At 56.0% G+C, this 56,790-nt stretch carries 53 protein-coding genes and 2 pseudogenes (2 of these 55 cut by a window edge); 30 read left to right on the top strand and 25 right to left on the bottom strand.

The features are described 5' to 3' along the window. Window positions 1–1,066 carry the 3' portion of a diguanylate cyclase gene (locus ACIQYF_RS10545; RefSeq protein WP_402860581.1) on the top strand. The gene continues 8 nt to the left of window position 1, outside the view, so 1,066 of the gene's 1,074 nt are visible here — the last part of the coding sequence; the start codon falls outside the window, past its left edge; the stop codon is at window positions 1,064–1,066. A 25-nt stretch (window positions 1,067–1,091) separates the two neighbouring features. Beyond that, window positions 1,092–1,625 (top strand): DUF1003 domain-containing protein, encoded by a 534-nt coding sequence (locus ACIQYF_RS10540; RefSeq protein WP_402860578.1) that lies wholly within the window; start codon window positions 1,092–1,094, stop codon window positions 1,623–1,625. Here the strand turns inward: ACIQYF_RS10540 and ACIQYF_RS10535 are convergent. Next, window positions 1,622–1,945, bottom strand: coding sequence for a DUF2025 family protein (locus tag ACIQYF_RS10535; protein WP_402860575.1), 324 nt, complete (start codon window positions 1,943–1,945; stop codon window positions 1,622–1,624). The genes ACIQYF_RS10540 and ACIQYF_RS10535 overlap by 4 nt on opposite strands. A gap of 124 nt (window positions 1,946–2,069) precedes the next feature. On the opposite strand from ACIQYF_RS10535, the gene ACIQYF_RS10530 reads away from it, so the two are divergent. From ACIQYF_RS10530 to alaC, 4 genes are all read left to right on the top strand, one after another. Beyond that, window positions 2,070–3,200, top strand: a complete 1,131-nt coding sequence (locus ACIQYF_RS10530; protein ID WP_402860572.1) for a glycerophosphodiester phosphodiesterase — start codon at window positions 2,070–2,072, stop codon at window positions 3,198–3,200. Between the two features lie 96 nt (window positions 3,201–3,296). Beyond that, window positions 3,297–3,602 (top strand): PepSY domain-containing protein, encoded by a 306-nt coding sequence (locus tag ACIQYF_RS10525; RefSeq protein WP_402860570.1) that lies wholly within the window; start codon window positions 3,297–3,299, stop codon window positions 3,600–3,602. Window positions 3,603–3,790: 188 nt separating this feature from the next. Beyond that, a complete protein-coding gene (locus ACIQYF_RS10520) occupies window positions 3,791–4,294 on the top strand; it encodes a GNAT family N-acetyltransferase (protein WP_402860568.1) in 504 nt (167 codons plus the stop codon). A 149-nt stretch (window positions 4,295–4,443) separates the two neighbouring features. Next, entirely contained in the window at window positions 4,444–5,652 is a 1,209-nt protein-coding gene (alaC, locus tag ACIQYF_RS10515) for an alanine transaminase (protein ID WP_322234009.1), read from the top strand. A 124-nt stretch (window positions 5,653–5,776) separates the two neighbouring features. Here the strand turns inward: alaC and ACIQYF_RS10510 are convergent, their stop codons facing one another. Then, entirely contained in the window at window positions 5,777–7,129 is a 1,353-nt protein-coding gene (locus ACIQYF_RS10510) for a GntP family permease (RefSeq protein WP_402860564.1), read from the bottom strand. An 85-nt stretch (window positions 7,130–7,214) separates the two neighbouring features. After that, window positions 7,215–7,748 carry a gluconokinase gene (locus ACIQYF_RS10505; protein WP_402860561.1) on the bottom strand — a complete coding sequence of 178 codons (534 nt, stop codon included), beginning with the start codon at window positions 7,746–7,748 and terminating at the stop codon, window positions 7,215–7,217. A gap of 229 nt (window positions 7,749–7,977) precedes the next feature. On the opposite strand from ACIQYF_RS10505, the gene ACIQYF_RS10500 reads away from it, so the two are divergent. Then, a complete protein-coding gene (locus ACIQYF_RS10500; protein WP_402860558.1) occupies window positions 7,978–9,009 on the top strand; it encodes a LacI family DNA-binding transcriptional regulator in 1,032 nt (343 codons plus the stop codon). Between the two features lie 171 nt (window positions 9,010–9,180). On the opposite strand, the pseudogene ACIQYF_RS10495 reads toward ACIQYF_RS10500, so the two are convergent. Together ACIQYF_RS10495 and ACIQYF_RS10490 are read right to left on the bottom strand one after the other, a co-directional pair. Continuing rightward, window positions 9,181–9,609, bottom strand: a pseudogene (locus ACIQYF_RS10495) (methyl-accepting chemotaxis protein); the annotation flags it as partial. A gap of 120 nt (window positions 9,610–9,729) precedes the next feature. Continuing rightward, window positions 9,730–10,401: pseudogene (locus tag ACIQYF_RS10490) on the bottom strand (PAS domain-containing protein); the annotation flags it as partial. Between the two features lie 701 nt (window positions 10,402–11,102). On the opposite strand from ACIQYF_RS10490, the gene ACIQYF_RS10485 reads away from it, so the two are divergent. After that, a complete protein-coding gene (locus ACIQYF_RS10485) occupies window positions 11,103–11,519 on the top strand; it encodes a GNAT family N-acetyltransferase (RefSeq protein ID WP_402860555.1) in 417 nt (138 codons plus the stop codon). Here ACIQYF_RS10485 and def read toward each other — a convergent pair. From def to ACIQYF_RS10470, 3 genes are all read right to left on the bottom strand, one after another. Beyond that, window positions 11,509–12,048 carry a peptide deformylase gene (def, locus tag ACIQYF_RS10480; protein ID WP_402860552.1) on the bottom strand — a complete coding sequence of 180 codons (540 nt, stop codon included), beginning with the start codon at window positions 12,046–12,048 and terminating at the stop codon, window positions 11,509–11,511. The two genes, ACIQYF_RS10485 and def, sit on opposite strands and share 11 nt — an antisense overlap. A gap of 2 nt (window positions 12,049–12,050) precedes the next feature. Continuing rightward, entirely contained in the window at window positions 12,051–13,022 is a 972-nt protein-coding gene (locus ACIQYF_RS10475) for a YihY/virulence factor BrkB family protein (protein ID WP_402860549.1), read from the bottom strand. 179 nt (window positions 13,023–13,201) lie between these two features. Continuing rightward, complete coding sequence (locus ACIQYF_RS10470; protein WP_402860546.1) at window positions 13,202–13,393, bottom strand: CsbD family protein; 192 nt, start codon at window positions 13,391–13,393, stop codon at window positions 13,202–13,204. A gap of 200 nt (window positions 13,394–13,593) precedes the next feature. Here ACIQYF_RS10470 and ACIQYF_RS10465 point away from each other — a divergent pair, with 200 nt between their 5' ends. Further along, window positions 13,594–13,974, top strand: coding sequence for a hypothetical protein (locus ACIQYF_RS10465; RefSeq protein ID WP_402860792.1), 381 nt, complete (start codon window positions 13,594–13,596; stop codon window positions 13,972–13,974). A gap of 225 nt (window positions 13,975–14,199) precedes the next feature. Here ACIQYF_RS10465 and fadD1 read toward each other — a convergent pair whose 3' ends face one another. Together fadD1 and fadD2 are read right to left on the bottom strand one after the other, a co-directional pair. Next, the gene (fadD1, locus tag ACIQYF_RS10460; protein ID WP_402860543.1) at window positions 14,200–15,891 is read right to left on the bottom strand and encodes a long-chain-fatty-acid--CoA ligase FadD1; all 1,692 of its coding nucleotides are present in this window, start codon (window positions 15,889–15,891) and stop codon (window positions 14,200–14,202) included. 346 nt (window positions 15,892–16,237) lie between these two features. Beyond that, window positions 16,238–17,926: a long-chain-fatty-acid--CoA ligase FadD2 gene (gene fadD2, locus ACIQYF_RS10455; RefSeq protein WP_402860540.1), complete on the bottom strand. Its 1,689-nt coding sequence runs from the start codon at window positions 17,924–17,926 to the stop codon at window positions 16,238–16,240. A 208-nt stretch (window positions 17,927–18,134) separates the two neighbouring features. Here fadD2 and ACIQYF_RS10450 point away from each other — a divergent pair, with 208 nt between their 5' ends. Further along, on the top strand, window positions 18,135–19,079 hold the full coding sequence (locus tag ACIQYF_RS10450) for a lysophospholipase (protein WP_402860537.1): 945 nt from the start codon (window positions 18,135–18,137) through the stop codon (window positions 19,077–19,079). Window positions 19,080–19,154: 75 nt separating this feature from the next. Next, complete coding sequence (locus ACIQYF_RS10445) at window positions 19,155–19,625, top strand: MaoC family dehydratase (RefSeq protein WP_019410617.1); 471 nt, start codon at window positions 19,155–19,157, stop codon at window positions 19,623–19,625. Between the two features lie 55 nt (window positions 19,626–19,680). Here the strand turns inward: ACIQYF_RS10445 and ACIQYF_RS10440 are convergent, their stop codons facing one another. Next, window positions 19,681–20,148, bottom strand: coding sequence for a PA2169 family four-helix-bundle protein (locus ACIQYF_RS10440; RefSeq protein WP_402860533.1), 468 nt, complete (start codon window positions 20,146–20,148; stop codon window positions 19,681–19,683). 208 nt (window positions 20,149–20,356) lie between these two features. Between ACIQYF_RS10440 and ACIQYF_RS10435 the strand changes: the two genes are divergently transcribed. Both ACIQYF_RS10435 and ACIQYF_RS10430 read left to right on the top strand, forming a co-directional pair. Then, on the top strand, window positions 20,357–20,593 hold the full coding sequence (locus tag ACIQYF_RS10435) for a DUF3820 family protein (RefSeq protein WP_150643894.1): 237 nt from the start codon (window positions 20,357–20,359) through the stop codon (window positions 20,591–20,593). Window positions 20,594–20,605: 12 nt separating this feature from the next. Further along, window positions 20,606–21,793, top strand: coding sequence for an aminotransferase class V-fold PLP-dependent enzyme (locus tag ACIQYF_RS10430; protein WP_402860529.1), 1,188 nt, complete (start codon window positions 20,606–20,608; stop codon window positions 21,791–21,793). Between the two features lie 209 nt (window positions 21,794–22,002). Here the strand turns inward: ACIQYF_RS10430 and ACIQYF_RS10425 are convergent, their stop codons facing one another. The 3 genes from ACIQYF_RS10425 to zwf are packed head-to-tail and all read right to left on the bottom strand — an operon-like array spanning window position 22,003 to window position 24,855. After that, complete coding sequence (locus tag ACIQYF_RS10425; RefSeq protein ID WP_402860526.1) at window positions 22,003–22,668, bottom strand: bifunctional 4-hydroxy-2-oxoglutarate aldolase/2-dehydro-3-deoxy-phosphogluconate aldolase; 666 nt, start codon at window positions 22,666–22,668, stop codon at window positions 22,003–22,005. 17 nt (window positions 22,669–22,685) lie between these two features. Further along, window positions 22,686–23,399, bottom strand: a complete 714-nt coding sequence (gene pgl, locus ACIQYF_RS10420; protein WP_402860523.1) for a 6-phosphogluconolactonase — start codon at window positions 23,397–23,399, stop codon at window positions 22,686–22,688. Further along, window positions 23,386–24,855, bottom strand: coding sequence for a glucose-6-phosphate dehydrogenase (gene zwf / locus ACIQYF_RS10415; RefSeq protein ID WP_402860520.1), 1,470 nt, complete (start codon window positions 24,853–24,855; stop codon window positions 23,386–23,388). Before zwf ends, pgl begins: the two co-directional genes overlap by 14 nt. Before the next feature lie 205 nt (window positions 24,856–25,060). Between zwf and ACIQYF_RS10410 the strand changes: the two genes are divergently transcribed. Continuing rightward, the gene (locus tag ACIQYF_RS10410) at window positions 25,061–25,921 is read left to right on the top strand and encodes a MurR/RpiR family transcriptional regulator (RefSeq protein WP_169845242.1); all 861 of its coding nucleotides are present in this window, start codon (window positions 25,061–25,063) and stop codon (window positions 25,919–25,921) included. Window positions 25,922–26,054: 133 nt separating this feature from the next. Here the strand turns inward: ACIQYF_RS10410 and ACIQYF_RS10405 are convergent, their stop codons facing one another. The 6 genes from ACIQYF_RS10405 to ACIQYF_RS10380 form a co-directional block, all read right to left on the bottom strand. Beyond that, window positions 26,055–26,918, bottom strand: coding sequence for a D-hexose-6-phosphate mutarotase (locus ACIQYF_RS10405; protein WP_402860517.1), 864 nt, complete (start codon window positions 26,916–26,918; stop codon window positions 26,055–26,057). A gap of 141 nt (window positions 26,919–27,059) precedes the next feature. Next, window positions 27,060–28,409: a carbohydrate porin gene (locus ACIQYF_RS10400; RefSeq protein WP_402860514.1), complete on the bottom strand. Its 1,350-nt coding sequence runs from the start codon at window positions 28,407–28,409 to the stop codon at window positions 27,060–27,062. Window positions 28,410–28,498: 89 nt separating this feature from the next. Continuing rightward, window positions 28,499–29,659 carry an ABC transporter ATP-binding protein gene (locus tag ACIQYF_RS10395; RefSeq protein WP_402860511.1) on the bottom strand — a complete coding sequence of 387 codons (1,161 nt, stop codon included), beginning with the start codon at window positions 29,657–29,659 and terminating at the stop codon, window positions 28,499–28,501. 2 nt (window positions 29,660–29,661) lie between these two features. Then, entirely contained in the window at window positions 29,662–30,507 is an 846-nt protein-coding gene (locus ACIQYF_RS10390) for a carbohydrate ABC transporter permease (RefSeq protein WP_402860508.1), read from the bottom strand. Next, window positions 30,500–31,408, bottom strand: a complete 909-nt coding sequence (locus ACIQYF_RS10385; RefSeq protein ID WP_402860505.1) for a carbohydrate ABC transporter permease — start codon at window positions 31,406–31,408, stop codon at window positions 30,500–30,502. Before ACIQYF_RS10385 ends, ACIQYF_RS10390 begins: the two co-directional genes overlap by 8 nt. Before the next feature lie 91 nt (window positions 31,409–31,499). Continuing rightward, entirely contained in the window at window positions 31,500–32,786 is a 1,287-nt protein-coding gene (locus ACIQYF_RS10380) for an ABC transporter substrate-binding protein (protein ID WP_402860502.1), read from the bottom strand. 353 nt (window positions 32,787–33,139) lie between these two features. Here ACIQYF_RS10380 and ACIQYF_RS10375 point away from each other — a divergent pair, with 353 nt between their 5' ends. Then, a complete protein-coding gene (locus ACIQYF_RS10375; protein WP_402860499.1) occupies window positions 33,140–33,787 on the top strand; it encodes an AP2 domain-containing protein in 648 nt (215 codons plus the stop codon). Here ACIQYF_RS10375 and ACIQYF_RS10370 read toward each other — a convergent pair. From ACIQYF_RS10370 to edd, 4 genes are all read right to left on the bottom strand, one after another. After that, window positions 33,756–35,216: an ATP-binding protein gene (locus ACIQYF_RS10370; protein WP_402860496.1), complete on the bottom strand. Its 1,461-nt coding sequence runs from the start codon at window positions 35,214–35,216 to the stop codon at window positions 33,756–33,758. The two genes, ACIQYF_RS10375 and ACIQYF_RS10370, sit on opposite strands and share 32 nt — an antisense overlap. Next, window positions 35,206–35,937, bottom strand: coding sequence for a response regulator (locus ACIQYF_RS10365; RefSeq protein ID WP_402860493.1), 732 nt, complete (start codon window positions 35,935–35,937; stop codon window positions 35,206–35,208). The genes ACIQYF_RS10370 and ACIQYF_RS10365 overlap by 11 nt, the downstream gene beginning before the upstream one ends. A 120-nt stretch (window positions 35,938–36,057) precedes the next feature. Further along, the gene (locus ACIQYF_RS10360; RefSeq protein ID WP_402860490.1) at window positions 36,058–37,014 is read right to left on the bottom strand and encodes a glucokinase; all 957 of its coding nucleotides are present in this window, start codon (window positions 37,012–37,014) and stop codon (window positions 36,058–36,060) included. After that, window positions 37,011–38,837 (bottom strand): phosphogluconate dehydratase, encoded by a 1,827-nt coding sequence (gene edd / locus ACIQYF_RS10355; RefSeq protein WP_402860487.1) that lies wholly within the window; start codon window positions 38,835–38,837, stop codon window positions 37,011–37,013. Before edd ends, ACIQYF_RS10360 begins: the two co-directional genes overlap by 4 nt. A 207-nt stretch (window positions 38,838–39,044) precedes the next feature. On the opposite strand from edd, the gene gap reads away from it, so the two are divergent. From gap to ACIQYF_RS10320, 7 genes are all read left to right on the top strand, one after another. Beyond that, on the top strand, window positions 39,045–40,046 hold the full coding sequence (gene gap, locus ACIQYF_RS10350; RefSeq protein ID WP_402860484.1) for a type I glyceraldehyde-3-phosphate dehydrogenase: 1,002 nt from the start codon (window positions 39,045–39,047) through the stop codon (window positions 40,044–40,046). 4 nt (window positions 40,047–40,050) lie between these two features. After that, a complete protein-coding gene (locus ACIQYF_RS10345) occupies window positions 40,051–40,515 on the top strand; it encodes a methylglyoxal synthase (RefSeq protein ID WP_402860481.1) in 465 nt (154 codons plus the stop codon). 169 nt (window positions 40,516–40,684) lie between these two features. Further along, window positions 40,685–41,203 carry an RNA polymerase sigma factor gene (locus ACIQYF_RS10340; protein WP_402860478.1) on the top strand — a complete coding sequence of 173 codons (519 nt, stop codon included), beginning with the start codon at window positions 40,685–40,687 and terminating at the stop codon, window positions 41,201–41,203. Window positions 41,204–41,254: 51 nt separating this feature from the next. Continuing rightward, a complete protein-coding gene (locus ACIQYF_RS10335; protein WP_402860475.1) occupies window positions 41,255–42,223 on the top strand; it encodes a FecR family protein in 969 nt (322 codons plus the stop codon). A gap of 119 nt (window positions 42,224–42,342) precedes the next feature. After that, window positions 42,343–44,943, top strand: coding sequence for a TonB-dependent receptor (locus ACIQYF_RS10330; RefSeq protein ID WP_402860472.1), 2,601 nt, complete (start codon window positions 42,343–42,345; stop codon window positions 44,941–44,943). A 112-nt stretch (window positions 44,944–45,055) separates the two neighbouring features. Beyond that, window positions 45,056–45,664, top strand: coding sequence for a biliverdin-producing heme oxygenase (locus ACIQYF_RS10325; protein WP_402860469.1), 609 nt, complete (start codon window positions 45,056–45,058; stop codon window positions 45,662–45,664). 59 nt (window positions 45,665–45,723) lie between these two features. Then, window positions 45,724–46,143 (top strand): YbaN family protein, encoded by a 420-nt coding sequence (locus tag ACIQYF_RS10320; RefSeq protein WP_402860466.1) that lies wholly within the window; start codon window positions 45,724–45,726, stop codon window positions 46,141–46,143. A 36-nt stretch (window positions 46,144–46,179) separates the two neighbouring features. On the opposite strand, the gene arcD (ACIQYF_RS10315) is transcribed toward ACIQYF_RS10320, so the two are convergent. After that, a complete protein-coding gene (gene arcD, locus ACIQYF_RS10315) occupies window positions 46,180–47,607 on the bottom strand; it encodes an arginine-ornithine antiporter (RefSeq protein ID WP_402860463.1) in 1,428 nt (475 codons plus the stop codon). Window positions 47,608–48,063: 456 nt separating this feature from the next. On the opposite strand from arcD (ACIQYF_RS10315), the gene arcD (ACIQYF_RS10310) reads away from it, so the two are divergent. The 8 genes from arcD (ACIQYF_RS10310) to gcvP form a co-directional block, all read left to right on the top strand. Then, window positions 48,064–49,491 carry an arginine-ornithine antiporter gene (gene arcD / locus ACIQYF_RS10310; RefSeq protein ID WP_402860460.1) on the top strand — a complete coding sequence of 476 codons (1,428 nt, stop codon included), beginning with the start codon at window positions 48,064–48,066 and terminating at the stop codon, window positions 49,489–49,491. 33 nt (window positions 49,492–49,524) lie between these two features. Beyond that, window positions 49,525–50,781: an arginine deiminase gene (arcA, locus tag ACIQYF_RS10305; protein WP_402860457.1), complete on the top strand. Its 1,257-nt coding sequence runs from the start codon at window positions 49,525–49,527 to the stop codon at window positions 50,779–50,781. A gap of 76 nt (window positions 50,782–50,857) precedes the next feature. Further along, window positions 50,858–51,868 carry an ornithine carbamoyltransferase gene (locus ACIQYF_RS10300; protein ID WP_402860454.1) on the top strand — a complete coding sequence of 337 codons (1,011 nt, stop codon included), beginning with the start codon at window positions 50,858–50,860 and terminating at the stop codon, window positions 51,866–51,868. Window positions 51,869–51,986: 118 nt separating this feature from the next. Continuing rightward, entirely contained in the window at window positions 51,987–52,916 is a 930-nt protein-coding gene (gene arcC, locus ACIQYF_RS10295; protein ID WP_402860451.1) for a carbamate kinase, read from the top strand. A gap of 57 nt (window positions 52,917–52,973) precedes the next feature. Then, the gene (locus ACIQYF_RS10290) at window positions 52,974–53,333 is read left to right on the top strand and encodes a DUF5064 family protein (RefSeq protein WP_402860448.1); all 360 of its coding nucleotides are present in this window, start codon (window positions 52,974–52,976) and stop codon (window positions 53,331–53,333) included. 173 nt (window positions 53,334–53,506) lie between these two features. Continuing rightward, a complete protein-coding gene (locus tag ACIQYF_RS10285) occupies window positions 53,507–55,015 on the top strand; it encodes a sigma-54-dependent transcriptional regulator (RefSeq protein ID WP_402860790.1) in 1,509 nt (502 codons plus the stop codon). Window positions 55,016–55,322: 307 nt separating this feature from the next. After that, the gene (gene gcvH, locus ACIQYF_RS10280; RefSeq protein ID WP_402860445.1) at window positions 55,323–55,706 is read left to right on the top strand and encodes a glycine cleavage system protein GcvH; all 384 of its coding nucleotides are present in this window, start codon (window positions 55,323–55,325) and stop codon (window positions 55,704–55,706) included. Between the two features lie 10 nt (window positions 55,707–55,716). Next, window positions 55,717–56,790: the beginning of an aminomethyl-transferring glycine dehydrogenase gene (gene gcvP / locus ACIQYF_RS10275; RefSeq protein ID WP_402860442.1), read on the top strand. Its footprint extends 1,785 nt past the window's final position; 1,074 of the gene's 2,859 nt are visible here — the first part of the coding sequence; it begins with the start codon at window positions 55,717–55,719; the stop codon falls past the right edge of the window.

Genomic DNA, 56,790 nt, shown 5'->3' with positions numbered 1-56,790 from the left:
TCAGAGAGGCAAAGGTTTGTCATTCGCCCGGCGCATTTACGCGCCTAGAATATTTGGCTTGATGCTGGGCTGCGTCAGTGTGATGGCGGGACTCGCCCCACTGAACATGCCTACCTGGGTCTGGGTGCTATTACTGACCAATGGCCTGATCTGGGCGCATCTGGCATTTCAGCTGTCCTCACACTCGGTTTATCCCTATCGCGCCGAGCGCAACAACCTGTTGATGGACTCTTTATTTGGAGGTTTTTGGGTCGCAACCATCCAATTCAATCCGCTCCCGACAGTGACCCTCTTGTCGATGCTAATGATGAACAACGTCTCGATCGGCGGACCCAAAATGCTGGTGCGAGGGGCTGTCGCGCAAGGGCTGGGGATAATCCTGTCATGGCTGCTGTTTGGCGTGGCCTTTACCCCTGACACCACCCCCATACAAGTCTATGCCTGCCTGCCCATGTTGACGCTCTATCCGTTTGCAATAGGAATGGTCAGTTATCGCATGGCTACCAAACTGGCAGAACACAAGCGTACGCTGAGCGCCCTCAGCCGCACCGACAGCCTGACCGGCCTGCTCAATCACGGGTCATGGAAAGACTTGCTGCAACTCAGCTTTCAACATGCCCAAGAGACACATTCAGAGGCCACACTGGCACTGATTGATATCGACCACTTCAAGCACATCAATGATAACTATGGGCACATTGTCGGTGACAGTGTGTTGCGACAGCTCAGCCTGGCGCTCAAGGAAAACCTCAGAGCAGAAGACTTGGCCGGCCGTTATGGCGGGGACGAATTTTGCGTTATTTTGCCGAACCGCTCGCTGGCTCAGGCACAAGAAATCATGGAACGGCTGCGCAACGTGTGCAGTCACTACCATTACCCCGATGAACCTGATCTGCAAGTGAACCTGAGCATTGGCCTGGCGTCTTGGCGCCCCGAGTTCACGGACGCTTCCATGTGGCTGAACGAGGCCGATAAGGCGCTGTACATCGCCAAGAACACCGGCCGTGACAAAATCAGCATTGCGGCTGGCGATCTGCTTGCCAACACATTCCAGAGCAAACCCTGACACGTGAAGCGAGAATGAGCTCCCAATGAGTACAGACGGCAAAGATCCGACATCCGCCCCACAAAAAGTTGATCACTTACGCTTTCACCGTGCACACGCGCACCTGGACTCAACCTTTGGCAGCGACACGTTCGCGTTGAAAGCCGAAGCCTTCGCGCGCTTTTTTGGCACCCCCACGTTTCTGGGCGCACAAACCCTCATCGTGGTGATCTGGGTCTGCTTGAACCTGTTTGGCGTCACACACTTTGATATTTACCCGTTTATCCTTCTAAACCTGGCCTTCAGCCTGCAATCGGCTTACGCCGCGCCCCTGATTCTGCTCGCTCAAACCCGCCAGGCCGAACGCGACAAAGCCCAAGCCGACGCAGATGCCCAGCACCGCGAAGCACTGGCCGTGACCAACAGCGAACGGCAAATTGCGGCGGCTCAAACCGCTGAACAAATCAGGGTACTGCTGGAACAAAATACTCGGCTAACTGAAATGACCAAGACGTTAACCGAGCGTATCGAAAGCCTGACCTCAGAAATGCATCAGCACCTTGTGCCCAACAAGCCTTAACTCAGGCAGCGGCGCACCGCCTTAATCTCGGGCACGTCCTGACGCTGCACGTACACCCGCAAGGGCTCAGTGATGTTCAGGCAATCATCGATATGTTGATCCAGCAACAACTGAATCAACTCGCGCTTGAGGGTCATTGTGTCTGCAGCGCCTGCCTGCCAGACGAACTCGCTGGTGGGCGTGATGGTGTCGTGCGCAACATCCATTGCGAAAGAGTCTTCACTAAAACGAACAATGTGTTGTTCTGTCTTACGATTGAAACCAACAAAACCGTTAAGTAGATCAGCGGCCTGGCAGATTAACTGCGAAGTGATGCGCATGGTAAACCTCATTGACGACTGGGGACGATGGTTTACACGCAAGGTTGGAGGTTGATCCCTCTGCCGGGGACGCTGCTGACCCCAAGGGTACTGCACAACTTTTCTAATACCAAGGACCTCACACATGCCTGATTTCGCCAAAAGCGCACCCCTGCTGAGCCTGCTACTCACAATGAGCTGCACCCACGCCGCCAGCGCGCCTGAGACGAATCCTGCAGTGTTGGCTGACATGCATGGCATTGCACACCCGGCAGTGATTGCCCATCGCGGGGCGTCTTTCGATGCACCAGAGTCAACCGCCGCGTCCTACGAGCTAGCTCGCGACCTGGGTGCCGACTATCTGGAAATGGACCTGCAGCGCAGTAAAGACGGTGTTCTGTTTGCACTGCATGACAACAGCTTGTTGCGCACCACTGACGTCGCCAAAAAATTCCCGGAACGCAAAGACAGCCCGGCCAGCGCCTTCACCCTGGCAGAACTCAAAACCCTGGATGCCGGTAGCTGGTTCAATCAGGCCTACCCGGATCGCGCCCGCCCCGCTTACGTCGGTTTGCCCATCATGACGCTGGACGAAATCATTGATATCGCCCAGGGCAACCCACAGCACAAGCCGGGTCTGTACATCGAAACCAAAGAGCCCGGACAATTTCCCGGCATTGAACATGACCTCAAAAACAAACTGGGCGAACGCGGCTGGCTGACTCCCGTGGCGCCAGCCTCTGCAGGCGCGGCGCTACAACCCGGCGAGGGCAAAGGTCGAGTGATCTTGCAGACCTTCGAGAAAAACAGCCTGAAGCTGCTGCAAAAAGAAATGCCCGACACACCTAAGATCTTGCTTCTATGGGTCGGAGCAGGCGCTATTGCACCGGACTCCAACGTCAGCTTCGCCGACTCGGGCGAGAAGGACAAAGCCGCTTACTACGCCAAATTACACCCCAAGGACAACGCCGAGTTCTTTCAATGGCTCAACTTCGCCAAGGCCAACGGCGCCATCGGCACAGGCCCGTCAGCCGCCTTGACCCACGGCGGCGACCAGAGCTACTTCGACCTGATCCAACCCTGGATGAACAAGGCCACTCATGAAAAGGGCATGCTCGTTCACGCTTACACCCTCGACGAGCCCGTGGACTTCAAGAAAGCAATGGATGCTGGCGTAGACGGCATTTTCACTAACCGCACCAGCGAACTGCTCAAGTTCTACCAGCGCCCGGCCGCTCAAAACGTGAATCAACTGCTGGAGAAAAACGGCTATTAATCCCACTTCAAAAACAAGAGCCGGAAATTAAGGGTGAGTTAAGTTGCGATGGTTAACCTGATCCCACTTAAACAACTCACCCCAGAGGGATTAAACATGAAAGCACTTAACGTAATGTTCGCCGCCGCCGCACTCACCTTGACTGCTGGTTTAGCGCAGGCCGATGTTCGCCCGGACCATATTCCAGGGTTGCTTAAATCAGGCGAAATCACCTCGTTTGAAAAATTGAATCAAACGGCAATCGACAAACATCCTGGCGCCACCATCGTCGACACCGAACTTGATCACGCTTTCGGCAAACTGGTCTATGAAGTTGAAATGAAGGATGCCAAGGGTATTAAGTGGGAAGTCAGCCTAGACGCAAAAACTGCCGAAGTATTGGAAAACAAACAAGACACCTGAGTCAGGTTAAAGCACTCGAACGCCGCGCCCTGAATGTCAGAGGCGCGGCTTTTTTATGGACACCTTGCCTCACAAATTTCGTACACCCTTGCACTGGCTCGCTAGAATCACAGGGCCAGTGCTCGTCACCGCCTTGGTCCGCGACCAGACCTTCACCTTGCCCCTTTCTCTGAGCCCCGAGACCTAGCATGCACACCCGCCTCTGCGTTTATGAAGACCTGACTTGCGAGCAACGCACGCTATTACGCAGCATTGAGGTCCAGCCACAGCAGATCGCTTTTTGCGGAGACATCGAATCAGCCCTGCATTCGCTGCCGGCCCAGCCTCATACCGGGATAAAAGGCTTCGTGCTGCTGCGCGACGAACAGCCCGTGGCTTTCATGATTCTTAAGCGCCAAGCACTTTTGGCTCACTGGGCCGAACCTGACAGCGCCACCCTGCACGCCTTTCAAGTCGACAGACGCGTCCAGGGTCAAGGGCTGGGTAAAGTCTGCATGCACGAGTTATCACAGGCCATGAACCCGCTATGGCCTGACGTTCGTCAATTGATGTTGTCGGTGAGCCCTCTTAACACCCATGCCCTGGCCTTTTATCTCAGCCAGGGCTGGGTCGAATGCGGCGAGGCCTATCGCGGCGAACGGCGCCTGGCCTTCACGCTCCCGCCTGTGGCGCAGGTTCTGCACGCGGTTTGAGGGGGCGCCAGACTTCCAGCAATCTTTCACCGGTTTGTGACGTGTAATCCTAGACAAAGGGCCATCATCGCCCTTATTGTTTCGCCCAGACCACCGCAGTGGTCAACGTCGCTCGGACGGTTCCGGGCGCTTACGTATCTGAGGCTTATATGGCTGACCAAGGTTCGCCGCGCCGCTTTGCGCGCATAGATCGACTCCCCCCCTACGTTTTCAACATCACGGCTGAGCTGAAGATGGCCGCCCGACGTCGTGGCGAAGACATCATCGACTTCAGCATGGGCAACCCTGACGGCCCGACTCCGCCGCATATCGTTGAAAAACTCTGCACCGTCGCACAGCGTGAGGACACTCACGGCTATTCGACTTCGCGTGGCATTCCACGTCTGCGCAGGGCTATTTCTCGTTGGTACGCCGACCGCTATAACGTTGAGATCGACCCGGAACACGAAGCCATCGTGACCATTGGCTCCAAAGAAGGCCTGGCGCACTTGATGCTCGCCACCCTCGATCAAGGCGACACCGTTTTGGTGCCGAACCCCAGCTACCCGATTCATATCTACGGCGCAGTGATTGCCGGCGCCCAGGTGCGTTCGGTGCCATTGATTCCGGGGGTGGATTTTTTTGCCGAGCTGGAAAAAGCCATTCGCGGCTCAATCCCCAAACCGAAAATGATGATTCTGGGCTTTCCGTCCAACCCGACTGCGCAATGTGTCGAGCTGGACTTCTTCGAACGCGTCGTCGCGCTGGCCAAGCAATATGACGTGCTGGTGGTCCACGACCTGGCCTATGCCGACATCGTGTATGACGGCTGGAAAGCACCTTCGATCATGCAGGTTCCTGGCGCCAAAGACATCGCCGTCGAGTTCTTCACCCTGTCTAAAAGCTACAACATGGCAGGTTGGCGAATTGGTTTTATGGTCGGCAACCCGGAGTTGGTGAACGCGCTGGCCCGGATCAAGAGCTACCACGACTACGGCACATTCACCCCGCTGCAAGTAGCGGCAATTGCGGCCCTTGAAGGCGATCAGCAGTGCGTAAAAGACATTGCCGAGCAGTACCGTCAACGTCGTAACGTATTGGTCAAAGGCCTGCACGAACTGGGCTGGATGGTTGAGAATCCGAAAGCGTCGATGTATGTCTGGGCCAAAATCCCCGAAGCGTATGCCCATATGGGCTCGCTGGAGTTTGCCAAGAAGCTGCTATCAGATGCCAAGGTCTGTGTCTCACCCGGCGTAGGCTTTGGTGAGTATGGTGACGACCATGTGCGTTTTGCCCTGATTGAAAACCAGGACCGTATCCGTCAGGCCTTGCGCGGTATTCGCGCCATGTTCCGGGCAGATGGCTTGAGCGCCAGCTGAATGTGAGAAAAACCAAAACCTGTAGCCCTTGGGCAGGCTGCGATGGGTTGATTAGCGACCTTCAAAGCAAAGGTCCTTCGGCCCTTATCGCAGCCTTCTGCAGCGGCTACAGGATGTTGCTGGCTTAAACCACCAACGACAGCAGCAGGATGAAGATCAGGCCTACAACCGACAGGATGGTTTCCATCGCGGTCCAGGTCTTGAAGGTTTCAGCCACAGTCATGTTGAAGTATTGCTTCACCAGCCAGAAACCCGCATCGTTCACGTGTGACAAGATCAACGAGCCCGCGCCCGTCGCCAGTACCAACAGCTCGCGGTTCACACCCGGAATCAAATCCACCACCGGCAACACAATCCCCGCCCCGGTAATGGTCGCCACGGTCGCAGAACCCGTTGCGATACGAATCACCGCCGCCACCAGCCACGCCAGCAAGATAGGCGAGATTTGCGCATTTACGGCCATGTGCCCGATTACATCGCCCACACCGCTGGCGACCAGCATTTGCTTGAAGCCACCGCCCGCACCAATGATCAAAATGATCGCGGCAGTCGGCGCCAGGCTCGCATCGAGCAGCTTGAGAATGCGCTTGGAATCAATCCCCTGACGCGCACCAAAGGTGTAGAGCGACAGCAACAGTGCCAGCAACAGTGCACTGATCGGGTGGCCGATCATGTCCATCCACACGCGCAAGAAGTTGCCATCCGGCAACGCCACGTCGGCAAAGGTCTTGAGCAACATCAGGAACACCGGCAACAGCACCGTGATCAGCGTGATGCTGAAGCTTGGCAGGCTGCTGGACTCAGGCTCGCTGGCCAGTTGATCCATAAGCTCCTGAGACGGGTTGCCCGGGATGTACTTGGAGATGAAGGTCCCGTAAACCGGGCCTGCAATGATCGCTGTCGGTAACGCTACGATCAGGCCATACAGAATGGTTTTGCCAATATCGGCACCAAACACGCCAATCGCCAGCAATGGACCAGGGTGCGGCGGGACCAAGCCGTGCACGGCAGACAGGCCGGCGAGCAACGGAATACCGATTTTGATCAACGACACGCCAGTGCGACGGGCAACGATAAACACCAACGGGATCAGCAACACAAAGCCGATCTCGAAGAACAGCGGAATGCCAACTAAAAACGCGGCAAACATCATGGCCCACTGGACCCGCTCCTTACCAAAGGCACGAATCAGCGTACGGGCAATCTGGTCGGCGCCCCCCGAGTCAGCCATCATTTTGCCGAGCATGGTGCCCAACGCCAAAATGATCCCGACAAAGCCCAGCACACCACCAAAACCGTCCTGGAACGATTTGATGATCAGACCCGCGGGCATGCCGGCAGTCAGCCCCAGAAAGGCAGAGGCAATAATCAACGCGATAAACGGATGCAGCTTGAACCGGGTGATCAATACGATCAGCCCGATAATTGTCACGACTGCATCAAGCAGCAGAAACGTGTTGTTGGACATGCCTAGCATGGGGCGTCTCCTGCCTTGTTTTTGTTCTCAAATACGAATGTGCAGCCTTGGCTGAAACGGACAGCGCTATCTTTTTGAAAAAAAATCATGAGGTGGCCAGCAAAGAGTGTTCACGCCACCAATCACGGGCTTTGACCGCCAACTGGTCAATATCCAGCTCTGCCGCGTTCAGTGTCAGCACTAAAGGTTCCTGGCTCGGCGACTCAAGGGCGTCGAACTGGCTGTCAATCAGCGTCTTGGGCATAAAGTGCCCCGGACGATGAGCCACTCGGTCAGCAGCCACTTGCGGCGTCAGTTCCAAAAACACGAAACCCAGGCCATCAACAGCACCACGCAAACGCTCGCGATAACGCAGTTTTAGCGCCGAACAGGTCAAGACCGGGCGCTGGCCGCGAGCAACCGCCGCGCGCAATGCATCGCACAAGCTGTCTAGCCAGCCAGCACGGTCTTCGTCAGTCAGGGGAATACCGGCGCTCATTTTTTCAATGTTGGCCGCAGGGTGAAACGCATCGCCTTCAATCGGGGTCGCACCATTAAGCTGGCACAACGCCTGGCTCACGCTGGACTTGCCGCAGCCGGCAACCCCCATGATGACCAGGGCGGTGATAGGTTGACTCATGAAACACCTCAGTCCGTAGACAGCGCTGTCTTTGTCATTGCGTTCAATACTTGAAAGCAAAGCACAAAGACCAGGCTACCGACGTCTATTTCTCGTTTTTATGGGGAGACGCCGTGACGCTCTCGACATACAAAGATATTGAATAGTCCTACAGACAATCAGGCAATTGCCGACAGACAAGGACAGCGCTACCTTAGTGACTTGTTTTTTGTTTGGCAAGCCACCCCCGATGACCTCTTCTAAAAACGATAAAAACCCCCGCACCACGGGTCGCCCCACACTCAATGAGGTGGCACGCCTTGCCGGCGTCAGCCCGATTACCGCCTCGCGTGCCCTGCGCGGTATCAGCAGCGTAGCCACGGAACTGTCAGAAAAGGTGCGCTTGGCAGCCGATGAGCTGAACTACGTGGTCAACCCGGCCGCTCGGGCGCTGGCTTCGGCGCAAAGCCACTCGGTGGTGGTGCTGGTCCCGTCATTATCCAACCTGCTGTTTATCGACACCCTCGAAGCGATACACGATGTGTTGCGCCCGAAAGGCTTTGAAGTGCTGATCGGCAACTATCACTACTCTCGCGATGAAGAAGAGAACCTGCTGCGCAACTACATGGCTTACCAGCCGCGTGGCCTGTTGCTGACAGGCTTTGACCGCTCGGAAAGCTCACGTCGCATGATTGAAGCGAGCAATACGCCCTGCGTGTACATGATGGAGCTGGATGCAGGCGCCGGCCTGAACTGCGTCGGATTCTCGCAATTAAAAGCGGGCGAAACCGCTGCCCGGCATTTGATCTCACGCGGGCGCCGCCAATTGGCCTACATCGGCGCTCAGCTCGATCAACGCACCCTCTTGCGCGGCGAAGGTTACCGCCGCGCCCTGCAGGAAGCTGATTTGTACAACCCCGACCTTGAAGTGCTGACGCCACGACCGTCATCGGTGGGCCTGGGCGGTGAACTGTTCTTGCAGTTACTGGCCAGCCACCCGCAGGTGGATGCGATCTTTTTTGGTAACGATGACCTTGCCCACGGAGCCTTGCTAGAAGCCGCCCGTATCGGGATCAAAATTCCGGAGCAAATTTCCATTCTGGGCTTCAACGACCTGCCCTCCTCCGAGTTCATGGTGCCGCGCCTCAGCAGCATTCGGACTCCCCGAGAAGCCATTGGCCGTCGCGCCGCTGAACAAATGCTCACCCTGATGGCCGGAAACAAGGTGCAACAGCCGGTGCAAGACATGGGCTTTGAGTTGATGTTGCGTGAAAGCACCTAAGGTGGCCGCTGAGCGGCAATCGTTGTCCGCCCGCCCCCGACTGCAGTCTGCATGCTGGCTTGCAGCCTGTTAAAACCGGGCTGCGCTTTTCTGATCTTGAACCTCAAAAGATCACAGCCTGCGGCAGTTCCAACGCAGGGTAATCCCTCATAAAGACACAGGGTTTTAAGGCTAGTTTATTTGCAGCGTCGAGTTGAACTGGCTGATGGCGTCGACCACGTGTTTGGAGCCTTGCTGGATTTCCAGAATCGCTTCACCCGCTTCGTTGGCCAACGAAACCCCCAGCCCGGTTCGGCTCAAACTGGATTGCATGCTGGTCACCGCGCTCAGCGATAGGTCATGGTTTTTGCGCACCACCTCGACAATCTCCACGGTCGCCGCACTGGTGCGCGCCGCCAGACTTCGGACTTCGTCTGCCACCACCGCAAAACCTCGTCCATGCTCACCCGCTCGGGCCGCTTCAATGGCCGCATTGAGCGCCAGCAGGTTGGTTTGATCGGCGATGCCGCGAATGGTCTGCACAATTTTGCCGATGATGTCGGATTGCTTGCTCACCGCGTCGATACTTTGCGCAGCCTCGTTGAGATCTTTGGAAATGGCCTCGATGGTTTGCACTGTTTGTTGAACCACCTGCGAACCTTTCTGCGCGCACGCGTCGTTTTGGACTGACGTGGCGTGGGCTGACTCGGCAGCCGTTTGCAGATTAGTGACTTGCGCCGTGATGTCGCTGGCGAACTTCACCACTTTGTACAGACGCCCCTTGGCGTCGAATATCGGGTTGTAGGAGGCTTCCAGGAATACCGTATGGCCATATTTATCGACCCGCTCAAAGCGTCGGGAATGGTATACACCACGATTGAGGGAGGCCCAAAAGGCTTTGTACTCGGCTGATTCAGACTCACTGCGCCGGCAAAACATGCTGTGGTGCTGCCCCACAATTTCTGCCAATGAGTAATGCAGGGTGTCGAGAAAGTTCTGGTTGGCATGGATGACCCGGCCATCGGGTGAAAATTCGATCATGGCCATGGAGCGACTCAGGGCATTCACGATGCTCTGATTCTCATGTTCCTTATTGATCCTGTCGGTAATGTCGGCAGCCACTTTGATCACGCTGGTTACCTGACGGTTTGCATCGGTAATCGGCATGTAACTGGCTTCGAGCCAGATCTCGCGCCCCGCTTTGTCCAGTCGTAAAAAAGTCCCGCTTAGAGGGACGCCATTCGCCAGGCTTTTCCAGAACTGGGCATATTCGATTCCACGCTGGTAGGCGTCTTCACAAAAAAGGCGGTGATGCTTGCCGCGAATCTCGTCAGCGCTGTAGCCCATCACTCGGCAAAAGTTATCGTTGGCGTCAAGAATGATGCCTTCGGGGCTGAATTCGATTATCGCCATTGAACGGCTGACGGCCATTAATTTGGCCTTCAAATCATCCAAAGAGCAGCTAAGGCGTTGGTTCTCAAGCAAGTCGGCTTTGCGATGTAAATTAAACATGACTCAACCCCTGAAGATGCTGCTTATTGGTGAATCGATGATTTCAAGGCTCACGAAACCACTCGCGATTTAACCGCTTACTGTTCGCGTGGCACTCATTCAGGGGGAAGTCATTGTGCATTAAGCCCCTTGTGCTTAAAGCATAGACAGACAACAACAGGGTGCAAGCCAATTGCCAGCAAGCCGCGACGAAACGCTCACAACAAGAAGTTACGCCAAAGGGATGATGCGTAAGCAATAGAAGCACAAGCCCGGGAGTTGGGCTTGTGCAGGATCAATCAATGGCCAAATAATCCGGCTTCGGATTTTTTGGTTTTTTTGTCAGCGCGTTTTTCATCGGCTGTTTTGGCAGGTTTTTTCTTAGCCGCTTTCTTTGAATCCATACCTTTGGCCATTGCGTGCGCTCCACTGTTCAGGGATGTGACCACAGGTATAACACTGATGGCAGCCTAACTATGATTTAAAACCAGTTATTCAAATATGAATGAGGCTTTACCCATTTTAATTGCGAATAAATATGCTCTACCCCATTCAACAACGTGCCCAAATTACCCGGTGTACGTGTATATACTGCGCATCCGTTATCAAAGCCTGTGGACTTCATGACCCCCCTTGTTTACGCCCCGCTCGAAGCGCCGCTGTGGCCACTCATGAACAAGTTTTATCGCACTCACCAGTCGTCGATGAAGGCGAGTAAAGACGCGCAATTGTGGGTAGCTCGCCAGGAAGAGATTGTCGCCGGCTTGTGTTTGCGTGCCACAGCCCACGGTCACTGGTTGACCGGGTTATTTGTCGCACCCGCGATGCGCGGGCGTGGGATAGCCGCTGCATTGGTGGATGCTGCGGCCGCGTCTTGTGAGGGACCGGTCTGGCTATTCTGCAACCCTGAGCTGCAAGGGTTCTATGAACGGCTGGGGTTCAGCCTGGATACCGACTTGCCCCAGGTATTGCATGAGCGCCTGGTGCGCTATCAGCGCAACAAGGCGATGATAGCGATGGGCCTGAAACCTACTCTTTAGTGCCTGGCTCAAGTTCCGGAAACAGCACTTCGATAAAACCGAACTTGTTGAAATCCTTGATCCGGGACGGATACAAACGACCGATTAGGTGATCGCATTCATGCTGCACCACCCGCGCATGAAAACCCTCGGCCACGCGTACGATCGGCTCACCTTTGGGAGTGAAACCTTCGTAACGGATCTTCTGAAAACGCTCAACGGTCCCGCGCAGCCCCGGCACTGACAAGCAGCCTTCCCAGTCCTCTTCGACCGCGGGACTCAACGCAGTGATCAGCGGGTTAATGAGGATGGTTTGCGGCACGGCCTCTGCATCCGGATAACGCTCGCTGTGCTCGAAGCCGAAGATGACCAATTGCAGGTCCACCCCGATTTGCGGAGCTGCCAGGCCCACACCACCGGCGTGTTCCATGGTCTGCAGCATGTCATCGATCAATTGCCAGAGTTCTGGCGTATCAAACATCTCATTGGGTACTGGCTGAGCAACCCGCAGCAGGCGCTCATCGCCCATTTTCAAAATTTCACGAATCATGATCAGGCTTCATCGCAATTAGGTTTAAGGGAGTGGTCACGCCCCAGGCCGGACACATGTTGTTTGGCCTCGGCATCATCGGACTCACCGTGTTCTTCATGCTCATCGAATGTTTTTTCACCCGAGTCCTTGCCTTCAGATGACATGTGTTCAATCACAGCGTTCATTTCAGCGCCCAGCAACAGCACGGCTGCCGAAATATAGAAGTACAGCAACAGCACAATAATTGCGCCGATGCTGCCATACATGGCGTTGTAATCGGCAAATGTTTTGACATAAAAAGCAAAACCCAGCGAGGCCATAATCCAGACCACTACGGCCAGCACCGAGCCTGGCGTAATAAAGCGAAACTTCTGCTCGACATCGGGCATTACGTAGTAGATGACGGCTACGGCTATCATCAGCAACAAGATGATCACCGGCCAGCGCAGAATGGTCCACAGCGTGACCACAAACTCTTCAAGGCCCACCTGGCCCGCCAGCCAGCTCATCACTTGCGGGCCGAGCACCATCAGCGCAGCGGCAGCCAGAAGCATGCCAGCCAGACCAATGGTGTAGAAAATCGACAGTGGAAAACGCTTCCAGGCCGGACGTCCTTCAACCACGTCATAGGCCGCATTCATCGCGCTCATCATCAGACGCACACTGGCCGAGGCAGTCCACAACGCGATCACGATACCGACCGAGAGCAACCCGCCCTTGGACTGCTGCAATTGGTCGATCACCGGATTGACTTGCTCCAGCGCCTGAGGCGGCAGCACCAGTTCCGATTGCAAACGCAGCCAGGAGAAGAAATCGGGTAAATGCAAAAAGCCGATCAGGGCAATTAGAAACAGGATGAACGGAAACAGCGAGAAGAGCATTTGATAGGCCAGCGCAGAGGCATAGGTCGACATTTCATCGTCGATAAACTCTTTGACTGTGCGAACTAATACTTTGCCTAACGGCAGGCCCTTCAAGACCGGAAAAAACATAGCGTCTCCTTTCGCCGCTTAAACATTGGGTTCAACACGCCCTCCTACGAGTCAAGGCAAGGGGGGTTTTACCTCAAAAGTAGTCTAGCTGGCGACTCTGGAAACATTTAATAACCGCCAAATCTGTAAAAACGGCCACCCAAAAGGTGACCGTTATGGCGCTGTGACAAGTGAACCCATCAAGCTTTGTCGATGGTTTTCTTCACCGCATCTTTGGCCTTGCCGACGGCCTGCTGCCCTTCGCCTTTGAGTTCCTGAGCCTTGCCCTCTGCGCGCAGTTTGTCATTGTCGGTGGCCTTGCCAATCGTTTGTTTGACATTACCGACTGCTTCGTTCGCTTTGCCTTTGATCTTATCGCCAGTGCTGCTCATGGGATTTCTCCTGATGAAATTTCGGATGTCATTACCTCGACATAAGGGTTGACCCATTCTCATCGCGTAGAGTTTCATTTATTTTCTGGGGCTCATTTCGACGTTCGGCGCAGGTTGAGCTTTATGTTTGCCCGCTAACCCCCGAGAATGCGCAACGTATTCAGGCCATGGCGCTGAAGATCCGCAATTGTAGGAAGGTTATGAAACTCGATAAAAAGCAGGCCATTGCCCGCAGAAACCAGGAACTTGGCGGCGCAGTGCTTGGCGTCAACAACTGCCATTTCGCCACACTGAACACCAACAAGAACATTTGGTGGTTCGATATTCCGCTGGCTCGTCTGGCCATCGGTCAATACGAATGGGTGCACCTGCTGCTGCACACCCCGAGCACCGATGAGTTGCTGCATTTGAAGATCACCACGGCTTTCCTGCGTGAAAAACGCGAGGGCATGGTGGTGCGCGCGACGCACAAACGTACGCCGACCATGAGCCTTGAGCTGAGCGCGGACAAGGACTCCTTCCTGCAGGACGTACGTCCGACAGGGACCGGCGTCAATTTTGCGCAGTTTTTGCAGAAGTAAATGACGCTGGTCTAAAGACCGATTTGCCCATCAGCGGTAACACGTAAATCTTGTGGCGATTACGGATCAGTGGGTGCCGGGCTTGCCCGCAATGCAGGCTATGCGGTTTGTCTGTTAAATCGCGCAGATACCCTCGCGAGCAAGCTCGCCCCTACAGACAAACGTGTGATCCCTGCAAAAACGACGAAGCCCCGCAATGCGGGGCTTCGTCGTGTCTGGGCACGGTTACTTTTTTAGGCCCAGTTTTTTCAATTCTTCATCACGTAATTCACGGCGCAAGATTTTGCCTACGTTAGTTGTCGGCAGGCTCTCACGGAACTCGATAATCTTCGGCGCTTTATAGGCGGTCAGATTGGCGCGCATGTGGGCCATGACCTGTTCTTTGGTCAGGGTCATCCCCGGCTTGACCACGATGTATACCTTGATCACTTCACCGGTCTTTTCATCGGGAATGCCGATAGCTGCGGATTGCAGCACGCCCGGCAACGAGGCCATCACATCTTCAAGTTCGTTCGGATACACATTGAAGCCCGACACCAGGATCATGTCTTTTTTACGGTCGACAATGCGCATGTAGCCATCAGGCTGGATGATCGCAATATCACCGGACTTCAACCAACCTTCGCTGTCCATGATTTCGGCCGTTGCATCAGGACGCTGCCAATAACCTTTCATGACTTGCGGGCCTTTGATACACAGCTCACCGACTTCACCCAATGGCAGTTCTTCGCCCGCATCGTTGATTACTTTGCATAAGGTCGAAGGCATTGGAATGCCGATGGTGCCGATCTGGATGTTCTGAATCGGGTTTACCGATGCCACCGGGCTGGTTTCAGTCATGCCGTAACCTTCGCAAATCGGGCATCCGGTCACGGTTTTCCAGCGTTCAGCCACCGACAGCTGCAATGCCATGCCGCCCGACAATGTGACCTTCAGGGACGAGAAATCGAGCTTGCGGAATGCATCGCTGTTGCACAGCGCCACAAACAGGGTGTTGAGCCCGACAAAGCCGGTGAACTTCCACTTCGACAGTTCTTTGACCATCGCCGGCAAATCGCGCGGATTGCTGATCAGGATGTTGTGGTTGCCCAGCAACATCATCGCCATGCAATGAAAGGTAAATGCGTAGATGTGGTACAGCGGCAATGGGGTAATCAGGATTTCACACCCTTCATTGAGGTTGGAACCCATCAACGCCTTGCACTGCAACATGTTGGCAATCAGGTTGCGATGGGTCAGCATCGCGCCTTTGGCCACACCCGTGGTGCCGCCCGTGTATTGAAGTACAGCAACATCATTGCTGGCCGGGTTGGCCTCATTGACCGGCTGGCCATGGCCCTTGCTCAGTGCGTCGTTGAACTTGATGGCTTTAGGCAAGTGGTACGCCGGGACCATTTTCTTCACGTACTTAATGACACTGTTGATCAGCAGGCGTTTGAAGGGCGACAGCAGGTCAGCCACTTCGGTGACGATCACATGCTTGACTGAGGTCTGGGGCACGACCTTTTCGGCCAGATGCGCCATGTTCGCCAGGCATACCAGCGCCTTGGCGCCGGAGTCATTAAATTGGTGTTCCATTTCCCGCGCGGTGTAAAGCGGGTTGGTGTTAACCACAATCAAGCCGGCGCGGATGGCTCCGAACACAGCGATGGGGTATTGCAGCACATTGGGCAACTGAACAGCGATACGGTCGCCGGGCTGCAGGTCGGTGTGTTGCTGCAACCAGGCCGCAAATGCGCCTGACAGCTCGTAGAGCTCACCGTAAGTGATGGTTTTGCCGAGGTTACTGAAGGCCGGTTTGTCGGCGAAACGTTGGCAAGATTGGCGCAATACCGTCTGAATATTTGGGTATTCGTCAGCATTGATTTCAGCAGCAATCCCAGCTGGGTACTTATCCTTCCAAAAGTCTTCAATCATGGAAGCCCACTCCTCAGCGCGAATTCTTCACCGCATTTGATGCGGTTATTATTTGTTTGATTTTTGTAATGGATAATTCTGGCTTTTACTTACCGAGAAGTCACAAAGCGCGCCGAGAGTAGCAGCTTTGCCAGAGGTCGCCTAGAGCCAAAAACAGGCCTCGGCGTCACCTTTCTGACTGTCCTACAATCCTAAGTCACCATTAGAGCTTAAACTCTATTACAGTCAAAACCTCTCTAAACGGGGGTTTACAGCGAGCATTGAGAACATTTTCGACTGTTTTATTGATCAATAAAAACGCCCACCTGCCAAAAGCACGCGGGCGTTTGTCGCCTGGCTGAACGAATCAGACGGTATCTCGTAACTCACGGCGCAATATCTTGCCAACCGGAGTCATGGGTAACGAATCACGCACAACGATCTGTTTGGGTACTTTGTAGCCTGTGAAATTGTCTTTGCAGAACGCTTTAAGCTCTTCGACGCTCACTCCGTCTGCGCGAGGCACAACGAACAGCTTGACCGCCTCGCCTGTCCGTTCGTCAGGCACACCGATGACCGCACAGTTCGCCACCTTGGGGTGAGCCATCACAATGTCTTCGATTTCATTGGGGTACACGTTAAAACCCGAGACGATAATCAGGTCTTTTTTGCGATCAACAATGCGCACAAAACCATCAGGATCAATCACTGCAATATCGCCCGTCTTGAACCACCCCTCGGCATCCAGTACTTCGGCCGTCGCTTGCGGGTTTTTCCAGTAGCCTTTCATCACTTGCGGGCCTTTGACGCAGAGTTCTCCGCGCTCGCCCAGCCCCAGTTCAATCCCGTCATCGTTGATGACTTTCATGATTGAGCCCGGCACCGGCATGCCCACTGTGCCCAACCGGGCTTGAATACCGTATGGGTTGGTACTGGCCACCGGCGAAGTTTCGGTCAAACCGTAGCCTTCAACGATGCGGCAACCGGTGAGTTTTTCCCAACGCTCTGCGGTGGCCTTGACCAGCGCCGTACCGCCCGAGTTAGTGAGTTTGAAGTGAGAAAAGTCCAGGGTCTTGAAATCGGGATGGTCCATGAGCGCTACAAACAAGGTGTTGAGGCCCAATAGTGCGGTAAATCGCCAGTTCTTCAGCTCCTTGATAAAACCTTTGATGTCGCGCGGGTTGGTGATCAAGACGTTGTGATTGCCGGTCACCATCATGCACAGGCAATTGGCTGTGAAAGCATAGATGTGGTAAAGCGGCAGGGGCGCAATCATCACTTCCTGGCCCTCTTTGAGCAGCGGCAAGCCATCTGCCGCGAGCTGTGAGAGGCAACCTCGAATCTGCTGCATGTTGGCGACCAGATTGCCGTGGGTCAGCATCGCGCCTTTTGGCAAGCCGGTGGTACCCCCGGTGTATTGCAGGACAGCGATGTCATCGAGCCTCACTTGCAAAGGCCGGATGGCGTGCCCGGCACCCCGCTGCAATACGCTTTTAAAGGGAATGGCCTGTGGCAGGCGGTATGAAGGCACGAGCTTTTTAACCTTGTCGACCACCAGGTTAGTGATCCAGCCTTTTGCGGCGGGCATCAGGTCGCCCATTTTCGCTTCAATCAGATAGTCGATCGCTGTGTCTTCGACCACTTCCTGCACGCGCTTGCCAAACATGTTTAGGTATACCAGCGCACGAATTCCCGCACTCTTGAACTGGTGGCGCATCTCGCGCGAGGTGTACAGCGGGTTGGTATTGACCACCACCAGCCCTGCACGCAGCGCCCCGAATACAGCGATCGGGTATTGAAGAACGTTGGGCATTTGTACGGCGATGCGATCACCGGGCTTGAGGTCGGTGTGCTGTTGCAGGTAACCGGCAAATGCCGCGCTGTGCCGCTCAAGCTCGGCATAGGTAAGGGTGACCCCCAGGTTACTGAAAGCAGGACGATCTGCGAACTTCTTGCAGGAGCGTTCAAAGACATCAACCACCGACGTAAAGGCCGTCATGTCAATGTCCAACGGGACGCCTGCGGGGCGTTTGTCATTCCAGAAATCAGGTTGCATTGTTTTTATCCTCTTACCTGAGCATGTCTGACTGCATGTGTGATGCAGTAAAAGCACAGCATCCGGACGTTAACAGTTATCAAGTAGTAGGCAAATAAGGCGATCTTCGCCATTTACATCTTGAATCTTATTACTGCTATTTAGCTTGGGGACTGGCTACCCTACGAATGCGCTATACACTGCTACGACACTGTGCAAAGGAATTGTCATGACCCATGAAACCTTTTGGCTGGAGGCGAATGACCGGACGGGTCTTTTCGTTAACCAGTGGCTACCTGAGGGTAAGCCCAAGGCCATTATCCTGGTGGCGCATGGCATGGCAGAGCACAGTGGTCGATACGCCCGCCTGGGCCAGGCCTTGTGCGAGGCTGGTTTTGGGGTGTATGCCCACGACCAGCGCGGCCACGGCAAAACCGCCGAACGCGGGACGCTGGGGTATTACGCTGATGAAGATGGTTGGTGCGCGGTGGTCAGCGATGTGGCGAGCCTTAATCAGCACATCTGCCAGGCACACCCAGACATACCGGTCTTTCTGCTCGGCCACAGCATGGGCAGCTACATCGCTCAAGCCTATCTGCTGCACCACAGCGCCAGCCTGCAGGGCGCCATTCTCAGTGCCTCGAACTGCCAGCCGGTTGCCTTGTACCGCAGCGCCAGCCTGATCGCGCGCTTCGAGCGCTGGCGTCAGGGCCCTAAAGGTCGCAGTGCATTGATCGAGTGGCTATCGTTTGGCTCGTTTAATAAAGCCTTCAAACCCAATCGAACACGTTATGACTGGCTCAGCCGCGACCCGGCCGAGGTCGATGCTTATGCCAACGACCCTTTATGTGGCTTTCGTTGCACCAATCAGTTGTGGATCGACCTGCTCGGCGGCTTGCAGCAAATCAGCAAAGCGTCCAATCTCGCTCAGATTGATTCGGCGCTGCCCGTGCTGATCATCGGTGGCGCCTGTGACCCGGTCAGTGAAGGCAAGCGTCTGGTAGATCTGGACAACGCGTTACGTAAAGCAGGCATTCAACACCTGCAACTTAATCTTTACCCGCAAGCGCGGCATGAGCTGTTCAATGAAACCAACCGCGACGCAGTTACTGGCGACCTAATCGCTTGGCTGAATCAGGCGCTGGGCTATTCGCGCCCGCCCCGAAGCGAATAACCGAACCCCCATTTTAGAAAAAGAATTTAAAATCAAATTCTTGAAACCAAACACTCGTCACAGGACATGCGCTAGATGACTCAGGTTACCAACACTCCGTACGAAGCCCTCGAAGTCGGCCAGACTGCCAGCTACAGCAAAACCGTCGAAGAGCGCGATATTCAGCTTTTTGCGGCTATGTCTGGCGACCACAACCCGGTGCACCTCGACCCGGAATTCGCTGCGGCCACTATGTTCAAAGAGCGCATTGCCCACGGCATGTTCAGCGGTGCATTGATCAGCGCTGCCGTGGCTTGCGAGCTGCCCGGACCGGGCACTATTTATGTCGGCCAGCAAATGAGCTTTCAAAAACCGGTAAAAATCGGTGACACGCTGACCGTGCGCCTGGAAATTCTGGAAAAGCTGCCAAAGTTTCGCGTGCGCATTGCCACCCGCGTGTTTAACCAGCGCGATGAAATCGTGGTCGACGGTGAAGCGGAGATCATCGCCCCCCGCAAGCAGCAAACGGTGACTCTGCCTGTGTTGCCCGCCATCAGCATTGGCTGATCGCACCCCATAAAAAAACGCCGGCGAGCCGGCGTTTTTTGTTCGCTTTGAACGTTTAAGAACGAGCGCGAGCTTCGTTACGCAACGCTTTTACCTGATCATGATTGCGCTGCACGCCATGGTACTGACGCTCAACCAAATCACGGATACCGACCAGGTTGTGCTTGGCGATTTTTTCCAGTGCTTCTTTATAAGCCTTCAGCGCATGGTCTTCACCGCGCTCGGCTTCGTTCAGCACGGCCTCTTCACCCTTGCCGGTGAAAATCGACTTCACGTCCAACCAACGGCGGTGCAGGTCACCAGCCACACTGGTGCTGGTCTCTGGATCACCGCCCAATTTACGGACTTCTGCCTGCAGTTCTGCAGCGGCAGTGGCGCATTCAGCCGAACGTTTTGCAAACAGCGCTTTAAGCTCTGGATGTTTAATATCTTCGGCACAGGCTTTGAAACCTTCCTGACCATCTTTGCTGGTTTCGATCAGATCGTTCAGGACAGAGATGGCTTCTTTATTAAGATCAGTCATTTTTCAATTCCTTGCTGAGTTGAGGATCGTGCAAGAGAGGTTGCAGTCCTCGTGCCAGCTTTTCGGATATTAAAAAAACCTTATTAATCAATAATTTATTAAATTACAAAGAATCTGTATCCGGTTTATTTGCATGATCTGTCAATTGGCCTGCATGCAAAATGCCTGTATTTTTCATCCTGTTGCTGCACGTACTGAAGGCCGTTGAATGAACCCCGAAAAACTTGAGCTGTTGGTGACCCGCGAAATGCCATTCGGCAAATACAAAGGCCGAATCATCGCTGACTTGCCTGGCCAGTACTTGAACTGGTTTGCCCGTCAAGGCTTTCCACACGGTGAATTGGGCGGTTTGCTGGCCCTGATGCAAGAGATCGATCATAACGGTCTGTCGGACCTTCTCGACCCGCTGCGCGCCAAACACGGAAAACCCAAACCTCGCCATTGATAGAGTTGCTTTATGCCAAAGAACGCAGAGAACGCTCGCGACGAACACTTTTGGCATGCCATCGCCCAGCGCTACAACGTAGCACCAGGGCCGGTCAATCTGGAGAATGGCTACTTCGGGCGCATGACCCACACGGTGGCACAGGACTACCAGCGCAATATCGACTTGATTAACCGCAGCAACTCAGTGCATGTCCGCCAAATCTTCGATGAAACCCAAAGCATCGAGATCCGCAATCAGTTGGCCGAGCTGCTGGGGGTTGAGCACACGAGCATCGCCCTCACCCACTGCGCATCGGATGCTCTGCAATCGGTGATTCGCAACTACAACGGCTTACAGCCCGGCGATCAGTTGCTGATCTGTGATCTGGACTATCACAGCGTCGAATACGCCATGCGTTGGGTGGCGCAACAACGCGGGCTTGAGATTATTCAAATCACCCACACGCACCCTGCTACGTATGAAAGCCTGATCGCCAGCTACCGCGAGGCGTTCGAACGTTATCCGCGTATCAAGCTGATGGCGCTGACCCATGTGACGCACCGCACCGGACTCGTGATGCCCGTTCAAGCGATTGCCGAGCTGGCCAAGGCACACGGGGTGGATCTGGTTCTTGATGGCGCACATGCCTTGGGCCAGATCGATTTTGATCTGCGGGCACTGGGCGTGCCGTTTGCCGGTTTCAACCTGCACAAATGGATTGGCTCGCCGCTGACGCTGGGCTTTATGTACATCGACCCCCGGCGTCTGACAGACATTGACCCGGACATGGGCAGCGAACGTTACCCCGAACCGGATATTCGCACCCGCTCCCCCTACGGCACCGCCAACATCCCGGCCTGGCTGACCTTGCCCAAGGTGTTACAGGAACACCGTGAGCTGGGCGGTTCAAAGGCTAAAGGCGATCGACTGCGCTACCTGCGCGAGTTATGGGTGAGCGAAGCGCGCCAATTGCCGGGAATTGAAGTGCTCACACCTGAGGACCCGCGCCTGAACTGCGGCATTACCTCGATGCGCTTTACCCATGTCGACGATCAGCAGCCGATGGTCGAGCGCTTGCTCAAGGACTACAACCTGTTCACTGTCGCGCGCAATGGCTCGGCGTGCGGCAGTTGCATCCGAATTACCGTCGGATTTGCAACCACGCTGGAAGATATTCAGCGGCTGGTCAGGGCATTGCGAGAATTGTCGCAAGGCTGAAAGCGCCCTCACGATGAGGAGGCTTTTGATTGGGATCCATAGGCGGCCAGCGTGGTTTACGGGGGCGCCTAAGCTCAAAAAACAGATCACACGCTTGTTGGCGACCACTCTGGCGCAGGTGGCGATCTAAAACCCCAGGCAAAAAAAAGGTGCGCCGACCAAGCGCACCAAAAACCGTAGAACACACAACACAGTTCGTTAAATCGCGATCAGTCCAGCAGCGCCAAGGCCTCGGCGGTGCATTCCTGGATGCGGGTCCAGTCGCCGTTCTTGATCCATTCGCTGTTGAGCATCCAGCTACCGCCCACGCACATTACGTTTTTCAACGCCATGTAGTTGCGGATGTTCGACGGGCCAACGCCACCTGTAGGGCAGAATTTCACTTCGCCAAAAGGACCGCCCAGCGCTTTGATTGCCGCTACGCCGCCGCTGACTTCAGCCGGAAACAGTTTGAATCGACGGTAACCCAGCCCATAACCTTCCATGATCCCGGAAGCATTGCTGATGCCCGGCAACAGCGGAATATCGCTGGCGACGCTGGCTTCAAGCAGATCACGGGTAATGCCCGGCGTGACGATAAATTGCGAACCGGCTTCTTCAGCCGCTGCCAGCATATGGCGATCCAGGATGGTGCCAGCGCCTGTGACCAGCTCAGGGCGCTGATCACGCAGGACACGAATTGCCTCCAGGCCGAACTCCGAACGCAAAGTGACTTCCAGGGCGGTCAGGCCACCTGCCGCCAGCGCATCGGCCAACGGCAGAATGTCCTGCTTGCGGGCAATGGTAATCACCGGAAGAATGCGCGCCTTGGCGCACAGCTCGTCGATCAGGGCGACTTTTTCCGCCATCGAAACATTGGCAATTCTTGTTGTCATGGCAGCTGATCCTTGGCTCATGGGCACCAGTAAATCTCTAACGTAGGTTGCAGAAAGGCACGAATCGGCAAGGCGGCAATATCGGTGCCGCCCAGCGCTTCGTTGAGGGTGTTCAATTTGGCCTGACCTTGAATTGACAGGACGGTGTTTTTCGCACTCGCCAGCAGGCTGCGGCTCATGCTCAACCGCTGGTGCGGCACGGTCGGTGCCAGCATCGGCCAGCAACGACGCGCATTGTCCAATTGCAACGCTTCAGCCAGGTTAGGGCTGCCCGGGAACAACGAGGCGGTATGCCCATCATCGCCCATGCCCAAAATCAGCACGTCGATTGGCGGTAATTCGGCCAAGACACGGTCCGCCTGCTCGGCGGCCGCTTCAAGGTTGGCAGCAACGTTGTACAACCCCACAAATTGCGCTTTGGCAGCCGGGCCTTTCAGCAAATTCTTTTTCAACAAACCCGCGTTGCTGTCAGCGTGCTCAACCGGCACCCAGCGCTCGTCAGCCAGGCTGATGACCACTTTGGACCAGTCAACCGGCTGCTTGATCAGGTTCTGGAAAAACGCCACAGGGCTGCGACCGCCAGACACGACCAGCGTCGCAACACCTTGCTTGGCAATCGCATCATTCAGTTGCCCGGCAACCACTAGTGCCAACCCCTCGGCGAGTGCGACCGGGTTATTAAAGCTGTGCGCAGTGACACCTTCCGGCAGTTTCAAATCAGATATCGCCATACCAAGACCTCCCGTCTCGTGTAATCAGTGCTATGGAACTCATCGGTCCCCAGGAGCCCGCCGCGTAGGGCTTGGGCGCATCACCCGACTTCTTCCAGCCGGCGATCAACTGGTCGCACCATTTCCATGCCGCTTCAATTTCGTCTTTGCGCACAAACAGGTTCTGGTTGCCGCGCATCACTTCAAGCAACAAACGCTCGTAGGCATCAGGGATCCGCGCACTGCGATAAGTGTCGGAGAAATTCAATTGCAACGGGCCGCTGCGCAAGTGCATGCCTTTGTCCAAGCCTTGATCCTTGGTCATCACGCGCAAGGAGATGCCTTCGTCCGGCTGCAGGCGGATGGTCAGCTTGTTGCCGATTTGCAGGCGCTGCTCAGGAGCGAAGATGTAGTGCGACGGCTCCTTGAAGTGGATCACGATCTGCGACAGCTTGTGTGGCATGCGCTTGCCCGTGCGCAGGTAGAACGGCACCCCTGCCCAACGCCAGTTGCGAATATCGGCTCGCAGTGCGACGAAGGTTTCTGTATCGCTCTGGGTGTTGGAGTTTTCTTCCTCCAGGTAGCCCGGCACCGGCTGGCCTTCGCTGTAACCGGCGATGTACTGGCCACGCACCACTTGAGTGGTCAGGCCTTCGGCACTGATCGGCGCCAACGCCTTGAGGACTTTTACTTTCTCGTCGCGAATGCTGTCGGCCGACAAGTCCGCAGGCGGGTCCATGGCGATCAGGCACAGCAACTGCAACAAGTGGTTTTGAATCATGTCCCGCAGTTGGCCAGCTTTGTCGAAGTAGCCCCAGCGACCTTCAATGCCGACTTTCTCGGCCACGGTGATTTCAACGTGGGAGATGTAACGCTGGTTCCACTGGGTTTCGAACAGGCTGTTGGCAAAGCGCAGGGCAATCAGGTTTTGTACGGTCTCTTTGCCCAAGTAATGGTCGATGCGGTAGATGCGATTTTCAGGGAAGAAATTCGCCACGGCGTCGTTGACCTTGCGTGAAGACTCAAGGTCTGAACCAATCGGTTTTTCCAGCACCACACGGGTGTTTTCAGTCAGGCCGACCTTGGACAGGTTCTCGCAGATCGCGCCGTACACGGCTGCCGGGGTAGCGAAGTACGCAATGAGGCGCTGTTCGGTTCCGGCCAGTTCTGCCAACGGCAGATAGTCATCAGACTTGAGAAAATCCACATGCACATAGCTCAGGCGAGCCAGGAAGCGGGTGACTACTTCATCTTCGATTTCCTTGTCGCCGACATACAGGCGCAAGTGGCTGTCGATATGCGCCAGATGCGTCAGCGAGTCGCCCGACTCACGGGCCAACGCAAGAATGCGCGTGTCGTCATGGAGCAGACCGGCACGATCCAGCTGGTATAAGGCAGGGAACAGCTTGCGCAAGGCCAGATCGCCCAAGGCGCCGAACAAGGCAAAGGTGCACGGTTCAACCGTAATCGAAGGCATGATGTTGGTTCTTTTATCAAGTTAAGCTACAAATACCTTTTTTCAAGGCATCACTCAAGGAAAAATGTAGTAATAAATACAACATTTTCTCAAAAACACAGATTGCTGCTAGTGGTCATCACAGGCCACCAGTAGGATAGGCCACCTTGCGAACCGCTTTAGAACGGTTCATGCATCGCCGACCCAAGGATCATAAATGGACCGCGTGCGAAATTTACTCGAACAAATCAAAGGCCGCCTCGAAGACCTGAACAAGGCCGAGCGCAAGGTGGCAGAAATAATTCTGCAGAACCCGCAACAAGCGACCCGCTTCAGTATCGCTGCGTTGGCGCAAGCGGCGTCGGTCAGCGAACCCACGGTCAATCGCTTTTGCCGTTCGTTTGGCGTCAGCGGCTACCCGGAGTTAAAACTGCAACTGGCCCAAAGCCTGGCCAGTGGCGCAGCTTACGTGAGCCGCGCGGTTGAGGCGGATGATAATCCAGCTGCCTACACGCAAAAGATTTTCGGCAGCGCAATTGCCTCGCTGGACAGTGCCTGCCAGGCGCTGGACCCAAACCTGATCAGCCGCGCCGTCGACTTGTTGATCCAGGCCCGTCAGATTCACTTTTTCGGATTGGGCGCCTCGGCCCCGGTCGCACTGGATGCACAGCACAAGTTCTTCCGCTTTAACCTGGCGGTCACAGCCCACGCAGACGTTTTAATGCAACGCATGATCGCTTCGGTGGCGCACACCGGCGAGTTGTTCGTGATTATTTCCTACACGGGACGCACGCGAGAGCTGGTCGAAGTGGCACGCATTGCACGTGCCAATGGCGCCTCGGTGCTGGGGCTGACCGCAGAAAACTCACCGCTGGCCAAAGCCAGCACCTTGAGCCTGAACATCCCGCTGCCTGAGGACACCGACATCTATATGCCGATGACCTCGCGCATCATCCAGCTCACAGTGCTGGATGTACTGGCCACTGGCATGACCTTGCGCCGCGGTGTGGATTTCCAGCCGCACCTGCGCAAAATCAAAGAAAGCCTGAATGCCAGCCGTTATCCGGTTGGGGACGAATTTAATTAAGTGTGCGAACACCTTAAATCTACTGTGGGAGCGGGCTTGCTCGCGATGCTATCAGCGCGGTCGTTCAAATAGAACGCGTCGTCTGCATCGCGAGCAGCACGCTCCCACAGGGTATTAAAGGCGCACAAAACCATCACGCGTTACACAGCCCCGCCCGCGCCTGCAAGCTCAGATGCGCTCGCTCGCCCGGGGCCAGGCTCTGGCTCTGAGTGCCAGTACTTGCGGACTCAACACACACAAAGCCCATCACTTCATTCCAGCTCACACCCAGCAAAGGCCGTTTGCCGGGATGCCAAATCACGGTGTTGGCATGATCCCCCGTATCGATACTCAAGGCACGCTGCCAGGCGTGGTCGTTGAGTTGCATTTCGCCCTCGTGCTGGAACACCCGCTGGCAACCGCCCGCGACGCGCAGTTCGCCTTGTTGCTGGCACACCTCTCGGTTGAGCTGATCATAGCCTTGGGCGCCATCAAGACCGGATAGCGCTACCTCCGCCACATCTCCAATACGCCAATAAGCTCGTAACGCCTGACTCACCTGGCAGGGCTCATCGTCCTGATGCTCGGTGCTCAAACGCAACTCCATGTCTTCTCCCAGCCGCGCATGCAACTCCACCTGCCAATCGCACAGTTGCAAACGCCAATGCAGGCTGACGCCCTCTTCATCTGAACTGCTGTCCAGCAGTTTCCAGTCGATAAGCCGCGCCCAACCATGGGACGGCCAGGCATTTTCGCTGGGATGACGCCCATACCACGGCCAAAAAATCGGTACGCCGCCGCGAATCGCCCCGACCTGCGGCCATTTGGCGGCACACCACAGCCAAGGTTTTTGTCCGGTGGGCTTGAAGTGCAGCAATTGCGCCCCCTGACGACTGAACACCGCTTGGCAATGCGGATGATCGATCACCAGAACATCGCGCTGCTGAAAGCGCTCCCACTGGAAGATCGGCTGTTCGCGTTTGGATTTAAAAAAACGGTGAAGCGGATGCTCATGCATGTGCCGCAGTCCTGAAAATCATGTCGCCTAATGTACCGCCATCGCAGACTTGTTAAAGCTCGCAAGTGCTGACACAAAAAAGCGGATAGCCAAGGCTATCCGCAAAATGCGAACAACAAAAAGGAGCTTATCGCAACAACGTTAGAACACCGACTGAATTTTCAGGCCAGCCACCAACGCGTTGTCAACTTGATCCACACCACCCGGGTGAGTGATGTATTGCAAGTTGGGACGCACGGTAAGCCAATTGGTCACGTGGAAGCCGTAGTTGATTTCGTAGTTGTACTCGGTGGAACGCAGCGGTGAGTACAGCGGATCGTTGTAGTCGGTAGCGCCAATGGCAGCGTTGGCCAGCTCAGCGTTTTTCTTCACTTCGTCGTTGACATGGATACGGGCAAAGCCAATGCCGACGTCATCTTTTGGACGTGCATCGAACGGGCCTTTGTACACAAACATCAGCGACTGGTAGTTATCGACGATGTTGGTGGCCTTGTCGTGGAAGGTCGCGTTGGCTGCGATATTCAAGCCGCGGGTCGCATCACCGTTGTGGCTGGTGAGTTGTTGCTGAACCACAAACCAGTAGCCGTGCTTGCTGTCATGTACGCGATAGCTCTGACCGGTGCTGGCCGCGTCATTGCCGTTGATGTCTTCGCGCAGATCGTTCGCAGGCGCCGTGCTTTTGTAGTAACCGACACGGTATTCGCCAGGCAGGTTATTGACCTTGGGCGACCAGACCAGCTCGACAGGCAAAACGGTGCCTTTGGTGCCACTGCCGCTGAGTTTGAAGCCGTTGCCGTGCTCCAGTTGTGACGGATTCTGGTTGTACGCACCGATCTGCGCGTAGAACTCAGGCGTGATGTTGTACTTCACACGCAGTGCCGCCTGGCTAACCGGCCAGTTGTACCAGATGTTGGTGGCCCAGTTACCCACCTGCGAACCGCAGAACGCCAGGTTCTGGAAGTCACACGGGAAGGTATTGAAGTCTTCGCCTTCACCAAAATAGCCGGCTTTGACGTCCAGTTTTCCATCTAGGAACTGATGTTGGATGTACAACTGGGTCAGACGCACCATGTGGCCACGGCCGTAGACTTCCTGGGAGGAACTCAGGGTGCCCGCACGTGGATCGCCAACACGGTCATTGGAAATGTTTTGCCCGTTACGGTTGGTGAGCTGGATCTTGGCCTGGGTATTATCCCAGCCCCACAGTTTTTGCAGGTCCAACGCCACGCCCAGACCAAACTGGTCGCTGTAGCGTGCAGTCTTGTTGTCGTTGTAGCCACCATGCAAGTTGGCGCCTACTTCACCCACATAATCAGCCTTGATGTCGATCCCCTGTTCGATGAGCTTGGTCCGCTCACCGCCCCAATCGCCGGTCATCCACTTGGAATCGGCGCTGAATGCTTCGTCTGCCATCGCATTGGCAGAAAGAACAAGCGCGGCAGCCGCTGACAGCTGGCAGATCAACCGAGTGTTGGTGTGTGGCTTTTTCATCCCTAAATCCTCGTCTTTATTGTTATTAACTGTTTGGGTCTAACGCGCTTTACTGCTTTATCCGAAACATCCTTCCCCGAGAGGAAGATTCAACGTCCTTTGAATTGGGCGACGTTGTCGGCACGATCCTGTGCAGGCACCGAAGCGGCTGTGCCCAAGCGCTCGCCCGTTTGCGCATCGAACAACAACACTTTAGCCGGATCCAATTGCAGGTTCAGGGTCTCCCCTGCTTGTGGTGCAACATCGGGCGCCAGGCGGCAACACACTTTGGTACCGTTCAGTTGAACGAACACCAGAGTGTCCGGGCCAGTCGGCTCGGTCACTTGTACATCGGCGCGAATGGTCGGCCCGCCCGTGACCTCGGCCGAGGCCAGGACGATTTGCTCCGGACGCAGACCCAGGATCACCTCACGGCCTTCAAGACCGGCGTCGTTCATGCTCATCGGTAATTCACAGCGCGCCTGGCCACTGTCCAGCAGCGCCACCAGACGCCCGTCCTTGCGTTGCAAGCGCAGCGGTATGAAGTTCATGGGCGGCGAACCGATAAAGCTCGCGACAAACAGATTGGCCGGATCATTGTAGATCTGCTTGGGCGTGCCGAACTGCTGGATGATCCCGTCTTTCATGACCGCCACTTTGTCGCCCAGGGTCATGGCCTCGATCTGATCATGGGTCACGTAAACGGTGGTGGTTTTCAAGCGTTGGTGCATCAGCTTCATTTCAGTACGCATCTCGACCCGCAGTTTGGCGTCGAGGTTGGACAAAGGTTCGTCGAACAGGTAGATCTTGGGTCGACGCGCCAGCGCACGGCCCATTGCAACACGCTGTTGCTGGCCACCAGACAACTGACCCGGCTTGCGATTGAGCAAATGTTCGATCTGCAGCAGCTTGGCAACCCGGGCGACTTCTTCGTCGATGGCCGACTGCGCCATTTTGCGGATTTTGAGGCCGAACTCGATGTTTTCGCGCACGCTCATGGTTGGGTACAACGCGTAGGACTGAAACACCATGGCGATGTCACGGTCCTTGGGACTCATGCCGCTGACGTCTTCATCGCCAATGATGATCGCGCCGCCAGTGATGTTCTCCAGACCCGCAATGCAGTTCATCAAGGTCGATTTGCCGCAGCCAGAAGGCCCAACCAGAATCAGAAACTCGCCGTCCTTGATCGACAATTCAATGTTTTTCAGGGTGTCCGGCAGGCCAGCACCATAGGTCTTGTTTACGTTACGAAGCTCAAGCGTTGCCATGATTACCCCTTGACCGCGCCGGCCGTCAGACCGCGCACGAAATACTTGCCTGCGACCACATAGACCAGCAGGGTCGGCAGCCCGGCGATCATCGCCGCTGCCATATCAACGTTGTATTCCTTGACCCCGGTGCTGGTGTTCACCAGGTTGTTCAGCGCCACGGTAATGGGCTGCGAGTCACCACTGGAAAACACCACGCCGAAGAGGAAGTCATTCCAAATCTGGGTGAACTGCCAAATCAGGCACACCATGATGATGGGGGTCGACATAGGCAGAATGATCAGACGGAAGATCGTAAAGAATCCCGCACCATCCAAGCGTGCCGCCTTCACCAGTGCATCGGGAATGCTGACGTAGTAGTTGCGAAAGAACAGTGTAGTAAACGCCAGGCCATAGACGATGTGCACGAACACCAAGCCGGTGGTCGTGCTGGCCAGGCCCATCTTGCCGAGGGTAAACGAGGCTGGCAGCAGCACAGTCTGAAACGGCAGGAAGCAGCCAAACAGCAACAGACCAAAGAACAGCTGCGAACCGCGAAAACGCCACATCGACAACACGTAACCGTTCAATGCGCCAATGGCGGTGGAGATCAGCACCGCCGGGACGGTGATCTTGATCGAGTTCCAGAAGTAACCGTCGACTGTGGCCCAGGCCTTGACCCAGCCAATGCCGGTGACCACCGTTGGCCAGCTCAGCAAGTTACCGGTGCTGATGTCTTCCGGGGTCTTGAAGCTGGTCAGCAGCATCACTACCAAAGGCACCAGGTACAGCAATACGGCGAAGATCAGCACCGCATAGATGGCGATGCGGCTCAGGCTAATTGAGCGTTTGCCGACAAGACTATTCATTGCGCTTGGTCCTTAGCTCGGAGTACAGGTAAGGCACGATGATCGCGAGAATCGCACCGAGCATCAGAATCGCACTGGCCGAACCCACGCCCATCTGACCGCGGCTGAAGGTGAAGGAATACATGAACATGGCAGGCAGGTCGGACGAGTAGCCCGGGCCTCCGGCGGTCATCGCCGCCACCAGATCAAAACTCTTGATCGCGATGTGTGCCAGGATCATCACTGCACTGAAGAACACCGGGCGCAGGCTTGGCAGGACGACTTTCCAGTAGATGCGCGGCAAGCTCGCACCATCGATCTGGGCCGCACGAATGATCGATTGATCAACCCCGCGAAGGCCTGCGAGGAACATCGCCATGATAAAGCCGGAGGCTTGCCAGACAGCCGCGATGACCAGGCAATACACCACGCGGTCAGGATCGATCAGCCAGTCCAGACGAAACCCTTCCCAACCCCAGTCACGCAGCAGCTTGTCCAGCCCCATGCCAGGGTTGAGCAGCCACTTCCAGGCGGTCCCGGTGACGATCATCGAGAGCGCCATCGGGTACAGGTAAATAGTGCGAATGAACCCTTCACGGCGGATGCGCTGATCGAGGAATACCGCCAGCGTGACACCAATCACCAGGGTGATGCCGATAAACATGCTGCCGAATACGGCCAGGTTCTTGCTCGCCACCCACCAGCGGTCGTTGTCGAACAAGCGCTGATATTGCGCCAGGCCTACCCACTGGTAAGTCGGCAAGAACGTCGAATTGGTGAACGAAAGAACAAACGTCCACAGGATGTAGCCATAGAAGCCCACCAGAACGATGAACATGCTGGGCGCCATTACCAATTTTGGTAACCAGCGCTGCAAGGCATCGAAGGGGGAGGCTTTCCTGAACACAGCAACAGAACTCATGGAGAAAATCCGTGCAGGAGATAAAGACTGCAAGGCCACTGCTGTGGGAGCGAGGGTTACCCGCGCCCACAGAGGGCTGCAGCGCTAGCAGTTACTTGGCGGACTTGATCGCCGCGCCAAGCTTCTTGGCGGTATCGGCCGGGTCGGCTTTCGGGTCGTTGATGTAGTTGGTGACTACGTCAAAGAACGCACCCTGCACAGCCAGTGTGGTCGCCATGTTGTGCGCCATGCTTGGTTGCAGGCCACCGGTCTGGGCGTCTGTCAGGAAGTCTTTGGCGGCGGTCTGAGCGCACGCGTCAAACCCGTATTTGCCCATGTCTTTGAGCATGTCGACTCGAACCGGGATCGAGCCTTTGTTGGTGCTGAAGACTTTCTGGAAGTTTTCCCCCAGCACGACTTTGGCAATGTCCTGCTGACCCGCAGCCGTACCTGGGTCTTTTTGCTTGAACACCGCCAGGGAATCGATGTTATAGGTAAACGCTTTGTCGGTGCCCGGGAACGCTACGCACTCATAGTCCTTGCCGGCGACCTTCTTGGCAGCGGTCCATTCGCTCTTAGCCCAGTCACCCATGATCTGCATGCCAGCCTTGCCATTGATGACCTTGGCAGCTTCGAGGTTCCAGTCCTGACCTTTGCCGTCGACGTCCATGTAGGTCGCCACTTTCTTCAACTCGGTCAGCGCCTTGACCATTTCAGGACCGGTCAGCGCCGCTTCATCGAGGTCGACCAAGGCTTTCTTGTAGCCATCAACCCCCATCACCGAGAGCACCACGGCTTCAAAAACGGTGCTGTCCTGCCAAGGCTGGCCACCGTGGGCGAGCGCAATGAAGCCCGCGGCCTTGAGCTTGTCACCGGCGGCGTAGAATTCTTCAAGGGTGGCAGGTGGTTTTTCGATACCGGCTTCTTTGAAAACTTGCGGGTTGATCCACAGCCAGTTCACACGGTGAATGTTCACCGGCACGGCCACGTAGTTACCCTGGTACTTCACCGTGTCGGAGACTTTCTTGTCGAGCAGGCTGTCCCACTTTTCTTCTTTGGCAACGTTCTTCAGAACATCTGTGTCGAGCAGCCCGGTGGAGGCCCACTCCTGGATGTCCGGACCTTTGATCTGCGCCATGCCTGGAGGGTTGCCAGCGACAGCACGGCTTTTGAGCACGGTCATCGCGGTAGCACCGCCACCACCGGCAACGGCGCCGTCTTTCCAGGTAAAGCCGTCTTTCTCGACTTGATCCTTCAGCACATCGACGGCCGCCTTTTCGCCACCGGACGTCCACCAATGCACCACTTCAACCGTACCTTTGGAGTCGGCTGCATAGGTGTTCAGAGGGAAAAGAGTTGCAAGAGATATGACAACGGCGAGGCGATTGAATGAATTCATGTGATGACCTTTATTGTTGTTATAGCTGTGCAAGTCTTTTTGCTTGCGCTGCTAAAGAGTGTATCCACGCCCCACAGGGCACACGTAACGAACGGATGTTGATATGTCACCGATTGGTGACATTAGAAGCATAACAATAGACGTCTCCAGCGATATTTCAGTATGGCCGGAGTCAGTGTTCCTATGCGCCCTCATCATTGGGCTCACCCCCACATAAGGTATTTTCCGCGTTAGCTGTAGGACGCATCCCGAAGTCGTTTTCCCACGTTGTACCCGCAAATAACATCAGCGAGTCTGCTTCTCATCGTCACGATAAAAGAACGGATGCCGACACCCTTCAGGAGATTTGACCCATGCCAGAACGCAATTTAACGACTCGCAATCATTGCTTTATTCATCCCATTAAAGATAAGAACGGCCGGCCCTGCGCCTGGAAAGTGGATATCCAACGCTCAGGCAAAGTGCACATGCACGTTTTTGACTTTGCCGAGTACGGCGGAGAGATAGCAGCTCTGGAAGCCGCTGAAACCCTGCGTAACCAACTGGTACTGAAAATGCCGCTGTCTTTCACTTATGAAAACCGTCAGCGTCTAATGCCTCACAACACCAGCGGCCACGCTGGGGTGTATCGGGTCAAGTCCAACCAGATCGATTACTGGCGCGCAACGACGCGCATACATGGCTACAACCTGAGCAAGAGTTTTCGTGTTGATCGTTACGGAGATGAAGAGGCCAAGCAAATGGCACTGCTGGAACGCGAGCGGCAGTTAACGCTGTGCAATGACCCGTATGACGTCGCCATGGAGAAATTGCAGTTGCACTTCAGCCAAACCAGCCGACGCGTGCGTGAAAACCGCATCAAGGCAGCGATGCGCAAAACCCGTGAGTTGAAGCCTGCCATTGAAGAGGTTGCAGACCCGCACCAGGAACCGGTGTTGCCCATCAGCGCCGAGCAAGCCAGCCTGTCAATCAGTCGACATTTCGCGGCAAGTACAAAGTAACCCGCAAACCACCCGTACGCAGGTTTTGCAAACTCACTTCACCGCCATGACTGTGGGCAATGCTGCGCGCAATACCCAAGCCAAGGCCGTAGCCCTGTTGTTGCCCGGCCAGACGAAAATGGGGTTCAAAGACCTGCTCCAGGCGCTGCTCAGGGACGCCCGGCCCCTCATCGTCCACAGTCAAGGTAAAGGCATGTTTATTGTCCTCAATGCACAGGTGCGCGTATTTACCGTACTTGAGGGCATTATCAATCAGGTTGCCCATACAGCGACGCAAGGCCAGCGACTTGCCTGAGTAGGTGCTGACTGCCCGCCCCTGCAAGGTCACGCGACCATTGCCCTGCGGATGCAGGTAAGGCTCGATCAGACAATCCAGCAGCGTATTGAGGTCCACCGGCTCGATGTTTTCGTGAATATCGGTGTCTTTGACGCACTGCAAGGCGCCTTTGACCAGCATTTCAAGCTCATCCAGGTCGCGACCAAACTTGTATTGCAACTGTTCGTCATCCAGCAATTCAACCCGCAGCCGCAAGCGGGTGATGGGCGTGCGCAAGTCATGGGAAATGGCACTGAACAATTGCCCCCGCTCAGTCAGGTAACGGCTGATGCGGGCGCGCATGGTGTTCAAGGCCCGCCCGACCTCAACCACTTCACTGCCGCCTGCGATTTCGACGGGCTGGACGTCGTCCTCCCCCAATGACATGTCGCGCGCAGCCTTGGCCAGACGCTTGAGCGGGCGGCTTTGCCAGTGCACCAACACGCCAATAAACAACAGCAAAAAGATACTGCTGAGCACGATAAACCACACCTGCAAGGCAGGCAGCCCTTCTTCTTCAAGACTGGTGTAGGGCTGCGGCAGCAGCGAGGCGATGTACAGCCACTCCCCTTGGGCCATCTTGATCTGAGTCACCAGCACGGGCGGATTAACGGGTTCGAGGGTCAAGGCAAAATGCGCCCAGGAGCGCGGTAGTTCGTCGAGCTTAAGGCCTGCGTTGAAGATGCGCAGGTCCTGGGGGCTGACAAATTTAACCGACATGTCGACATCTGGCCCCAGCGACTGGCGCAATACTTGATCGACGGCGTCGATGACCGCCTGTTTGCGTGGGGTAGGCTCCAGCACCTGCATTTCCAGCGGCTTGTCATTGAGGCTCACGACAAAGCGCGTACCGCCCATGCTGCGCATCTGATCCAGCACCAGCGGACGATACGCCAGCGGCAAGGAGCGTAAATACGTCACCGTCGCATTCATCGAATGCGCCATGCTGCGCGCACTGTTCACCAGCCCCTCAAGTTGCGTGGTGCGCAGTTGCGACAGCCAGATAGCACTCGACAGGGTCTGCGCCAGCAAAATGGCAAGCAAGGTCAGTAGCAGCATCCGACCGAGCAATGAACGGGGCAGGCGAAAGTTGCGCAGAGCCTTAATGGCCATTTCCGACCGTGACCTGAGCCGCCAACTGATAACCACTGCCACGGATAGTGCGAATAAGACGCGGCGGCTTATCGGTGTCTCGCAGGCGTTGGCGTAAACGGCTGACAGCCATGTCGACAATGCGGTCGAGTGGCATCAGATCGCGTCCACGGGTCGCGTTGCCAATGGTGTCGCGATCAAGGATATGTTGCGGGTTATCCAGAAACAGTTTGAGCAGGGCGAAGTCGGCCCCGGACAAAATCACCTCTTCACCATCGATATGAAACAGGCGATGGGTCACGGTGTTCAGCCGCCATTCGTCGAAGGCCATGATTTCGTTGCCGGCGCCCGCACTGGAAAACTGTGCGCGGCGCAGCAATGCCTTGATACGCGCCTGAAGTTCACGGGGGCTGAAAGGCTTGCCCAAATAATCGTCGGCGCCCAGTTCCAGGCCGATGACCCGGTCGGTTTCGTCGGAACTGGCGGTGAGCATGATGATGGGCGTCTGTGCGAAACGCGGGTGTTGGCGCACCCAGCGACACAGGCTAAAGCCGTCTTCGTCGGGCAACATCACATCCAGGATCAATAAATCACTCGCGGCCTCATCGAGTGCCTGCCGAAAACCAGCCCCATCGCCCACCGTACGCACCTGAAAACCGGCACGCGTGAGATAAATATCGAGAAGCTCTCGAATTTCCTGGTCATCGTCGACCAGCAAAATGGATTTGCCGGGGGTACCCACAGGTGTTGATCCTTTTTGTTGTTATGAGTCAGCAATGACGTGTCGAGGGGGCTTGTCTCACGATCTTTTAAAGATCGAAAGACCACAAGGCAAGCTCGCGCCCACAGACAGCCAATCGCCTCATCCGAATGCTTGCTGTAACGCCACGCCAGCCCCCATCAAACCTGGGTACGGTGCCGTCACCAGCCATACCGGGATGCCCTTGAGGTAGTCACTCATGCAACCCTTATCAGCAAAGCTTCTGGCAAATCCGCTGCTCAAGAAAATATCGGCAAAGCGCGGTACCACGCCGCCGACAATGTACACCCCGCCACGCCCACCGACGGTTAATACGTTGTTGCCCGCGACACGCCCCAGCCAGCAACTGAAATGCTCCAGCACCTGTAATGCCACCGGATCACCGCTCAGCGCTGCTGCGGTAATAGCACGGTCGCTGTCCAGCACTGGAGTATGCCCATCGACCGCGCAGATTGCGCGATAGACGCGTGGCAGGCCGCTGCCACTCAAAATACTTTCGGCACTGACATGGCCGATTTCATTGTAGATGTGCTGCCACAGTCGAACCTCGCGCGGATTGCTCATCGGCAGATCGACGTGGCCGCCCTCCCCCGGCAAGGCCATCCATTGCGCCTCGCCCAGATTGAGCAAGGTGCCCACGCCAAGCCCTGTGCCCGGCCCGATCACCACCGCAGGGCGTGCCGGATCGGCAATGCCAGGGCATACTTGAAGCACATCTTCGGGCTCAAGGCGAGTCATGCCCAAGGCCATTGCGCTGAAGTCATTGATCAACAGCAAATGGTCGACGAGCAATGTTTTGCAAAACGCCGTGCGGCTCAAGCGCCAATGGTTATTGGTAAAACGAAACTCATCGCCGCCCACTGGCCCGGCCACCGACAGGCACACCGAACCGACAGCCCCAAGGCTGATGTCCAGACCTTTGAGGTAGACCTTGATCGCGTCTTCCGGACACGCGTAATCGGCAGTGGCCAGTACGTTGACGCAACGTAGTTGATCGTCTTCCCACAGCGCAAAACGGGCGTTGGTGCCACCAATATCACCGACGAGGGCGAGCTTCATTTAAGGTTTTCCAGAGCGCAGGTAAAGGTACTCGCGCCCTGCTCAGCCGAACTGAAGGCCTGGCGCATAAACGCAAACAATTCACGCCCCGTACCGACGGCATTACTCAAGGTGCCGACGGCCGGAGTGCGTGCCGCGAATTCTGCCTCATCTACCAGCAGTTGCAACGTACCTTTAACACCATCGACCCGAATCAGATCGCCGTCCTGGACCCGCGCCAGTGCGCCACCAATCGACGCTTCGGGGCTGACATGAATGGCTGCCGGGATTTTGCCCGACGCGCCGGACATGCGACCGTCGGTAATCAGCGCCACTTTGAAGCCGCGATCCTGCAAGACGCCGAGGAACGGGGTCATTTTGTGCAACTCAGGCATGCCGTTCGAACGCGGGCCCTGAAAGCGCATGACCGCGACAAAGTCGTGCTCCAGTTCACCGGCCTTAAAGGCGTCGGCCAGTTGCTGCTGGTCCTGGAAAACCCGCGCCGGGGCTTCAACAATCTGGTGCTCTGGCGCAACCGCCGAGACCTTCATCACCCCGCGTCCCAGGTTACCTTCCATCACCCGAAGCCCGCCCTCAGGCGAAAAGGCACGGGCCACCGGGCGCAGGATCGATTCGTCGAGGCTTTCAATCGGGCCATCACGCCACACCAGATTGCCATCCACGAGGAACGGTTCACGGGTGTAGCGGCTCAGACCATGACCGACCACGGTGTTGACGTTTTCATGCAACAGGCCGGCCTCAAGCAACTCACGAATCAGGAACGCCATACCGCCCGCAGCCTGGAAGTGGTTAATGTCGGCTTTGCCGTTTGGATACACATGGGACAGGGTTGGCACCACCTCGGACAGGTCGGCCATGTCTTGCCAGGTCAGTTGAATACCGGCCGCCATGGCAATCGCGGGCATGTGCAAGGTGTGGTTGGTGGATCCGCCGGTGGCATGCAGCGCGACGATGGAGTTGACCAGTGAACGCTCATCCACGATCTCGCCCAGCGGCATGAAGTCGCCATTTTGCTGGGTCAGGCGGGTCACTTGATGCGCAGCTTCACGCGTCAGCGCATCGCGCAGTGGCGTATAAGGATTGACGAAAGACGCGCCCGGCAAGTGCAGGCCCATCACTTCCATCAGCAATTGGTTGGTGTTGGCGGTGCCATAAAACGTGCAAGTGCCAGGGCTGTGATAGGACTTCATTTCCGATTCCAGCAGCTCTTCACGGCTGGCTTTGCCTTCGGCGTAACGTTGGCGTACGTCGGCTTTTTCCTTGTTGGAAATGCCTGACGGCATTGGCCCGCCCGGTACAAAGATCGTGGGCAGATGGCCAAAGCGCAGCGCGCCCATCAACAGGCCCGGTACGATCTTGTCGCAGATCCCCAACATCAGCGCGGCATCAAACATGTTGTGCGACAGCGCGACGGCAGTCGACAGCGCGATCACTTCGCGGCTCAACAGGCTCAGTTCCATCCCCGCTTCGCCTTGGGTCACACCATCGCACATGGCGGGCGTGCCACCGGCGAACTGGCCCACGGAGCCCATTTCACGCAGCGCTTGTTTGATTTGCTCAGGGAAGTGCTCGTAGGGCTGATGCGCCGAGAGCATGTCGTTATATGACGAAACAATTGCCACGTTGGCAGCGTTCATCAGTTTCAGGCTGTTTTTATCTTCCGTGCCACACCCGGCCACGCCATGGGCGAAGTTGGCACATTGCAGCTTGCCGCGTTGCGGGCCGTCGCTGGCTGCACCGCGAATAAGCGCCAGGTAAGCCTCGCGAGTTGCACGACTGCGGGCAATAAGACGCTCGGTGACTTCAAGAACGCGGGGATGCATGTGTTGAACTCCAGGCTAACGGATGTGGCGACCTGTACGTGTCCTATGCTGACTGAGGCTCGCAGACGCGGCTTCAATCATTTGGACCCGTTGATTCAGGTCACTCGTTGTAGATAAAACAAAATATTGCCACTTAAATGGCTTGTTTTCTATTTTTATGAGAATAATCTTGTAATTCCAACAACAAATTGATGACAGGTGCTTTCCATGACACTACGAATCGCAATCAATGGTTTTGGCCGGATCGGGCGTAACGTCCTGCGAGCACTGTATACCCAAGGCTACCGACAGGACTTGCAGATCGTCGCCGTCAACGATTTGGGCGACAGTTCGATCAACGCTCACCTGCTCAAGTACGACACCGTTCATGGCACATTTGACGCTGACGTTGAACATGATCAGGAAAGTCTGACCGTCAATGGTGACCGTATATCGGTGACGGCCATCCGTAACCCGGCTGAATTGCCATGGGCCGCGCTGAACATTGATGTGGTATTTGAATGCACCGGCTTTTTCACCGAGCGCAGCAAAGCTGAAGCTCACATCACGGCTGGTGCCCGCAAAGTGATTATTTCTGCACCGGGTAAAAATGCCGATGCGACAGTGGTCTATGGCGTTAACCACGACATTTTGCGCCAATCGCACCAAATTATTTCCAATGCGTCCTGCACCACGAACTGCCTGGCCCCTGTCGCGCAAATTCTGAACCGCGAATTTGGCATTGAAAACGGCTTGATGACCACCATCCATGCCTACACCAATGACCAGAACCTGACAGACGTTTACCACACCGATCCGTACCGCGCGCGTTCGGCAACCCATAACATGATCCCGAGCAAAACCGGCGCGGCCGAAGCCGTGGGCCTGGTGCTGCCAGAATTGGCCGGCAAATTGACCGGCATGGCGGTACGCGTGCCAGTGATCAACGTGTCACTGGTCGACCTGACCGTTGAGCTCAAGCGTGAAGTCACTGCGGCCGAAGTCAACGCCGTGTTCAAAGAAGCCAGCCAACACTCCAAAGTGCTGGGCTACAACAGCCTGCCACTGGTTTCCAGCGACTTTAATCACAACCCGCTTTCGTCGATCTTCGACGCCAATCACACCAAGGTCAGCGGCAAACTACTGAAAGTGCTGGCGTGGTACGACAATGAGTGGGGCTTCTCCAACCGTATGCTCGATAACTGCCTGGCGCTGAACAACGCGGAGTAACGCGATGATCGGTATCAGCTTCACCACGGCGACCTTGGCAGCGCGCAAGCGCATTGCCCTGGTGGCCCACGATCACTGCAAGGGTTTCCTGCTGGACTGGGCCGAACGCCACAAGGCGCAACTCAGTCAGCACGAACTGTGCGCCACCGGCACTACTGGCCTGCTGTTAAGCCAACGCCTGGGGTTACCGATTGAAAGCATGATCAGCGGCCCATTGGGCGGCGATCAGCAGGTTGGCGCACGGATCGCTGAGCAGAAAGTCGACATGCTGGTGTTTTTCTGGGACCCGTTCGAGCCACAGCCCCACGACCCAGACATCAAGGCCCTGCTGCGAGTAGCTGCGGTGTGGAACATTCCAGTGGCGAGCAATGAATGTACAGCTGACTATTTGCTCAGCAGTCCATTGATGGGCCAACCTCACGAGCACCGTATCCCGGATTACAGCGCGTATTTGAAAGGGCGAGTTTAAAACACTGACCGAAAATCGCTGCAGGAGCGAGTTTGCCCGGCGATCTTTTGATTTTGCAGATCAAGAGATCGCAGCCTGAGAGGACTCATCCAACAAATCCAAAACATCACTTGACCACACGCACAGATGATAAGCATTATCATTCGCTAAAAATCGGTCGGGTAGCACTGTGAGTCAGTCCCACTTCAATCAAGTCTTCCTTACCCAGCGAGTCACCTTGCTGCGCACCCTGCAGCGGATGGTGCACAACCCCAGCACCGCTGAGGATCTGCTGCAAGAGACCTACCTGCGAGTTACCCGCGCCTTGAGCGAGCGCACAGTCGAGCACCTGGAACCGTTTGTGTTCCAGACCGCGCGCAATCTGGCGCTCGATCATCTGCGTGCCCGTCGTATTCAGGCGTGCACGGTGGTTGACGATGTACCGATGGAAGTCATTGAAGGGATCGCCTCCCCGCTCAGCACCCCGGAAGAGGCCCATCAAGCCGCGCAATTACTGGAGCGTTTGAGTGTGAGCCTGAGCCAGTTGAGCGCACGCCAACAGCGTATTTTTATTCTCAGCCGTCTGCATGGCTGCAGTTATCAAGAGATTGCCCAAGAGCTTGACGTCTCATTGAGTACGGTTCAGAAGGAACTGAAATTGATAATGGCAATCTGCATCGGGGTAGCCGACAGGCTTAATCGGCCTTAATCTTTAGCGCCGATGCTCGCAAGCCAGCCCTGAAACTGCCAAGGAACACCCGTGACGGACACTCACAAATCTGCTGCGCCTGAACCGGCGCACAAGGTGCTGCAAGACAGCGCCATGGATCAGGCTCTGGACTGGCTGATTACCCTTGAGTGTGCGAGCGACGAACAAAAAACCGATTTCAACACCTGGCTGAACGCCGATCCGGCGCATGCCCAAGCCTTTGCCAAGGCCCACACCCTCTGGAACGGACAACCGGTGCGGGAGGCAGCCCAAACCCTGCACCCCCCTCGCCCGCCTGGCCTGTTACGCCGCATCAGTCGGCACTGGAAACACGTGGCTGCGGCGGCTGTGCTGGTGCTGACGGTCGGGGGTTACAGCAATGTGCCGTTACGCCTGCAAGCGGATCACCTGACCGTGGTAGGCGAGCGCCAGCGCCTGCAACTCGAAGACGGCTCAAAAGTGCTGCTCAATACCAATTCGGCATTTTCCAGCAAAGTGGTCAACGCTCAATCCAGCGCCCGCCTATATCAGGGCGAAGCGTTTTTTGAGATCCCGGCCAATCTTGAGTTTCCGATGGTTCTGGATGCCGGGCCGGTGCGCGTCAGTGTGCGCGATACCGCTTTTGCCGTGAGTTACCTCAATGGCGAAGCACAGGTTCGCGTGCAGCGCGGTAATGTTGATTTGCGAGTGAGCAGTGCCGGCGCACAAATGCGTTTGTCGGCCGGTAACAGCGTCAGCATTGGCCCCAACGGTTTCAGCCGCCCCACCAAGCTCAACCCTCAGACTGACCTGGCCTGGGTTCAAGGGCGACTGGTGTTTGAGAACTGCCCCATGAGCAAAGTACTGGATGAAGTGCGGCGCTATTACCCTGGCTGGATCGTCAACACCAACGGGAAACTGGGCAACGTGACCGTGACCGGAAACTACCGTCTCGATCAACCGCTGGACATCGTGCGTTCCCTGGCGCACATCACCTCAAGCCACATCTCGGAATACCCGGCGCTGGTCATTCTTAATTAGTTGAGTCTTTTTTTTACTCGATGCCCGTGGGTCATTCGTCTCGTTGTAGTCAATGCAACTGATTCGCATTTTGAGTCAGCTTCGCAACTATAAGATTCGTTCACCACGGAGCGCTATCAATGCCCACATGTTTCAACAGTCGGTCTTCATCCAACGCACGCACTGGGGGCTTACACCATTGCACATTGTCGTTGTTGACCGTTGCCATGCTTCTGGCCGGCGTTCAAGCGGTACCAGCCATGGCCGCGACCGATGCATCGACCACTCATCGCTCCGTGGGCAGTTACAAATTTGCAATTTCTCAGCAGCCACTCGCGTCTGCCCTAAATGACTTCAGCGCCGTGACCGGCTGGCAAGTAGGCTTGCCTGCCGAGTTGGCACACGATGTCTCGTCTCCCGGTGTTCGCGGCTCCCTGCCCCCGGAAAAAGCTTTGGATCGTCTGCTCACCGGCACCAACCTGACTTACCGCAAGCTAAGCAATCACAACATCGTTCTGGAAAAACGCAGCGCGACCTCCGGCCCCCTGGCCTTGCAGCAAGTGACTATCAGTGCCACGCGTCAGGAACAAGACGTAGCCTCAGTACCCAGCACCGTTACTGTCCATGACCGGCAAGATATGGACCGCGATAACGTCAATACCATCAAGGATTTGGTGCGCTATGAACCGGGGGTCTCAGTGGGTGGCGCGGGCTTGCGCGGCGGGATCAGTGGCTACAACATTCGTGGCATAGACGGCGACCGGATCCTGACTCAAGTCGATGGCGTTGAAATCCCCAACTCCTTCTTTAATGGCCCTTACGCCAAGACCCAACGCAATTACGTTGATCCGGAAATTGTCAGAAGTGTTGAAATTCTTCGTGGCCCAGCTTCAGTGTTATACGGCAGCAACGCTATTGGCGGGGCCGTCAGCTACTACACCCTAAACCCGGACGACATCATTAAACCAGGACAAGATTCCGGCGCACGCCTGAAAGCAGGTTACGACTCAGCAGATCGCAGTTGGCTGAAATCAGCCACCGTGGCTGGCCGCGCCGACCAATTCGACGGTTTGTTGCACGTGAGTCGTCGCGATGGACACGAAACAGAGTCCTATGGTGATCACGGTGGCACCGGCTTGGAGCGTACTGCGGCTAACCCGCAAGACGTACGTACCAACAACGTGCTGGCTAAAGCCGGATGGAACTACAACGATGACGACCGACTGGCCTTTACCTACGAAAAATACGACGACAAACGTGACATCAATCAGAAAAGCGTTGTCGGCGGCATATTCAGGAACGGCAAACCTACTAACTATTACCGCTCTCGCAACGGTAGCGATAACGTGACTCGCGAACGCTTTGGTTTGGAGAACGCCTTTGTTCTCGACAGTGTTTTGGCCGATCACGGCAAAGTGAACTTGAACTATCAGATCGCAAAGACTGATCAGAGCAGCGAAGAACACTACAAGACGTCCCGAGACGTCTATCGCACGCGAGACACCCTGTATAAAGAGCAACAATGGGTGTTTGACGCCCAGTTCGACAAAGCGTTTGCCCTCGCCAAAACTGATCACTTATTGACCTACGGCGCCACTGTCAAACACGAGAAAGTGACGGGTTCGCGTGTTGGCCAGGGCATTTGCCTTGCCGTAAGCCCGGAATGCTCAGCCGTTGGCGCGGTGAGTGCTAATACCGTTGATACGTTTTCTAAGCTCAGCGACTTCCCCGACCCAACTATCAACACTTACAGCCTGTTCGCCCAAGACGAAATCCGTTGGAACCAGTGGACCTTTATGCCAGGTCTACGATACGACTACACCCAACTGACGCCGCATCTGACCGATGCATTTTTGGCCTCAGCCAACCCTAGCGGTAAAGATCCTGTCAGCGATGCCAAAAAAAACTGGCACCGTCTCTCGCCAAAACTTGGCATAACCTACGCGTTTAACGATAACTACATGTGGTACGGCCAATACGCCGAGGGTTTCCGCACGCCTACCGCCAAAGCCCTGTATGGACGCTTTGAGAACCTGCAGCAAGGTTATGTGGTTGAGCCCAATCCAAATCTGGAGCCAGAAAAGAGCAAAAGCTACGAAACCGGTTTGCGTGGAAACTTTGATGAAGGCTCGTTTGACGTAGCGGTGTTCTACAACAAATACCGTGACTTTATCGACGAGGACAACATCAAGCCTGGCTATGACATCGAAACGTTCAAAAGTCGAAATATAAAACACGCAACCATCAAGGGTATTGAGGTCAAAGGCCTGTTGCAGTTGGACGCGTTTGGCGCGCCACAAGGACTCTATACCAAAGGTTCGATTGCGTACGCCCACGGCCAAAACAACGACATTGGCAAACCGCTGAACAGCGTTAACCCGCTAAAGGGCGTGTTCGGCCTGGGTTACGACCAGGACACTTACGGTGGACTGCTGAGCTGGACACTGGCCCAGCGCAAAGACCGCGTGGACAGTACCAGCTTCAAGTCGCCAGACATCGAAGGCAAGGTGTTCAAAACCCCGGGCTTTGGCATTGTTGATTTGACGGGCTACTACAAGGTCACTCAAGACGTCACGGTCAACGCAGGTATTTACAACCTGACCGACAAGAAATACTGGCTCTGGGATGACGTACGTAGTTACGACAACGTAGGTGAAGCAGCCGTTGTGGACCCGGCCAACCTTGATCGCCTGACTCAGCCAGGCCGTAACTTCTCGGTCAATCTGGTCTGGGACATCTGATCATGAGCCTCACTGCGCAGTACTTTCATATTGAGCAGTGAGGAATTTTTACTGTGATGCGTCTTGTTGATCGTCTAGTTAAAAAGCGCATCTCATTCTCAAGGATATTTGCATGACCTCTCCAGATACCGCTGCGCGTCCCTCCGAGCGTTCAAAGCGCCTGACCCTGGCCACCCGCCAGACTCACGACACGCTGGGCGAAAAAGTCATGGGCCACGATCCCTTCGCCAGCATCGCCAACTACGCCCATTTCGCCATGGCTCAGTACCTGTTTTTGACTGAGCTGGCAGCACTGCACACGGATGAGCGTCTGATCAAGCATATCCCTAACCTGCCTGAGCGTTGCCGAGCACAGCAGATCAAAGATGACCTGCTCGACCTCAATATCAAACTGCCTGCACCGGTTCCAGGAGCGGTCAAGCACCCAAGCATTGCTCAGGCACTGGGCTGGGTATTTGTTAGCGAAGGCTCCAAGTTGGGCGCCAAAATGCTCATCAAGCAAGCCGAAGGCCTCGGGCTCAGTACCACTCATGGCGCTCGTCACTTGGCAGAGCCTGCTGAGGGTCGTGGACGTAACTGGAATAGCTTCATTGAGCTGCTCGACGCCATAGAGCTTACCCCAGAGGAAGACGCCGAACTGGAACAAGCGGCTAACGACGCATTCAGCCGCTTCACCTTCCTGCTTGAGCAGACTTACGTAAAACAGCCTGAATTGGCTTAAGCTTCACCTGCCCGATCAACAAGCGCTGACCGGGCAACCTTTTTCTGCGCCTTGAGCCTATGACACACCCAACTCAATCCTCATCAAAAATTGCCCGCTTGCTGTTTGGAGTGCTGGCCTACGTAAGCCTGGGCATTGGCCTGATTGCCATTGTGATTCCTGGCTTGCCGACCACCGAATTCATTTTGCTCGCCGCCTGGGCCGCGACCAAGAGCTCCCCGCGCCTGAGTGCCTGGCTCGAAAATCACCGTTTGTTTGGTCCAATTCTGTTCAACTGGCGCAACGGTAAAATCATCCAGCGCAAAGCCAAGGTCAGCGCCAGCATCAGCATGCTGCTGTGTGCCGGGCTGATGCTCTACGTACTTGATCACGGCTGGCCGGTATTCCTGGCCATTGCCGGCATGAGCCTGGGCAACCTGTGGATCTGGTCACGGCCAGAACGGCTGCCATTGGCCGCTGCCACCGATAAACCTCTGTAGCCGCAGCCTGTGGCTGCGGCTACAGAGATAGCAGGCTTATAGCGTCAACGCCCCGCTGTACAGCGCATACGCTGCCCCCAGCGCAGCAATCACCACCGCCCCGAAGATTATCGGCTCAGCGCCCTTGAACAGCGGCTCGCCCTGCTCACGCTTGGCTTTGGCGAACAGAAAAACCCCCGGTGCATAGAGAAAGGCTGACAACAGCAAGTATTTAGGCCCCGCCGCATACAGCAGCCACATCGCATAAATCATCGCGACGGCCCCCACCAACAGATCCTTGGTCCGTCGCCGACTGGCCAGCTTGTAGGTCTCGCCGCGGACACACAACAGCACCGCATACGCTGCCGACCAGAAGTAAGGCACCAATATCATCGATGAGGCGAGGTAGATCAGGGTGGTGTAGGTGCCCGACGACACCAGGGTGATGATCAGGAAAATCTGGATCATCACGTTGGTCAGCCACAAGGCGTTGACCGGCACACGGTTGGCGTTTTCCTTCCTCAGGAACGCAGGCATGGTTTTGTCCTTGGCCGTGGCGAACAGAATCTCGGCGCACAGTAAGGCCCACGACAACAATGCGCCGAGCAACGAAATGGCCAGCCCGATACTGATCAGGATCGCCCCCCACTCGCCCACCACGTGCTTGAGCACCCCCGCCATCGAGGGGTTCTGCAATTTCGCCAGTTCAGGTTGGGTCATGATGCCCAGCGACAGCACGTTCACCAGCACCAGCAAGGCCAGCACGCCCAAAAAGCCAATGACTGTGGCCTTGCCCACATCCGAGCGTTTTTCGGCGCGCCCTGAATAAACACTGGCGCCCTCGATCCCGATAAACACAAACACGGTGACGAGCATCATGTTGCGCACCTGGTCCATCACGCTGCCCAGGCTGGGCATTTCAGTGCCCCAAAAATCCTCAACAAAAACGTCTGCTTTGAACGCGACAGCAGCCAGCACGATAAACATCACGATCGGCACAATTTTCGCGACGGTGGTCAACTGGTTGATAAATGCGGCCTCCTTGATGCCGCGCATGACCAGAAAATGCACGCACCACAGCAATATCGAGGCGCAGCCAATGGCAATCGGTGTGTTGCCCTGACCAAACACCGGCACGAAATAGCCCAAGGTGCTGAACAGCAACACAAAGTAACCCACGTTGCCCATCCAGGCACTGATCCAGTAGCCCCAGGCTGACGAGAACCCCATGTAGTCGCCAAAACCGGCCTTGGCGTAGGCATACACCCCGGAGTCCAGTTCCGGCTTGCGATTGGCCAGCGTCTGGAACACAAAGGCCAGCGCCAGCATCCCCACGGCAGTGATAGACCACCCGATCAACACCGCACCGCCAGCAGCACGCTCGGCAATATTTTGGGGCAGCGAAAAGATACCGCCACCAATCATCGAGCCGACGACTAACGCAATCAGGGCATTGAGCCGAAGCCTCTGTGTCTGCTGTGACATTGCCACCTCATTGTTCGATTAATTATCAGCGGCTATCCGGCTACAGATGTTCACTGAACTAAATATATGTACAGCTTATTCGTCCATACCCGTTGCGCAATAAACATTCCCCTTTTAATAACAACATTTTCTATTGAAATCCCTCCCCCAAAAAAACACGCCATATATAGATGATATTTTCATTTACGCAACCATCAGATGAAACATGAAGCTGACATTTGCAAATCTGCAAATAGTGTCTAGTTTCAATCCCCACGATACACCAGTTATTGCCGCCGTATTACCTGAAAGCCCGACAGCATGGGCTTTTCGGGTCGCGTCAAAAAAATGCGCAATTGCGACCTCTCTCCTTTGCTGACAATGGAATGTAGTAATGCCCTGATCTATGTCAACTCCCTGAATAAACAACGGAATAACCTTTTAGGCCTCACTTCTCCTGGATTGGAGTCACTACAAATGTCTGATACTCCTGGAAAACTTCGACTGGGTGCATTGGTTGCTCTGGTAGTCGGCTCGATGATTGGTGGCGGTATCTTTTCGCTGCCACAAAATATGGCTGCAAGTGCTGATGTCGGTGCGATTTTAATCGGTTGGGCAATTACCGCCGTCGGCATGCTGACACTCGCTTTTGTATTCCAGACCCTCGCCAACCGAAAACCCGACCTGGACGGCGGTGTCTACGCCTACGCCAAAGCCGGTTTCGGCGACTACATGGGCTTCTCGTCAGCCTGGGGTTACTGGATTAGCGCCTGGCTCGGCAACGTCGGCTACTTCGTGCTGCTGTTCAGCACACTGGGGTACTTCTTCCCGATCTTCGGTGAAGGCAATACCCCGGCGGCCATCATCGGCGCCTCGGTATTGCTGTGGGCCGTGCACTTCCTGGTCCTGCGCGGCATCAAGGAAGCCGCGTTCATCAACCTGGTGACCACCGTCGCCAAAGTGGTTCCGCTGGTTCTGTTCATCCTGATCGCGGTATTCGCCTTCAAACTGGACATCTTTACCAGTGACATATGGGGTCTGAAAAACCCTGATCTGGGCAGCGTGATGGACCAAGTGCGCAACATGATGCTGGTCACCGTATGGGTGTTCATCGGTATCGAAGGCGCGAGCATCTTCTCTTCCCGTGCCGAAAAACGTTCAGACGTGGGTCGAGCCACTGTGATCGGCTTTATCACCGTACTGCTGTTGCTGGTGCTGGTGAACGTCCTGTCGCTGGGCATCATGACCCAACCTGAACTGGCGAAATTGCAGAACCCGTCGATGGCTGCCGTGCTTGAGCACGTCGTGGGTCATTGGGGTGCGGTTCTGATCAGCGTTGGCTTGATCGTGTCGTTGCTGGGAGCCCTGCTGTCGTGGGTGCTGCTGTGTGCCGAAATCATGTTCTCGGCCGCCAAGGACCACACCATGCCGGCCTTCCTGAAAAAGGAAAACGCCAACCATGTACCGGTTAACGCCCTGTGGCTGACCAACGCCATGGTGCAGGTGTTCCTGATCATCACCCTGTTCTCGGCCAGTACTTATCTGTCGCTGATCTACCTGGCGACCTCGATGATCCTGGTGCCTTACCTCTGGTCAGCGGCCTACGGTTTGTTGCTGGCGGTACGCGGTGAGACTTACGAAAACGCCCTGGCTGAACGCAAGAAAGACCTGTTCATCGGCTCGGTCGCACTGATCTACGCCATCTGGCTGATCTATGCCGGTGGCCTGAAATACCTGCTGCTCTCGGCTCTGCTGTATGCACCTGGCGCGATTCTGTTCGCCAAGGCGAAACGCGAGAGTGGCCAGCAAGTGTTCACCCCTATCGAGAAAGTGATTTTTGCCGCTGTTGTCATCGGTGCCCTGGTGGCGGCGTATGGCCTGTACGACGGCTTTCTAACCCTGTAACACCCTGTTTATGTACTTTGGAGGATGACTGTAATGACCACGGAAAAAGTGAAGTACGGCGTACATTCCGAAGCCGGAAAGCTGCATAAGGTTATGGTGTGCTCTCCAGGACTGGCTCACCAGCGCCTGACCCCGAACAACTGCGATGAGCTGTTGTTTGATGACGTGCTCTGGGTTAACCAGGCCAAGCGTGACCACTTCGATTTCGTGACCAAGATGCGCGATCGCGGGATTGATGTGCTGGAAATGCACAACTTGCTGACCGACATCGTCGCCATGCCAGAAGCGCTGGACTGGATCCTGGACCACAAAGTGACACCGAATCAGGTGGGTGTGGGCCTGGTCAATGAGGTCAAGGCCTGGATCAAAAGCCTGGAGCCGCGTCACGCAGCCGAGTATCTGATTGGCGGCGTATCGGCTGACGATCTGCCAAGCAGCTTCGGCGGCAAGACCATCCAGATGTTCCGTGATTTCCTTGGTCACACCAGCTTTATCCTGCCACCGCTGCCGAACACCCAGTTCACCCGCGACACCACCTGCTGGATCTACGGTGGCGTTACGCTGAACCCGATGTACTGGCCTGCGCGCCGTCAGGAAACCCTGCTGACCACTGCGATTTACAAGTTCCACCCTGAGTTCACCAACGCCGATTTCCAGATCTGGTACGGCGACCCGACAGTAGACCACGGCAACGCCAGTCTTGAAGGCGGCGACGTCATGCCAATCGGCAAAGGCGTGGTACTGATCGGCATGGGCGAGCGCTCCTCACGCCAGGCCATCGGCCAACTGGCACAGAACCTGTTCAAGAACAAAGCGGTTGAACGCGTCATCGTTGCGGGCTTGCCAAAATCACGCGCCGCCATGCACCTGGACACCGTGTTCAGCTTCTGCAACCACGATCTGGTCACCATCTTCCCGGAAGTCGTGAACCAGATTGTCGCCTTCTCCCTGTACCCGGATGAAAGCAAAGCCGGCGGCATTGACGTACGACGTGAAGAGTCCAGCTTCCTGGATGTGGTCGCCAAGGCGCTGGGCCTCAAAACCCTGCGCGTCGTCGAGACCGGCGGTAACGCCTTCGCCGCCGAGCGCGAGCAGTGGGACGACGGCAACAACGTGGTGGCACTGGAGCCGGGTGTGGTGATCGGTTACGACCGCAACACCTACACCAACACCCTGCTGCGCAAGGCCGGTGTCGAAGTGATCACCATCAGCGCCTCTGAACTGGGCCGCGGCCGTGGCGGCGGCCACTGTATGACCTGCCCAATTATCCGCGACCCCATCGCCTATTAATTCACTAATTGATTGCTTGCGCTGGCCCCCACAAGGGGCGGCGCAAGCCGGTTAACCAGAAACCCAGGAGATCCCCATGGCGTTTAACATGAAAAACCGCAGCCTGCTCAGCCTCGTGCACCATACTCCACGCGAGCTGCACTTCCTGCTGGATCTGTCCCGTGATCTCAAGCGCGCCAAGTACACCGGTACTGAAGAGCCGCACTTGAAAGGCAAAAACATTGCGCTGATCTTCGAAAAAACCTCGACCCGCACCCGCTGCGCGTTTGAAGTGGCGGCCCACGATCAGGGCGCGCACGTGACGTACATCGACCCGGTTTCGTCGCAAATCGGCCACAAAGAAAGCATGAAAGACACCGCCCGCGTTCTGGGCCGCATGTTTGACGCCATCGAATACCGTGGCTTTGAGCAAGTGATCGTGGAAGAGCTGGCCAAGTATGCCGGTGTGCCCGTGTTCAACGGCCTGACCGCTGAATTCCACCCAACGCAAATGATCGCCGACGTGCTGACCATGCGCGAACACAGCGACAAGCCTTTGCACAGCATCAGCTACGCCTACCTGGGCGACGCCCGCAACAACATGGGTAACTCCCTGCTGCTGATCGGCGCAAAACTGGGCATGGATGTGCGTATCGCGGCCCCTAAAGGCCTGTGGCCAGAAGAAGCATTTGTTAAGCAGTGCAAGGAATTTGCCAAGGAAAGCGGCGCCAAAATCACCCTGACCGAAGACCCGAAAGCCGCCGTCAAAGGCGTGGACTTCATTCACACCGACGTTTGGGTATCGATGGGCGAGCCTGTTGAAGCCTGGAACGAACGCATCAAGCTGCTGCTGCCGTATCAGGTCAATGCCGAGATGATCAAAGCGGCAGAGAACCCACGCGTGAAGTTCATGCACTGCCTGCCAGCGTTCCACAACTGTGAAACCAAAGTCGGCAAAGACGTGGCAGAACACCACCCGAACCTGAAAAACGGCATTGAAGTGACAGAGGAAGTGTTCGAGTCCCCGGTCAACATTGCCTTTGAGCAAGCCGAAAACCGCATGCACACCATCAAGGCAATCCTGGTAGCGGCCTTGGCTGATATCTAAGCCATAACGCCAACTCTGTCGGCGCGAGCGTGTGTGGCGATCTTGTAAAAGATCAAAAGATCGCGACACACGCGGCCCCCTACAACCCGGACTTTCCTGCTCAATAAGGACATTTTCTATGCGTATCGTCGTTGCACTGGGCGGTAACGCCCTTCTGCGTCGCGGTCAGCCCATGACTGCTGAGAATCAACGCGAAAACATCCGCACCGCCACCGCCCAAATCTCCCGCATTGCCCCTGGCAACGAGTTGGTCGTGGCCCACGGCAACGGCCCCCAAGTCGGCCTGCTGTCGCTGCAAGCTGCGTCGTACACCGCCGTAGCGCCCTATCCGCTGGACGTGCTCGGTGCAGAAACCGAAGGCATGATCGGTTACATGATCGAGCAAGAACTGGGCAACCTGCTGCCATCAGAGGCGGCTTTTGCCACCCTGCTGACCCAGGTTGAAGTCGACCCTCAAGACCCGGCATTCCAGAACCCGACCAAACCGATTGGCCCGGTTTACAGCGAATCCGAAGCCAAGAGCCTGGCGGCCGAAAAAGGCTGGAGCATTGCACCGGACGGCGACAAGTTCCGCCGTGTGGTGGCCAGTCCGAAACCCAAGCGCATCTTTGAAATTCGCCCCATCAAGTGGCTGCTGGAAAAAGGCACCATCGTGATTTGTGCAGGCGGTGGCGGTATTCCGACCATGTATGGCGAAGACGGCAAACTCAAAGGCATTGAAGCCGTGATCGATAAAGACCTGGCTTCTTCGCTGCTCGCGCAACAGTTGGACAGCGATCTGCTGGTCATTGCCACTGACGTCAACGCCGCGTTTATCAACTGGGGCCAGCCGGACCAAAAGGGGATTGCTCAGGCGCACCCTGATGAGCTGGAAAAACTCGGCTTTGCCTCCGGTTCCATGGGGCCGAAAGTCGAAGCCGCCTGCGAGTTTGCCCGTAAAACCGGCAAGAGCGCAGTGATCGGCGCACTGGCGGATATTGAAGCTATCGTTCAAGGTAAAGCGGGTACTCGGGTCAGCACCGAGAAACCGGGCATTACGTATTTCTGAACCTAAGGGCAGGCCTTACAGTCTGCCCTTGACTACTTATCCCCAAGGAGCAGCCCTATGGCCTCGTTCGAACCCGGTCACCTGCATATCCATCGTGAGCCGCTGCAGCCTGGCGACTTTGGTTATGACATCAAAATTGATTACCAGGTCGTTCAGGATCCTCAGGAAGGCAAGTCGATGCAATTCGACATGCACGGCCAGATCAACCAGAAGGACTTCAAGGAGACGTTCACACTGCCCAAGGACATGGCCTTCGACTTCGCGCGAGAAGCTTTCAAGATTGCCGTGAAAAATGGCATTCCGAGTCATGCGAACATCCTGTCGATGCATAAATTCTACGATTTGATGTTCAAGGACGTACGAGAGCAACTCGACGTCAAGCCGGGCGATCCGGTTAAGCCTGAACACCTCGAATAACCCGCCTCTGTGTAGCCGCTGCCGCAGGCTGCGATAAGGCCCGAAGGGGCTTCAAAAACCTGAACGCGCTCCATCGCAGACTGAGCCAGCGGCTACAAAGGCTTCGGGTTTTGGCCTAATCCTCCCCGCCAAGGCATACTGGCCACCCCTTGGCCGTAGTTTTCCTCGTTCCCATGCGCATCCATGTCAGTTTTATCGACCGTGTCGGCATCACCCAGGAAGTTCTGGCCTTGCTCGGCGGGCGTAATCTCAATCTGGATGCGGTGGAGATGGTACCACCCAACGTTTACATCGACGCCCCGACCCTCAGCCCGCAAGTGCTCGACGAACTGCGCGAAGCACTGTTCCGGGTCAACGGTGTGCAGTCGGTGATGGTGGTCGACATCCTGCCCGGCCAGCGCCGCCACCTGCAACTCGATGCCTTGCTCGCCGCCATGGCCGACCCCGTTCTGGCCCTGGACAGCGCCGGCCATGTGCTGCTGGCCAACCCGGCATTGGTGACGCTGTATGGCCGCGACCCGACGGGTGAAAGCATCGGTGAGCTGTTCAGTGACCCTGGCTTGCTGGATGTGTTGCTGGAAAACGGTTTTCGCCTGCCCCTGCGTGAGGTCACGCTTAACGGGCATCCTCTGATGCTCGACGCCACGCCGATTACCGATGCCGGTGCCCTGCTCACGCTGTACCAGCCCAGCCGCATTGGTGAACGTCTGGCTGCGCTGCACCACGACCATGCTGAAGGCTTTGACGCGCTGCTCGGTGAATCGCCGGCGATCCGCACCTTGAAAGCCCGTGCACAGCGCGTGGCAGCGCTGGATGCGCCGTTATTGATTCAAGGTGAAACCGGCACCGGCAAAGAACTGGTGGCCCGGGCCTGCCACGCCATCAGCGCCCGTTTTGCGGCGCCGTTTCTGGCCTTGAACTGCGCCGCGCTCCCGGAGAACCTGGCTGAAAGCGAGCTGTTCGGTTACGCCCCAGGCGCCTTCACCGGCGCACAACGCGGTGGCAAGCCAGGGCTGATGGAACTGGCCAACCACGGCACCGTGTTTCTGGATGAAATCGCTGAAATGTCACCGTACCTGCAAGCCAAGCTGCTGCGCTTTTTGAATGACGGCAGCTTCCGTCGGGTCGGTGGCGAACGTGAGGTCAAGGTCAATGTGCGGATCCTCAGCGCCACACACCGCAACCTCGAAAAAATGGTCAACGAGGGCACGTTTCGCGAAGACCTGTTCTATCGCCTTAACGTGCTGAGCATCGAAGTACCGCCGCTGCGCGAACGTGGCCAGGATATTTTGCTGCTCGCGCGCACGTTCATGCAGCAGGCCTGCACCCAAATCCAGCGCCCCGCGTGCCGCCTGGCACCTGGCACATACCCGGCGCTATTGGGCAATCGCTGGCCGGGGAATGTGCGCCAATTGCAGAACGTGATCTTTCGCGCGGCTGCAATTTGCGAGAGCACGCTGGTCGACATTGGCGACCTGGACATTGCCGGAACGTCGGTGGCGCGCCAAGGCGACAGTGACGTTGAAACCCTCGAACACGCTGTTGAATCCTTCGAAAAGGCACTGCTGGAAAAGCTCTACGTCAGCTATCCCTCGACCCGGCAACTGGCCAACCGCCTGCAAACTTCGCACACCGCCATTGCGCACCGGCTGCGTAAATATGGGATCCCCAGCAAGACCTGACCCCTGTAGGCAAGCACGCGCCCACAGGGGCTGTAGTGATTTCATTCCAGTGTAATGAATTCAATACACAGGCCTTAACCCTCTGTCGCTCAAGGCTTTGATCCTCTTGGATTTTTTAAGGGCCTTAGGGCTGTATCGATTTCGCTACAGGACAACCAGTAAACCGCCCCTAAAAAACACTCAACCACCTGATAAATAAGACTTTTACTAAAGTGGCAGCCATTTTGCAGTGAAGTCATCGAGTAGCTCGACTTGCACGAGCATTACACCTGTGACCACCAGACACGTCTGGGCCTGAGGAGTTTCGATGAGCGAATTGCGTTTTACTGAAGACCACGAATGGCTGCGTGCCGAAGCCGATGGCAGCGTGACCGTGGGCATTACTGCTTTTGCGCAAAACGCTTTGGGCGATGTGGTGTTTGTTCAACTGCCTGAGTTGCAGGCTTACGCCAAAGGTGCAGAAGCCGCCACTGTTGAGTCAGTCAAGGCCGCCAGCGGCGTGTACATGCCGCTGGATGGCGAAGTGCTCGAAGTGAATCCCGCGCTCGACAGCAGCCCGGAACTGGTCAACGAAGACCCGCTGGGGGAAGGCTGGTTCTTCCGCTTCAAGCCTGCTGATGCAAATGCGGTCGACGCGCTGCTGAATCAGGACGCGTACGACCGCCTGATCAAAGCCAACGCCGAAGCCTGAGGAATCCGCCATGACTATCAATCTCAGCACCGCCAATGAATTCATCGCGCGCCACATTGGCCCGCGCCAGGCCGACGAGCACGCCATGCTCGCCACGCTTGGTTTTGAATCACTTGAAGCCCTCAGCGCCAGCGTGATCCCGGAAAGCATCAAAGGCACCAGCGTTCTGAACCTGCCTGCTGGCCAAAGCGAAGCCGATGCACTGGCTTCGATCAAGGCCATCGCCGCCAAAAACCAGCTGTGTAAAACCTATATCGGTCAAGGCTATTACAACTGCCACACGCCTTCGCCGATCTTGCGCAACCTGCTGGAAAACCCGGCCTGGTACACCGCTTACACGCCGTACCAACCAGAAATTTCGCAAGGCCGTCTCGAATCCCTGCTCAATTTCCAGACGCTGATCAGCGACCTGACCGGCCTGCCGATTGCCAACGCGTCACTGCTCGACGAGGCCACCGCCGCTGCCGAAGCCATGACCTTCTGCAAACGCCTGAGCAAGAACAAAACCAGCAACAGTTTCTTCGCCTCCAGCCACTGCCACCCGCAAACCCTCGACGTGCTGCGCACCCGCGCCGAGCCGCTGGGGATTGAAGTGGTAGTCGGTGATGAGCGCGAATTGAGCGATGTTTCGACATTCTTTGGCGCACTGCTGCAATACCCGGCCAGCAATGGCGATGTGTTCGACTACCGCGAACAGGTAGCGCGCTTCCACGCGGCTAATGCACTGGTGGCTGTAGCGGCTGATTTGCTGGCCCTGACTTTGCTGACCCCGCCGGGTGAATTCGGCGCCGACGTGGCCATCGGCAGCGCCCAGCGTTTTGGCGTGCCATTGGGTTTCGGCGGTCCACACGCGGCTTATTTCTCTACCCGCGACGCGTTTAAGCGTGACATGCCGGGGCGCCTGGTCGGTGTCTCGGTCGACCGTCACGGCCAGCCTGCACTGCGCCTGGCCATGCAAACCCGCGAGCAACATATCCGCCGCGAGAAGGCCACCAGCAACATCTGCACCGCCCAAGTGCTGCTGGCCAACATCGCCAGCATGTACGCCGTGTACCACGGCCCTAAAGGCCTGACGCAGATCGCT

Origin of the sequence: Pseudomonas sp. NPDC096917, assembly GCF_044762555.1 — a bacterium.
Classification (GTDB): Bacteria; Pseudomonadota; Gammaproteobacteria; order Pseudomonadales; family Pseudomonadaceae; genus Aquipseudomonas.
Note: the sequence above shows the minus strand (reverse complement) of the source record. Positions and strands in the feature narration are given on the sequence as shown.

Excerpts from the sequence above, each read along its gene's own strand:
- ACIQYF_RS10465 (WP_402860792.1), top strand. The coding sequence starts at position 13,594 with ATGAAACTCGATAAAAAGCAGGCCATTGCCCGCAGAAACCAGGAACTT.
- ACIQYF_RS10300 (WP_402860454.1), top strand. The coding sequence starts at position 50,858 with ATGGCGTTTAACATGAAAAACCGCAGCCTGCTCAGCCTCGTGCACCAT.
- ACIQYF_RS10345 (WP_402860481.1), top strand. The coding sequence starts at position 40,051 with ATGATCGGTATCAGCTTCACCACGGCGACCTTGGCAGCGCGCAAGCGC.
- ACIQYF_RS10325 (WP_402860469.1), top strand. The coding sequence starts at position 45,056 with ATGACCTCTCCAGATACCGCTGCGCGTCCCTCCGAGCGTTCAAAGCGC.
- ACIQYF_RS10405 (WP_402860517.1), bottom strand. The coding sequence starts at position 26,918 with ATGCATGAGCATCCGCTTCACCGTTTTTTTAAATCCAAACGCGAACAG.
- ACIQYF_RS10450 (WP_402860537.1), top strand. The coding sequence starts at position 18,135 with ATGACCCATGAAACCTTTTGGCTGGAGGCGAATGACCGGACGGGTCTT.
- ACIQYF_RS10470 (WP_402860546.1), bottom strand. The coding sequence starts at position 13,393 with ATGAGCAGCACTGGCGATAAGATCAAAGGCAAAGCGAACGAAGCAGTC.
- fadD2 (WP_402860540.1), bottom strand. The coding sequence starts at position 17,926 with ATGCAACCTGATTTCTGGAATGACAAACGCCCCGCAGGCGTCCCGTTG.
- ACIQYF_RS10380 (WP_402860502.1), bottom strand. The coding sequence starts at position 32,786 with ATGAATTCATTCAATCGCCTCGCCGTTGTCATATCTCTTGCAACTCTT.
- ACIQYF_RS10320 (WP_402860466.1), top strand. The coding sequence starts at position 45,724 with ATGACACACCCAACTCAATCCTCATCAAAAATTGCCCGCTTGCTGTTT.
- ACIQYF_RS10440 (WP_402860533.1), bottom strand. The coding sequence starts at position 20,148 with ATGACTGATCTTAATAAAGAAGCCATCTCTGTCCTGAACGATCTGATC.
- pgl (WP_402860523.1), bottom strand. The coding sequence starts at position 23,399 with ATGGCGATATCTGATTTGAAACTGCCGGAAGGTGTCACTGCGCACAGC.
- ACIQYF_RS10375 (WP_402860499.1), top strand. The coding sequence starts at position 33,140 with ATGCCAGAACGCAATTTAACGACTCGCAATCATTGCTTTATTCATCCC.
- ACIQYF_RS10540 (WP_402860578.1), top strand. The coding sequence starts at position 1,092 with ATGAGTACAGACGGCAAAGATCCGACATCCGCCCCACAAAAAGTTGAT.
- edd (WP_402860487.1), bottom strand. The coding sequence starts at position 38,837 with ATGCATCCCCGCGTTCTTGAAGTCACCGAGCGTCTTATTGCCCGCAGT.
- ACIQYF_RS10385 (WP_402860505.1), bottom strand. The coding sequence starts at position 31,408 with ATGAGTTCTGTTGCTGTGTTCAGGAAAGCCTCCCCCTTCGATGCCTTG.
- ACIQYF_RS10330 (WP_402860472.1), top strand. The coding sequence starts at position 42,343 with ATGCCCACATGTTTCAACAGTCGGTCTTCATCCAACGCACGCACTGGG.
- ACIQYF_RS10485 (WP_402860555.1), top strand. The coding sequence starts at position 11,103 with ATGACCCCCCTTGTTTACGCCCCGCTCGAAGCGCCGCTGTGGCCACTC.
- ACIQYF_RS10290 (WP_402860448.1), top strand. The coding sequence starts at position 52,974 with ATGGCCTCGTTCGAACCCGGTCACCTGCATATCCATCGTGAGCCGCTG.
- ACIQYF_RS10360 (WP_402860490.1), bottom strand. The coding sequence starts at position 37,014 with ATGAAGCTCGCCCTCGTCGGTGATATTGGTGGCACCAACGCCCGTTTT.
- ACIQYF_RS10520 (WP_402860568.1), top strand. The coding sequence starts at position 3,791 with ATGCACACCCGCCTCTGCGTTTATGAAGACCTGACTTGCGAGCAACGC.
- ACIQYF_RS10535 (WP_402860575.1), bottom strand. The coding sequence starts at position 1,945 with ATGCGCATCACTTCGCAGTTAATCTGCCAGGCCGCTGATCTACTTAAC.
- arcD (WP_402860463.1), bottom strand. The coding sequence starts at position 47,607 with ATGTCACAGCAGACACAGAGGCTTCGGCTCAATGCCCTGATTGCGTTA.
- ACIQYF_RS10445 (WP_019410617.1), top strand. The coding sequence starts at position 19,155 with ATGACTCAGGTTACCAACACTCCGTACGAAGCCCTCGAAGTCGGCCAG.
- alaC (WP_322234009.1), top strand. The coding sequence starts at position 4,444 with ATGGCTGACCAAGGTTCGCCGCGCCGCTTTGCGCGCATAGATCGACTC.
- ACIQYF_RS10530 (WP_402860572.1), top strand. The coding sequence starts at position 2,070 with ATGCCTGATTTCGCCAAAAGCGCACCCCTGCTGAGCCTGCTACTCACA.
- ACIQYF_RS10430 (WP_402860529.1), top strand. The coding sequence starts at position 20,606 with ATGCCAAAGAACGCAGAGAACGCTCGCGACGAACACTTTTGGCATGCC.
- def (WP_402860552.1), bottom strand. The coding sequence starts at position 12,048 with ATGATTCGTGAAATTTTGAAAATGGGCGATGAGCGCCTGCTGCGGGTT.
- ACIQYF_RS10475 (WP_402860549.1), bottom strand. The coding sequence starts at position 13,022 with ATGTTTTTTCCGGTCTTGAAGGGCCTGCCGTTAGGCAAAGTATTAGTT.
- gcvH (WP_402860445.1), top strand. The coding sequence starts at position 55,323 with ATGAGCGAATTGCGTTTTACTGAAGACCACGAATGGCTGCGTGCCGAA.
- zwf (WP_402860520.1), bottom strand. The coding sequence starts at position 24,855 with ATGCCTTCGATTACGGTTGAACCGTGCACCTTTGCCTTGTTCGGCGCC.
- ACIQYF_RS10390 (WP_402860508.1), bottom strand. The coding sequence starts at position 30,507 with ATGAATAGTCTTGTCGGCAAACGCTCAATTAGCCTGAGCCGCATCGCC.
- arcD (WP_402860460.1), top strand. The coding sequence starts at position 48,064 with ATGTCTGATACTCCTGGAAAACTTCGACTGGGTGCATTGGTTGCTCTG.
- ACIQYF_RS10435 (WP_150643894.1), top strand. The coding sequence starts at position 20,357 with ATGAACCCCGAAAAACTTGAGCTGTTGGTGACCCGCGAAATGCCATTC.
- ACIQYF_RS10425 (WP_402860526.1), bottom strand. The coding sequence starts at position 22,668 with ATGACAACAAGAATTGCCAATGTTTCGATGGCGGAAAAAGTCGCCCTG.
- ACIQYF_RS10525 (WP_402860570.1), top strand. The coding sequence starts at position 3,297 with ATGAAAGCACTTAACGTAATGTTCGCCGCCGCCGCACTCACCTTGACT.
- ACIQYF_RS10285 (WP_402860790.1), top strand. The coding sequence starts at position 53,507 with ATGCGCATCCATGTCAGTTTTATCGACCGTGTCGGCATCACCCAGGAA.
- gap (WP_402860484.1), top strand. The coding sequence starts at position 39,045 with ATGACACTACGAATCGCAATCAATGGTTTTGGCCGGATCGGGCGTAAC.
- fadD1 (WP_402860543.1), bottom strand. The coding sequence starts at position 15,891 with ATGATTGAAGACTTTTGGAAGGATAAGTACCCAGCTGGGATTGCTGCT.
- ACIQYF_RS10500 (WP_402860558.1), top strand. The coding sequence starts at position 7,978 with ATGACCTCTTCTAAAAACGATAAAAACCCCCGCACCACGGGTCGCCCC.
- ACIQYF_RS10505 (WP_402860561.1), bottom strand. The coding sequence starts at position 7,748 with ATGAGTCAACCTATCACCGCCCTGGTCATCATGGGGGTTGCCGGCTGC.
- ACIQYF_RS10370 (WP_402860496.1), bottom strand. The coding sequence starts at position 35,216 with ATGGCCATTAAGGCTCTGCGCAACTTTCGCCTGCCCCGTTCATTGCTC.
- arcA (WP_402860457.1), top strand. The coding sequence starts at position 49,525 with ATGACCACGGAAAAAGTGAAGTACGGCGTACATTCCGAAGCCGGAAAG.
- arcC (WP_402860451.1), top strand. The coding sequence starts at position 51,987 with ATGCGTATCGTCGTTGCACTGGGCGGTAACGCCCTTCTGCGTCGCGGT.
- ACIQYF_RS10395 (WP_402860511.1), bottom strand. The coding sequence starts at position 29,659 with ATGGCAACGCTTGAGCTTCGTAACGTAAACAAGACCTATGGTGCTGGC.
- ACIQYF_RS10400 (WP_402860514.1), bottom strand. The coding sequence starts at position 28,409 with ATGAAAAAGCCACACACCAACACTCGGTTGATCTGCCAGCTGTCAGCG.
- ACIQYF_RS10510 (WP_402860564.1), bottom strand. The coding sequence starts at position 7,129 with ATGCTAGGCATGTCCAACAACACGTTTCTGCTGCTTGATGCAGTCGTG.